58 protein-coding genes, 2 tRNA genes, 1 rRNA gene, 1 other RNA gene and 1 riboswitch are annotated in these 53,011 nt (G+C 70.9%); of the genes, 26 read left to right on the top strand and 36 right to left on the bottom strand.

Features of this window, described 5'->3' with window-relative positions; genetic code table 11:
- Positions 1-57: ribosomal RNA gene (locus IEY69_RS18110) — 16S ribosomal RNA — on the top strand; the annotation flags it as partial.
- Between the two features lie 161 nt (positions 58-218).
- Here IEY69_RS18110 and IEY69_RS18105 read toward each other — a convergent pair.
- From IEY69_RS18105 to IEY69_RS18075, 7 genes are all read right to left on the bottom strand, one after another.
- Complete coding sequence (locus IEY69_RS18105; RefSeq protein WP_189074545.1) at positions 219-734, bottom strand: CarD family transcriptional regulator; 516 nt, start codon at positions 732-734, stop codon at positions 219-221.
- A gap of 225 nt (positions 735-959) precedes the next feature.
- On the bottom strand, positions 960-1,709 hold the full coding sequence (locus IEY69_RS18100; RefSeq protein ID WP_189074544.1) for an ABC transporter permease: 750 nt from the start codon (positions 1,707-1,709) through the stop codon (positions 960-962).
- On the bottom strand, positions 1,706-2,638 hold the full coding sequence (locus IEY69_RS18095) for an ABC transporter ATP-binding protein (RefSeq protein WP_189074543.1): 933 nt from the start codon (positions 2,636-2,638) through the stop codon (positions 1,706-1,708). The genes IEY69_RS18100 and IEY69_RS18095 overlap by 4 nt, the downstream gene beginning before the upstream one ends.
- Positions 2,635-3,819: an ABC transporter permease gene (locus tag IEY69_RS18090; RefSeq protein WP_229784097.1), complete on the bottom strand. Its 1,185-nt coding sequence runs from the start codon at positions 3,817-3,819 to the stop codon at positions 2,635-2,637. The genes IEY69_RS18095 and IEY69_RS18090 overlap by 4 nt, the downstream gene beginning before the upstream one ends.
- Before the next feature lie 25 nt (positions 3,820-3,844).
- Positions 3,845-4,771 carry a glycine betaine ABC transporter substrate-binding protein gene (locus IEY69_RS18085; RefSeq protein WP_189074542.1) on the bottom strand — a complete coding sequence of 309 codons (927 nt, stop codon included), beginning with the start codon at positions 4,769-4,771 and terminating at the stop codon, positions 3,845-3,847.
- Between the two features lie 105 nt (positions 4,772-4,876).
- Complete coding sequence (locus IEY69_RS18080; protein ID WP_046843758.1) at positions 4,877-5,170, bottom strand: Lrp/AsnC family transcriptional regulator; 294 nt, start codon at positions 5,168-5,170, stop codon at positions 4,877-4,879.
- 105 nt (positions 5,171-5,275) lie between these two features.
- Positions 5,276-6,988 (bottom strand): E3 binding domain-containing protein, encoded by a 1,713-nt coding sequence (locus tag IEY69_RS18075; RefSeq protein WP_189074541.1) that lies wholly within the window; start codon positions 6,986-6,988, stop codon positions 5,276-5,278.
- 256 nt (positions 6,989-7,244) lie between these two features.
- On the opposite strand from IEY69_RS18075, the gene IEY69_RS18070 reads away from it, so the two are divergent.
- The 4 genes from IEY69_RS18070 (at position 7,245) to csaB (ending at position 11,870) form a co-directional block, all read left to right on the top strand.
- Complete coding sequence (locus IEY69_RS18070; protein ID WP_189074540.1) at positions 7,245-8,294, top strand: Glu/Leu/Phe/Val dehydrogenase family protein; 1,050 nt, start codon at positions 7,245-7,247, stop codon at positions 8,292-8,294.
- Positions 8,291-8,905 carry a uridine kinase gene (gene udk, locus IEY69_RS18065; protein ID WP_189074539.1) on the top strand — a complete coding sequence of 205 codons (615 nt, stop codon included), beginning with the start codon at positions 8,291-8,293 and terminating at the stop codon, positions 8,903-8,905. Before IEY69_RS18070 ends, udk begins: the two co-directional genes overlap by 4 nt.
- Positions 8,906-9,042: 137 nt before the next feature.
- Positions 9,043-10,902 (top strand): DUF5693 family protein, encoded by a 1,860-nt coding sequence (locus IEY69_RS18060; RefSeq protein WP_373291085.1) that lies wholly within the window; start codon positions 9,043-9,045, stop codon positions 10,900-10,902.
- Positions 10,899-11,870, top strand: a complete 972-nt coding sequence (csaB, locus tag IEY69_RS18055) for a polysaccharide pyruvyl transferase CsaB (protein WP_189074538.1) — start codon at positions 10,899-10,901, stop codon at positions 11,868-11,870. The genes IEY69_RS18060 and csaB overlap by 4 nt, the downstream gene beginning before the upstream one ends.
- Positions 11,871-12,062: 192 nt before the next feature.
- On the opposite strand, the gene IEY69_RS18050 is transcribed toward csaB, so the two are convergent.
- Together IEY69_RS18050 and IEY69_RS18045 are read right to left on the bottom strand one after the other, a co-directional pair.
- On the bottom strand, positions 12,063-12,527 hold the full coding sequence (locus tag IEY69_RS18050) for a PaaI family thioesterase (RefSeq protein WP_189074537.1): 465 nt from the start codon (positions 12,525-12,527) through the stop codon (positions 12,063-12,065).
- Between the two features lie 34 nt (positions 12,528-12,561).
- Complete coding sequence (locus IEY69_RS18045) at positions 12,562-12,975, bottom strand: hypothetical protein (RefSeq protein ID WP_189074536.1); 414 nt, start codon at positions 12,973-12,975, stop codon at positions 12,562-12,564.
- An 81-nt stretch (positions 12,976-13,056) separates the two neighbouring features.
- Here IEY69_RS18045 and surE point away from each other — a divergent pair, with 81 nt between their 5' ends.
- Positions 13,057-13,830 (top strand): 5'/3'-nucleotidase SurE, encoded by a 774-nt coding sequence (gene surE / locus IEY69_RS18040; protein ID WP_189074535.1) that lies wholly within the window; start codon positions 13,057-13,059, stop codon positions 13,828-13,830.
- Positions 13,831-13,893: 63 nt separating this feature from the next.
- Here the strand turns inward: surE and IEY69_RS18035 are convergent, their stop codons facing one another.
- The 5 genes from IEY69_RS18035 to IEY69_RS18015 form a co-directional block, all read right to left on the bottom strand.
- Complete coding sequence (locus IEY69_RS18035; RefSeq protein ID WP_189074534.1) at positions 13,894-15,084, bottom strand: permease prefix domain 1-containing protein; 1,191 nt, start codon at positions 15,082-15,084, stop codon at positions 13,894-13,896.
- Complete coding sequence (locus IEY69_RS18030) at positions 15,081-16,277, bottom strand: permease prefix domain 1-containing protein (RefSeq protein WP_189074533.1); 1,197 nt, start codon at positions 16,275-16,277, stop codon at positions 15,081-15,083. Before IEY69_RS18030 ends, IEY69_RS18035 begins: the two co-directional genes overlap by 4 nt.
- Complete coding sequence (locus tag IEY69_RS18025) at positions 16,274-16,603, bottom strand: PadR family transcriptional regulator (protein ID WP_189074532.1); 330 nt, start codon at positions 16,601-16,603, stop codon at positions 16,274-16,276. The genes IEY69_RS18030 and IEY69_RS18025 overlap by 4 nt, the downstream gene beginning before the upstream one ends.
- Positions 16,604-16,703: 100 nt before the next feature.
- Entirely contained in the window at positions 16,704-16,931 is a 228-nt protein-coding gene (locus IEY69_RS18020) for an antibiotic biosynthesis monooxygenase family protein (RefSeq protein WP_189074531.1), read from the bottom strand.
- 133 nt (positions 16,932-17,064) lie between these two features.
- Positions 17,065-18,099 carry a LysM peptidoglycan-binding domain-containing protein gene (locus tag IEY69_RS18015; RefSeq protein WP_189074530.1) on the bottom strand — a complete coding sequence of 345 codons (1,035 nt, stop codon included), beginning with the start codon at positions 18,097-18,099 and terminating at the stop codon, positions 17,065-17,067.
- A 66-nt stretch (positions 18,100-18,165) separates the two neighbouring features.
- Between IEY69_RS18015 and truA the strand changes: the two genes are divergently transcribed.
- Entirely contained in the window at positions 18,166-18,972 is an 807-nt protein-coding gene (gene truA / locus IEY69_RS18010) for a tRNA pseudouridine(38-40) synthase TruA (RefSeq protein ID WP_189074529.1), read from the top strand.
- Here truA and IEY69_RS18005 read toward each other — a convergent pair.
- A complete protein-coding gene (locus tag IEY69_RS18005; RefSeq protein WP_189074528.1) occupies positions 18,942-19,625 on the bottom strand; it encodes a class I SAM-dependent methyltransferase in 684 nt (227 codons plus the stop codon). The genes truA and IEY69_RS18005 overlap by 31 nt on opposite strands.
- 71 nt (positions 19,626-19,696) lie before the next feature.
- Here IEY69_RS18005 and IEY69_RS18000 point away from each other — a divergent pair, with 71 nt between their 5' ends.
- Positions 19,697-20,248, top strand: a complete 552-nt coding sequence (locus tag IEY69_RS18000; RefSeq protein ID WP_189074527.1) for a hypothetical protein — start codon at positions 19,697-19,699, stop codon at positions 20,246-20,248.
- Here the strand turns inward: IEY69_RS18000 and IEY69_RS17995 are convergent.
- A complete protein-coding gene (locus tag IEY69_RS17995; protein ID WP_189074526.1) occupies positions 20,232-21,509 on the bottom strand; it encodes a hypothetical protein in 1,278 nt (425 codons plus the stop codon). The two genes, IEY69_RS18000 and IEY69_RS17995, sit on opposite strands and share 17 nt — an antisense overlap.
- A gap of 107 nt (positions 21,510-21,616) precedes the next feature.
- Entirely contained in the window at positions 21,617-22,465 is an 849-nt protein-coding gene (locus IEY69_RS17990; protein ID WP_189074525.1) for a class I SAM-dependent methyltransferase, read from the bottom strand.
- Positions 22,466-22,545: 80 nt separating this feature from the next.
- On the opposite strand from IEY69_RS17990, the gene IEY69_RS17985 reads away from it, so the two are divergent.
- Positions 22,546-23,379: an alpha/beta fold hydrolase gene (locus IEY69_RS17985; RefSeq protein ID WP_189074524.1), complete on the top strand. Its 834-nt coding sequence runs from the start codon at positions 22,546-22,548 to the stop codon at positions 23,377-23,379.
- 9 nt (positions 23,380-23,388) lie between these two features.
- Here the strand turns inward: IEY69_RS17985 and IEY69_RS17980 are convergent, their stop codons facing one another.
- On the bottom strand, positions 23,389-24,639 hold the full coding sequence (locus tag IEY69_RS17980; RefSeq protein WP_189074523.1) for a cytochrome P450: 1,251 nt from the start codon (positions 24,637-24,639) through the stop codon (positions 23,389-23,391).
- A gap of 81 nt (positions 24,640-24,720) precedes the next feature.
- On the opposite strand from IEY69_RS17980, the gene IEY69_RS17975 reads away from it, so the two are divergent.
- Positions 24,721-25,374, top strand: a complete 654-nt coding sequence (locus tag IEY69_RS17975) for a winged helix-turn-helix domain-containing protein (protein ID WP_189074522.1) — start codon at positions 24,721-24,723, stop codon at positions 25,372-25,374.
- A gap of 13 nt (positions 25,375-25,387) precedes the next feature.
- On the opposite strand, the gene IEY69_RS17970 is transcribed toward IEY69_RS17975, so the two are convergent.
- Positions 25,388-26,428 (bottom strand): zinc-dependent alcohol dehydrogenase family protein, encoded by a 1,041-nt coding sequence (locus IEY69_RS17970; RefSeq protein WP_189074521.1) that lies wholly within the window; start codon positions 26,426-26,428, stop codon positions 25,388-25,390.
- Positions 26,429-26,541: 113 nt separating this feature from the next.
- On the bottom strand, positions 26,542-27,429 hold the full coding sequence (gene aguB / locus IEY69_RS17965) for an N-carbamoylputrescine amidase (protein ID WP_189074520.1): 888 nt from the start codon (positions 27,427-27,429) through the stop codon (positions 26,542-26,544).
- 129 nt (positions 27,430-27,558) lie between these two features.
- Between aguB and IEY69_RS17960 the strand changes: the two genes are divergently transcribed.
- Positions 27,559-28,473 carry an MBL fold metallo-hydrolase gene (locus tag IEY69_RS17960; RefSeq protein ID WP_189074519.1) on the top strand — a complete coding sequence of 305 codons (915 nt, stop codon included), beginning with the start codon at positions 27,559-27,561 and terminating at the stop codon, positions 28,471-28,473.
- Between the two features lie 132 nt (positions 28,474-28,605).
- Here IEY69_RS17960 and IEY69_RS17955 read toward each other — a convergent pair whose 3' ends face one another.
- Complete coding sequence (locus tag IEY69_RS17955; protein WP_189074518.1) at positions 28,606-28,992, bottom strand: Ig-like domain-containing protein; 387 nt, start codon at positions 28,990-28,992, stop codon at positions 28,606-28,608.
- A 64-nt stretch (positions 28,993-29,056) separates the two neighbouring features.
- A riboswitch (cyclic di-GMP riboswitch) is annotated at positions 29,057-29,141 on the bottom strand.
- A 420-nt stretch (positions 29,142-29,561) separates the two neighbouring features.
- Here IEY69_RS17955 and thrC point away from each other — a divergent pair.
- The gene (thrC, locus tag IEY69_RS17950) at positions 29,562-31,004 is read left to right on the top strand and encodes a threonine synthase (protein ID WP_189074517.1); all 1,443 of its coding nucleotides are present in this window, start codon (positions 29,562-29,564) and stop codon (positions 31,002-31,004) included.
- 3 nt (positions 31,005-31,007) lie between these two features.
- On the opposite strand, the gene IEY69_RS17945 is transcribed toward thrC, so the two are convergent.
- Positions 31,008-32,471 (bottom strand): sensor domain-containing diguanylate cyclase, encoded by a 1,464-nt coding sequence (locus tag IEY69_RS17945; RefSeq protein ID WP_189074516.1) that lies wholly within the window; start codon positions 32,469-32,471, stop codon positions 31,008-31,010.
- A gap of 28 nt (positions 32,472-32,499) precedes the next feature.
- Here IEY69_RS17945 and IEY69_RS17940 point away from each other — a divergent pair, with 28 nt between their 5' ends.
- The 5 genes from IEY69_RS17940 to IEY69_RS17920 are packed head-to-tail and all read left to right on the top strand — an operon-like array spanning position 32,500 to position 35,238.
- Entirely contained in the window at positions 32,500-32,664 is a 165-nt protein-coding gene (locus tag IEY69_RS17940) for a hypothetical protein (protein WP_189074515.1), read from the top strand.
- A 2-nt stretch (positions 32,665-32,666) separates the two neighbouring features.
- Positions 32,667-32,828 (top strand): hypothetical protein, encoded by a 162-nt coding sequence (locus IEY69_RS17935; RefSeq protein WP_189074514.1) that lies wholly within the window; start codon positions 32,667-32,669, stop codon positions 32,826-32,828.
- 21 nt (positions 32,829-32,849) lie between these two features.
- Entirely contained in the window at positions 32,850-33,833 is a 984-nt protein-coding gene (locus tag IEY69_RS17930) for a potassium channel family protein (RefSeq protein WP_189074513.1), read from the top strand.
- A gap of 37 nt (positions 33,834-33,870) precedes the next feature.
- Entirely contained in the window at positions 33,871-34,506 is a 636-nt protein-coding gene (locus tag IEY69_RS17925; protein WP_189074512.1) for a DsbA family oxidoreductase, read from the top strand.
- A 21-nt stretch (positions 34,507-34,527) separates the two neighbouring features.
- Positions 34,528-35,238, top strand: coding sequence for a class I SAM-dependent methyltransferase (locus tag IEY69_RS17920; RefSeq protein WP_189074511.1), 711 nt, complete (start codon positions 34,528-34,530; stop codon positions 35,236-35,238).
- Positions 35,239-35,251: 13 nt separating this feature from the next.
- Here IEY69_RS17920 and IEY69_RS17915 read toward each other — a convergent pair whose 3' ends face one another.
- The 5 genes from IEY69_RS17915 to IEY69_RS17895 form a co-directional block, all read right to left on the bottom strand.
- A complete protein-coding gene (locus IEY69_RS17915; RefSeq protein ID WP_189074510.1) occupies positions 35,252-36,364 on the bottom strand; it encodes a GNAT family N-acetyltransferase in 1,113 nt (370 codons plus the stop codon).
- Positions 36,365-36,523: 159 nt separating this feature from the next.
- Positions 36,524-36,907: a hypothetical protein gene (locus IEY69_RS17910; RefSeq protein ID WP_189074509.1), complete on the bottom strand. Its 384-nt coding sequence runs from the start codon at positions 36,905-36,907 to the stop codon at positions 36,524-36,526.
- 3 nt (positions 36,908-36,910) lie between these two features.
- Positions 36,911-37,966 (bottom strand): agmatine deiminase family protein, encoded by a 1,056-nt coding sequence (locus IEY69_RS17905; RefSeq protein WP_189074508.1) that lies wholly within the window; start codon positions 37,964-37,966, stop codon positions 36,911-36,913.
- Positions 37,967-38,149: 183 nt separating this feature from the next.
- Entirely contained in the window at positions 38,150-40,576 is a 2,427-nt protein-coding gene (locus IEY69_RS17900) for a glutamine--tRNA ligase/YqeY domain fusion protein (RefSeq protein ID WP_189074507.1), read from the bottom strand.
- 98 nt (positions 40,577-40,674) lie between these two features.
- Entirely contained in the window at positions 40,675-41,148 is a 474-nt protein-coding gene (locus tag IEY69_RS17895) for a DUF350 domain-containing protein (RefSeq protein WP_189074506.1), read from the bottom strand.
- 95 nt (positions 41,149-41,243) lie between these two features.
- Between IEY69_RS17895 and IEY69_RS17890 the strand changes: the two genes are divergently transcribed.
- Complete coding sequence (locus tag IEY69_RS17890) at positions 41,244-42,002, top strand: GNAT family protein (RefSeq protein ID WP_189074505.1); 759 nt, start codon at positions 41,244-41,246, stop codon at positions 42,000-42,002.
- Between the two features lie 502 nt (positions 42,003-42,504).
- Here the strand turns inward: IEY69_RS17890 and IEY69_RS17885 are convergent.
- The 3 genes from IEY69_RS17885 to IEY69_RS17875 all read right to left on the bottom strand — a co-directional run bounded on the left by IEY69_RS17885 (position 42,505) and on the right by IEY69_RS17875 (position 44,940).
- A complete protein-coding gene (locus IEY69_RS17885) occupies positions 42,505-43,176 on the bottom strand; it encodes a hypothetical protein (RefSeq protein WP_189074504.1) in 672 nt (223 codons plus the stop codon).
- Between the two features lie 55 nt (positions 43,177-43,231).
- Entirely contained in the window at positions 43,232-43,687 is a 456-nt protein-coding gene (locus tag IEY69_RS17880) for a multidrug DMT transporter (RefSeq protein ID WP_189074503.1), read from the bottom strand.
- Between the two features lie 95 nt (positions 43,688-43,782).
- Complete coding sequence (locus IEY69_RS17875; protein ID WP_189074502.1) at positions 43,783-44,940, bottom strand: S1C family serine protease; 1,158 nt, start codon at positions 44,938-44,940, stop codon at positions 43,783-43,785.
- A 306-nt stretch (positions 44,941-45,246) separates the two neighbouring features.
- Here IEY69_RS17875 and IEY69_RS17870 point away from each other — a divergent pair, with 306 nt between their 5' ends.
- On the top strand, positions 45,247-45,693 hold the full coding sequence (locus IEY69_RS17870) for a gamma-glutamylcyclotransferase family protein (RefSeq protein WP_189074501.1): 447 nt from the start codon (positions 45,247-45,249) through the stop codon (positions 45,691-45,693).
- Between the two features lie 64 nt (positions 45,694-45,757).
- On the opposite strand, the gene rpsO is transcribed toward IEY69_RS17870, so the two are convergent.
- Complete coding sequence (gene rpsO, locus IEY69_RS17865; RefSeq protein ID WP_058974249.1) at positions 45,758-46,033, bottom strand: 30S ribosomal protein S15; 276 nt, start codon at positions 46,031-46,033, stop codon at positions 45,758-45,760.
- Between the two features lie 180 nt (positions 46,034-46,213).
- On the opposite strand from rpsO, the gene IEY69_RS17860 reads away from it, so the two are divergent.
- Both IEY69_RS17860 and ffs read left to right on the top strand, forming a co-directional pair.
- Positions 46,214-46,297: transfer RNA gene (locus IEY69_RS17860), tRNA-Leu, on the top strand.
- 110 nt (positions 46,298-46,407) lie between these two features.
- Positions 46,408-46,506, top strand: an RNA gene (gene ffs, locus IEY69_RS17855) — signal recognition particle sRNA small type.
- Positions 46,507-46,594: 88 nt separating this feature from the next.
- On the opposite strand, the gene IEY69_RS17850 is transcribed toward ffs, so the two are convergent.
- Complete coding sequence (locus IEY69_RS17850; protein ID WP_189074500.1) at positions 46,595-46,804, bottom strand: hypothetical protein; 210 nt, start codon at positions 46,802-46,804, stop codon at positions 46,595-46,597.
- A 56-nt stretch (positions 46,805-46,860) separates the two neighbouring features.
- A complete protein-coding gene (locus IEY69_RS17845) occupies positions 46,861-47,214 on the bottom strand; it encodes a hypothetical protein (RefSeq protein WP_189074499.1) in 354 nt (117 codons plus the stop codon).
- 100 nt (positions 47,215-47,314) lie between these two features.
- On the opposite strand from IEY69_RS17845, the gene IEY69_RS17840 reads away from it, so the two are divergent.
- Positions 47,315-48,037, top strand: coding sequence for a carbonic anhydrase (locus IEY69_RS17840; RefSeq protein ID WP_189074498.1), 723 nt, complete (start codon positions 47,315-47,317; stop codon positions 48,035-48,037).
- A gap of 61 nt (positions 48,038-48,098) precedes the next feature.
- Here IEY69_RS17840 and IEY69_RS17835 read toward each other — a convergent pair whose 3' ends face one another.
- A complete protein-coding gene (locus tag IEY69_RS17835) occupies positions 48,099-49,334 on the bottom strand; it encodes an aminopeptidase (protein ID WP_189074497.1) in 1,236 nt (411 codons plus the stop codon).
- A 108-nt stretch (positions 49,335-49,442) separates the two neighbouring features.
- Here IEY69_RS17835 and IEY69_RS17830 point away from each other — a divergent pair.
- Positions 49,443-49,519: transfer RNA gene (locus tag IEY69_RS17830), tRNA-Pro, on the top strand.
- A 114-nt stretch (positions 49,520-49,633) separates the two neighbouring features.
- Here IEY69_RS17830 and thrB read toward each other — a convergent pair.
- Positions 49,634-50,569, bottom strand: a complete 936-nt coding sequence (thrB, locus tag IEY69_RS17825; protein WP_189074496.1) for a homoserine kinase — start codon at positions 50,567-50,569, stop codon at positions 49,634-49,636.
- Positions 50,570-50,893: 324 nt separating this feature from the next.
- Between thrB and IEY69_RS17820 the strand changes: the two genes are divergently transcribed.
- The gene (locus tag IEY69_RS17820) at positions 50,894-51,163 is read left to right on the top strand and encodes a GlsB/YeaQ/YmgE family stress response membrane protein (RefSeq protein ID WP_058974243.1); all 270 of its coding nucleotides are present in this window, start codon (positions 50,894-50,896) and stop codon (positions 51,161-51,163) included.
- 214 nt (positions 51,164-51,377) lie between these two features.
- Positions 51,378-51,593 carry a 50S ribosomal protein L28 gene (rpmB, locus tag IEY69_RS17815; protein ID WP_062156900.1) on the top strand — a complete coding sequence of 72 codons (216 nt, stop codon included), beginning with the start codon at positions 51,378-51,380 and terminating at the stop codon, positions 51,591-51,593.
- Positions 51,594-51,712: 119 nt separating this feature from the next.
- Here rpmB and lspA read toward each other — a convergent pair whose 3' ends face one another.
- Positions 51,713-52,249 carry a signal peptidase II gene (gene lspA, locus IEY69_RS17810; RefSeq protein WP_189074546.1) on the bottom strand — a complete coding sequence of 179 codons (537 nt, stop codon included), beginning with the start codon at positions 52,247-52,249 and terminating at the stop codon, positions 51,713-51,715.
- Positions 52,250-52,375: 126 nt separating this feature from the next.
- On the opposite strand from lspA, the gene IEY69_RS17805 reads away from it, so the two are divergent.
- The gene (locus IEY69_RS17805) at positions 52,376-52,843 is read left to right on the top strand and encodes an S-ribosylhomocysteine lyase (RefSeq protein ID WP_189074495.1); all 468 of its coding nucleotides are present in this window, start codon (positions 52,376-52,378) and stop codon (positions 52,841-52,843) included.
- Positions 52,844-53,011 lie beyond the last annotated feature (168 nt).

The raw sequence follows: 53,011 nt of genomic DNA, 5'->3' as shown, positions 1-53,011 counted from the left end.
GGGGTGAAGTCGTAACAAGGTAACTGTACCGGAAGGTGCGGTTGGATCACCTCCTTTCTACAGGTTCCTCATCTCTTCCCACATCAGCCCCCCTGGGGTTGACTGCAACTCTGCTCTCCTCGTCCCCGACGCCTCCAGCGTCGGGGACGCGCTTTTGTCGACACCTGCTGCGCCGCAGCGAAAAGAGCCGGACAAGGTCCGACTCCACCCTTGTCGCTTCAGTCGGCAGCGACGGCCTGCGGCGTCTCGTTCCAGGCATGCACCAGCAGCTGCTGCACGTCATGTGCACCGTCATCTTGCAGGCCGCTGACCTCCTGCTCCAGCAGCTTGATCGCGCGGCGGAACGCCTGACGGTCCAGGTCGGGAAGGCCCCGCTCGACGTTCCAACGGCGTAACTCGCAGGTCAGGATCGCCAGTTCGAAGGGGTTGCCGCTGACGAGGATCTCGGTCACGCGGCGGTGACGGGCCGCCCACTGGCGGGGCAGGTTCAGGCGGCTGGTCTTCAGGGAGTCCAGCAGGGCCGGCATGTCGTGCGCGGTCAGGGCGGCGCGCATCCCGGCGATGTCGGGCGACGCGACGGGCACGAACGCGCGGCTTGAGGTGTTCGGGAAGTCCACCTGATAGTAGGCGTGATCTTCCCCGGCGACGGGGCGCAGGCAGATGCTGCTCACCACCCCGATTCCATAGGGCGGAAGGACGACGCGGTCACCGGGTTCAAAGGCGGTCTGCTTCAAGGTGTCACCTCGTGAGGCGGGTTGGGCTGACGCTGAACTCGACCCACGGGCGGCGTGGGGCCGACGGCCTTCCGCTCCCAGAACACACCAACAAAACGGCCCAGCACAGGGGCTGGGCCGTCATTCAGTCTGGAGAAGGGCAGGCAGATGCCAAAGGGAGCGTGCAGTCCGGTTCAGGAAACGCTGCCGAGGCTGCATGCCGGGCATTCTAGCGGAATGCAGCCGTCATGACATCTGTCCCGCCCGTCCCTCGACCAGGTTCAACCAGGCATCCAATGTCAGCGCCAGGAGGGCAGAAAGCAGCGCTCCGCACAGGACGAGCGACGTGTTCTGCTGAGATAGACCGTTAATGATTGGTTCACCCAACCCACCTGCGCCTAATGCCGCGCCCACTGTGGCAGTGCCCACGTTGTACACGACGCTGGTCCGCAGGCCCGCCAGGATCACGGGCCGGGCCAGCGGCAGTTCCACCCGCCACAGGCGCTGCCAGGCGGTCATGCCCATGCCGCGCGCGGCGTCCAGCACGCCCCGGTCCACGCCGCTCAGACCCAGGATGGCATTGCTGACGACCGGCACCAGTCCGTACACGATCAGGCCCAGCAGCGTCGGCGCCCAGCCGAAGCCCAGCGCGGGCACCGCCAGCGCCAGGATCGCGAAGGTCGGGACCGTCTGCCCCAGGCCCACCAGCGTCTCCGCGAGCTGGCGGGGGGCGTCCCAGCCGGGGCGGGTCACAGCGACCGCCAGCGGCAATCCCAGCGCCAGGACCACCACACCGGACAGCGCGACCAGTCCCAGATGAGTCAGGGTCAGTCGCCACAGCGGCGGATCGAAGGCCCCCACCTCGCCCAGGTTCAACGGGTTGATCAGGGCCGGGAGGACGCCCGGCAGCAGGCACAGCAGCAGCAGGGCAGGCCACAGCAGCGCCCCCCACGTCAGACGCGCCTGGCGCCTGCGGGCGGGCAGGGTCGCGGTCACGCGTGGCCCTCGCCGCGCAGGTCCTGCCACGCGACGTACCCCAACAGCTCCTCGCCGCGCAGGACCTCCAGCGTGTCGTGACCCTCGCGCAGCATGACGCTCAGGGCGCTGCGGGCATTCAGGTCCCCCTGCACGCGCGGCGCACCCGGCGAGGGGAGACCCGCGCGGACGAACGCCGACACGGGCCGCCCGGCCAGCTGACGCAACGTGGCGTCCTCACCCAGGAAGTCCCGCACGAACTCGCTCGCGGGGCGGTGAATCAGGTCGTCGGGGGTGCCGAACTGCTCTAGGCGGCCCGCGCGCATCAGCGCCACCCGGTCGCCCAGGCGCAGGGCCTCGTCGATGTCGTGCGTGACCATCACCACCGTCTTGCCCAATCGCCGCTGGATGTCGCGGAACGCGTCCTGCAGGCGGTCGCGGGCCAGCGGGTCCAGCGCCCCGAAGGGCTCGTCCATCAGCAGCACGGGCGGGTCGGCGGCCAGCGCGCGCGCCACGCCCACCCGCTGCGCCTGCCCGCCCGACAGCTCGGCGGGGCGTTTCTCGCGGTACACGGCGGGGTCCAGACCCACGAGGTCCAGCAGTTCGTCCACGCGCTGCGCGGTCGCGCGGCGGTCGCGGCCCAGCAGGTCCGGGACGGTCGACACGTTCTGCGCGACGCTCAGGTGCGGAAACAGCCCGATCTGCTGGATGACGTACCCGATGCCGCGCCGCAGCGCCTCCGGCTTCAGCGTGCGGGTATCCTGGCCGCCCAGCAGAATGCGGCCCCCGCTCGGTTCGATCAGGCGGTTGATCATCCGCAGCGTGGTCGTCTTCCCGCAGCCCGACGGACCCAGCAGCGCCGTCAGCTGCCCCTCCGGGAACGTGAGATTAAGGTCCTGCACGGCGATACTGTCCCCGTAGCGTTTCTCCAGGTGTTCCACTTGAATCATGCGGCCCTCCCCAGGCGGCGGCCCAGCCAGCCCTCCAGCGCCCGCAGCGCGCCGTCCACGAGAATGGCCAGCAGCGCCGCCGGAACGGCCCCCAGCAGGATCAGGTCCGACGCGGCACTCTGCAGGCCCTTGAAAATGTAGGTGCCGAGCCCCCCCGCGCCGATCAGCGCGGCGACCGCCGCCACGCCCACCAGCAGCACCGCCGCCTGCCGCACCCCGCCCAGCCACACCGGCAGCGCCAGCGGCACCTGCACCCGCCAGAAGCGCTGCGAGGCCGTCATGCCCATCCCGCGCGCCGCGTCGACCACCCCGGCGGGCACGCCCCGCAGGGCCACCACGCCGTTGCGCAGCACCGGCAGCAGCGCGTACAGCGTCATGGCCGTCAGCGCCGGGGCCACGCCGATCCCGCTGACCCCGGCCTCGCGCAGGGCGGGCACGGCGTTCGCCAGCGCCGACAGCGGCGCGATCAGCAGGCCCAGCAGGGCGAGGCTGGGCAGCGTCTGCACGGCGTTCGCCACGCCCAGCACCGCGTCCGCCACCCGCGCGCGACCCGCCGCCCACACCGCCAGCGGCACCCCGATCAGTACCGACAGGCCCAGCGCACTGCCCACCAGCCGTAAGTGCTGCGCCAGCTCCTGCACCCAGCGCGGCCCCTCGTTCCGGCCCTCGACAAGCACCGACCAGCCCGCCAGATGCCCGCCCAGCAGCAGCGTCAGCGCGGGCGGCAGCCACAGCCACGCGACCCAGCGGCGTTCCGGGAGGGCCAGCCCGGCCGCGTAGGCCGCGCCGCCCGCCCCCAGCAGGTACAGCCACACGCCGCTGGCCGCACTCGCCCGTGCGAACTCCGCCTGACCGGCCAGCGCCGCCGCCGTGCGGGTCCCCAGCAGCCACACGCCCAGCAGCAGCGCCAGCGTGGCGGGCAGCCACACCAGCCCACGCCGCCAATGCCCGACGATAGCGGGGAGCAGCGCCAGCGCGGCCGTCAGCGCCACCCACTCGGGCGGCAGCCGCAGGTACTCGCCGGGCGCCAGCCGGTTCGGGCGCAGCAGCACCCACGGTAGCCACGCCCCCGCCAGCATCGGCAGGGCCGCGAGCCACAGCACCAGCCGCACGTCCCGGCGCGCAGCAGCAGGGGCAGGAGCCTGCGCCCCTGCCCCCACCCCGGTCCGCGCCGTGCTCACCGTCTGGTCCAGCGCGGCCCGCGCATTACTTGAGGAGCCCCTTGCCCTTCAGGTACTCGCGCGCCACGTCCTGCGCCGTGCGGCCCTCCAGTGCCACCTTCGCGTTCAGGCCCTGCAGGGTGCCCTGGGTCAGCGTGGCGAACACGCGGTTCAGCAGCCCCGTGACCTGCGGGTTGGCCTTCAGGGTGTCCGTGCGGATGATCGGGGCCGGCTGGTACACCGCCTGCGCGCCCTTCGGGTCCTTCAGCGCCACCATCTTCAGTGCCGCCAGCGTGCCGTCCGTGCCGTACGCCATCGCGGCGTTCACGCCGTTCGTGCCGTTCGCGGCCGCCTGCTGCGTCTGGGGCGGCGTCGCCCCGGCCAGCACCAGCTTCTGATCGGCCCTGAGCTTGAAGCCGTACGCGGCCTCGAAGGCGGGCATGGTGTCCGGGCGGTTGAAGAACTCCGGGCTGCCCGCCATCTTCAGCTTCCCGCCTCCGTTGACGTACTTCGCGAGGTCCGCGACACTGCTCAGCTTGGCGCTCTGCGCCAGCGCCTGCGGCACCGCGATCACCCAGGTGTTGTTCACGTTCGCGGGCTTGAGCCACGTCACGCCGTTCTTGCTGTCCAGCTGCCGCGCCAGCCCGTAGATCGTGCCGGGGTTCCCGGCCTGCTTCGCGCTGATGTTCGCCTTCGGGAACAGGTACACGGCGTTGCCGGTGTATTCGGGGTACACGTCGATCTCCCCGGCCAGGATCGCCTTGCGGTTCACGCCGGTATCCCCCAGGTTCGTCTTGTCGGTCACGTCCAGCCCGGCATTCCGGAGGGTCAGGACGATCATCTGCCCGAGGATCTGCGCCTCGGGGTCGAGTTTGCTGCCCACCACGATCGACTTCGCGGCGGCAGAGCCCAGCGCGGCGCTGGTCAGGAGGGTCGCGCCCAGCAGGGCCGCGCGCTTCAGTTGGTTTCGCATGCGTGCAACGTACCCGCCCGCCCCCCGGGCTCAGGTGGGACAGGTCACAAAACCCCACGCATCAACCAGCGCGTGAAGGTTTCTTAAACGACGCTCATCCGCCGTTCAACGCTGCTGCGACTCGTCCAGGCCCACCCCGAACCCCTGATCCAGCAGGGAATCGTTGTACGTCCGGAACGCCAGCATCGTCTGCGTGCGCGTGATGCCCTCGACCTTGCGTAGGTGCCCGGTCACCACGTCGTCTAGATCCTCGTAGCGCGTCAGTTTCAGGATCGCCACGATGTCCCATTCGCCCGTCACCGAGTACACCTCGCGGACACTCGGGACGCCCGCCAGCGCCTCGGCCGTCTCCTGCACGCGCTGCCGCTCGGCCTGCACCATCACGATCGCTGTCACCATGCCCGCCATTGTGCGCCGCGCGCCCACGGCGACACAACACGGTCAGCAGCACGACAGAAGGCCGCGCCTCCTCCCTGGGGGGGAGAGGCGCGGCCGACAGAGGGGTTACAGCACCAGCAGGATCGGCTGCTCCAGCGTCCCGGCCACCTGTGCCAGGAACTGCGCCGCGCGCGCCGCGTCCACGTCGCCGTTCAGCGTCAGCGCCGCGCGGCCATCCTGCACGCGACCCACGCTGAGCGTCGTCGTGTGCGGGAAGTGCAGGTCATCCAGGTCCATCGATCCGGCGTCCACGACCAGCAGGTCCGGCGTGCCGGTAAACGCACCGGCGTCCAGCGCGTCGCGCAGGCTGCCGCTGCCGACCGCCTGGGCGCCACCGTCGGCGTGCACCGCCACGCTGCCCAGCCCCAGGCTGTCCGCGTGACGCGCGGCGGCGCGGGCCACCAGCAGCGCCAGCGGCAGGTCCCGCGACAGCGCCGCCGTCACCTGACCACGCAGGTCGTGCAGGGCCGCCACGTTCGCGTCACGGCGCAGGTACGCGCCGAACCACACGGCGTTCCCGGCGGGTGCGGCTGGCATCGGCGCGGGCGCGTCGACTGGCTGCTCCGGCTCGGCCATGACCGGCTCCGGCTCGACTTCGGGCGCAGGACGCTCCGCGTCGACCGGCATGTCCGTGTGTTGTTCCGGTTCAGCCAGGACCGGCTCGGCCTCGGCGGCGACCGGTTCGGGCTCCAGCACTTCGGGTTGCGCCGATTCGGGCTCTGCGACCTCCGGCTGCGCGGTGTCGGTTTCCGGCTGCATGGTGTCGGGGGCCGTCGGCTCGGGCATCGGCTCGGCCTCGGGTTCCGCCGTGGCGGCGGCCGGTTCCGGCTCGGCCGGCTGGGACCACGCGGCGTCGCCGGCCTGACGGCCATCACTCCAGGCGGGCGCCTGCGGTTCGGCCTGGGCCGCGGCGGGTTCAGCCACCTCGGCCGGCGCGGCGGGCGTCACGTCCTGCACGGGCTCGGCGACCGGGGTGGGCGGGGTGGCTTCGGCCGCAACCGCCTGACTGGGCGCCGCCGGGCTGGGGGCCGGTTCGGCCGGCTTCTGGTACAGGCGCGACAGCAGGCTGCCCAGCCCGGAGGCCAGACCACCCGTAGCGGGCGTCGCAGGGGCGGGCGGGGTCGGGGTCGGCTCGGCTGGCGCAGCCACCGGTTCGGGCGCGGCGGCGACCGGCTCGGGGTCACGTTCACTGACGGGCGCGGCCGGGGTGTCCGTGGGGGAAGCGGCGGGCGTGCCCCAGTTCCAGCTGGCGGCCGGCGCGGGGGTCGGTGCGGGCTCGGGCGTGACCGGCAACTCGACCGGCGGAGCCACCGGCTCCGGCGCGGCTGCGGCCGGCATGGTGAAGCTCGGCGCGACCGGGGCTGGTTCGTGCATGGGCTCCGGTGCGGGGGCCGGTGTGGGCTCCTGCTCGGGCTCGTCTTCCAGCTCGAACTCCATGTCGTCGTCGAGGCTCTCGGCCGGCGGGGTGGGCACGGCGGCGCGAGTCTGTTCCACGAAGGCCGTCAGGTCGGTGTCCACGCCGGCGCGGCTGAGCATGTCGGCGCTCATGCCGGCGCGGCCCAGCATGTCGGCCGTGGGGACTTCCTCGCCGTTCCAGTCGGGCGGCGGCAGGTCCACCGGCGTGCTGGGCGGATCCTCCTCGCCACTCATGACGCGCGACAGGTAGTTCAGAATGTCCTGTTCGACAATCTGGCCCCCTGCACCCGACCCCTGCAGCTTCTGCCAGTCAATCCCGTTCGCTTCTGCCAGAATCTTGGCGAGCGGAGCAATCCGATCCATTCATGTCCCCCTTTGTGCGCCACATTGTAAGCGACATCCTGATGGTGTGACGCGGTGTTCCTCCCACGGCCGCCGCCGGCAGTGGGCATGCGAGTGCTGCGCGCATGTGGGCATGATGCAAGCCTGCCCCGCCGCGTCTGACAGCGTTCTTTCAGCCGGGGTCACCCGCCCCGCGCGCCGGGTGCTACCCTGCGGGGCGACCCCCGCGCTGAGGGCGACCCCGCCCGCCGGGCTTCAGCGCCACAACAGGAGTGATATGCAGATACTTGAGGAGATGCAGTCGCGCGGCCACGAGGCCCTGACGCTGCTTCATCACGCGCCCAGCGGCCTGCGCGCCGCACTGGCCGTGCATTCCACCGTGCTCGGACCCGCCATCGCGGGCGTACGCCTGCGCGAACAGGACGAGGAACTCGCCATCCGCGGCGCGCTCGCGCTGTCCGAGAGCCTGACCCTGAAAGCCGCGCTGGCCGGACTGAACTACGGCGGCGGCGCCTGCGTCCTGATGACGCCCGAGTGCGGCATGGACGACCCGCACGCGCGCGAAGCGCTGTTCCGCGCGCTGGGCCGTCAGGTGCGGCCCATGGAGGCCCGCGTGGTCCTCACCGAGGACATCGGGGTCAGCCCGGCCGACATCGCGTTCGTGGCGCAGGAGACGAACTCCACGCTGGGCATGCACACCGACACCAGCGCCGTCACCGGCTACGGCGTGTACCGCGGCATGAAGGCCGCCGCCCGCTTCGCGCTTGGATCGGAAAGCATGCGCGGCGTGCGCGTTGCCATTCTCGGCGTGGGCGCCGTGGGCCGCACCCTGGCCGCGCACCTGCACCGCGAGGGCGCCCGCCTGACCATCGCCGACGACCGCCCGGAACGCGCCGAGGCGCTCGCCGAGGACCTCGACGGCGTCACCGTGGTCGGCAACCACCAGCTGCTGGACGCGCCGTGCGACATCCTCGCGCCCTGCGGGTACGGCCACTCGATCCGCAGCGTGGACGTGCCCCGCCTGCAGTGCCGCCTGATCGCCGGCGGTGAACACCACCCCCTGACCCGCCGCGGCGAGGACGCCGTGAAGGAAGCCGGAATCGTGTACATGCCCGACTTCGCGATCAACTCCGCGGGCCTGATCGCCGCCGCCACCGGCCTCGACATGAACCAGGCCGCCGAACGCGTCTACCAGACGGTGGGGCGCATCACGGCCGCCGCCGAGCAGTACGGCAAGGCCCCCCACGTCGTCGCGCGCAAGATGGCCGAGCGGCGCATCGCCCTGATCGGCAGCCTCGGCGGTGCCGGCACCTGGAGGCAGGCGTGAGCATCCCCTTCGTGATCGGCGTGGCCGGCGGGTCCGGCAGCGGCAAGACCACCGTCACCCGCCGCGTCGTGGACACCGTCGGGCAGGGCAGCGTGGCCGTCCTGAACCAGGACAACTACTACCGCAACCAGGACGACATTCCCTTCGAGGCGCGCCTGAAGACCAACTACGATCACCCCGCCGCGTTCGACTGGACGCTGCTGCGCCAGCACATCGACGCGCTGCTCTCGGGCGTGCCGATCGACATGCCCGAGTACGACTTCACGCGCCACACCCGCGCCGCGCACACCACCACCGTCCTGCCCGCCCCGGTCGTGGTGCTGGAAGGCTTCTTCGCGCTGTACGACGAGGCGCTGCGCGAACGCATGCACCTGAAGGTCTTCGTGGACGCCGACGCGGACGTACGCTTCATCCGCCGCCTGCTGCGCGACACGCAGGAGCGCGGCCGCACCCCCGAGAGCGTCATCGAGCAGTACCTCGAGTACGTGCGCCCCATGCACCTGAGCTTCGTGGAACCCACCAAACGCTACGCGGACGTGATCATCCCGCACGGCGGCATGAACGAACCCGCGCTGGACATGCTCGCCGCGCGGATCCGCACCACCGTCTGACCTGACCGCGCCCCGCCCCGCTGCCCAGCGACGGGGCGCACTTTTGGCGGACGCCCCGCCTGGGCCGCCGCGGCATGCTCAGCTGTTCCGGCCGCGCCGACCTGCGGTCCGCCCCCCGCCCCCAGCCCGCCTTTAGGATGTGCCCTGTGACCCAGCCCGCTCACCCCACCCCGCCCAACTCGCCGGGCCTGACCGTCCCGGCCCCCTCCCGGCACCCGCTGACCCCGTGGCTGCTGGGCCTGATCCTCCTGAGCGCCCTTCCCGCCCTGATCCTCGCGTTCGGCCGGGTCAGCTACGAGCAGTCCCAGAAGACAGCCGCGCTGGTCATGGACTACCCGGCCCTGGTCACGCAGGCCCGCCGCTTCGGCCGCGACCCGCTGGAGTTGCTGGGCGAGTACCAGCGCAGGGGCGTGAACAGCGTCGCCATCTACGAGGACGTGATCGGGAACCTCGGGCAGCGCGGCGAGGTGTACCTGAAAAGCGGCGCGGATCTGCGCGCCGAGACTGGCGACGCCGCCGTCAGCCCGCGCAACTTCTACCTGCGGTCCCTGAAACCCGGCGTGGCCGAGGCGCTGCCCGCCCGGTACACCATTCCCACCCGGCAGGTGCAGGTCGGCGGGCAGACCTGGACCGAATGGCCCACCGACCCCACCTTCCTGCCGGTCGGGCCCGACCCGGTCCTGATGCAGCAGCTGAAAGCCCGCGGCTTCATGCTGGTCTACCGCCCGTACGCCGACGACGCCGTCCGCGAACCCGGCGCGGACTGGCCCGACGTGCCCTTCATTCTGTTCAACAGCGAGGAAGTCATCGGGGCGCGCACCCCTGAACTGCTCGCCAAGATCAACGACCGCCTGGGCAACCGCGTCCCCGCCCTGATCGAGGCCACCCCTCAGCGCGGCCTGGACACCCTGATCGCCACGCACGGCGCCGCCCGGACCTTCAGCGTGAACCCCGCCTGGCAGCAGCGCCTGGACCCCATCACGCTGGCCAGCAAGTACAACCTCGCCGCGCGGGAACGCAGCATGCGCCTGCTGTACGTCCGCCCCTACCCCACCGTGAACGAGACGAACGACCTGCTGACCCGCACCACGGACCTGCTGAAGAAGTCCGGCGTACAGGTCACGCAGCCCGTCATCGAACCCTTCCACGAGAACACCCTGCTGCGCAGCCTGAGCCTGATCGGCCCGGTCGCCGCACTGCTGCTGCTGGGCCTGAGCTTCCCGCTGATCCGGCTGGGACTGCTGGCCGCCGCCGGGAGCGGCGCGCTGGCCCTGGTCATGAACAAGTTCGACCCCTTTGCCGGCGCGGCGCTGATTGCCGCCGTGACCTTCCCCGCGCTGGGCCTCGTGCTGCGCCGAGCGCGCGTCAGCGACTGGTTCGTCGCGACCGGACTGAGCCTGACCGGCGTGCTGTTCGTCTCCGCGCTGGGCGCCACCAAGGACAGCGTGCTGGGCCTGGAACCCTTCCGCGGCGTGGGCCTGACCCTGCTGCTCCCGCTGCTGCTGGTCGCCGCGAGCTTCCTGCCCCGACAGGACCTGCGCAAGACCATCGCGGACGTGTACCACGCGCCCATCAAGCTGGGCGACATCCTGATCATGGCCGCCGCCGCCGCCGTGTTCGCGCTGGTGTTCCTGCGGCGCGGCAACGCCACCGGCGCCAGCGTCAGCGACACCGAGGCGAAGATCCGCCAGGACCTGCAGGACACCCTGGTCCGCCCCCGCTTCAAGGAGATGGCCGGGCACCCCCTGGGCCTCCTGGGCCTGAGCGGCACGCTCCCCGGGTACTTCGGCGCGCTGCTGATCCTGGGCGGCGTCGTCGGGCAGTCCAGCATCCTGAACACCTTCAGCCACTTCCACACGCCACTGCTGATCAGCGCCCAGCGCTGCTTCCTGGGCCTGGGCATCGGCCTGATCGCCGGTCTGATCGCCATTCAGCTCGTCCGTGCCGCGCTGCACCTGTGGCGCACGTATGGCGGGGCCAGCGAGGTGCGCGCATGAACGTCACCGTCAGCGGCTACTACGGTTTCGGCAACACCGGCGACGAGGCCATCGCACTGGCCATCACCCGCGAACTGCGCAAGTACGGCGCGCGGCCCCTGCTGCTCTCCAACACTCCCGAGGACACCGCCCGCACCTATGACTGCGAGAGTGAAGCCCGCATGCAACCCGCCGCGCTCATCGGCGCGCTCCTGCGCTCGCAGGTGGTCCTGTCCGGCGGCGGCGGCCTGCTGCAGGACAAGACCAGCGCCCGCAACCTCACGTACTACCTGGGCGTCATCCGCCTCGCGAAACTGCTGGGGCGCCGCGTGGTCGTGTTCAACCAGAGCATCGGCCCCCTGACGCCCGATGGGGGTCGCCGCGTCGCCCGCGCGCTGCGCGGCGTGCCCGTCATCGTCCGCGACCGCGGCAGCCTCGACACCCTGGACCACCTGGGCATCCGCGCCGAACTGGGCGGCGACCCCGCCCTGCTGCTGAGCCCCACGCCCGGCCTGACCCGCGACCTGAAACGCGTGATCATCGCCCCGCGCGGCGACGTGACCGACGCCACCGACGCCCTGAAAGACGTCGTGCGACTCCTGCGCGCCGAGGGGCGCCACGTGACCGCCCTGAGCTTCATGCCCGACCACGACGACCAGGCGGCCCACAGCCTCGGCGCGGACGACGTGCTCAGCACCCGCGACCCGCAGGTCGCCCTGGACGCCATCGCCGGGAGCGGCTACGTGATCGGCGTCCGCCTGCACGCGGTCATCCTGGCCGCCGCCAGCGACACGCCCTTCACCGGCGTCGCCTACGACCCCAAGGTGCAGGGCTTCTGCGACGACGCGGGCGCCCCCGCCCACTCCACCCGCCTGAACCCCCAGCAGGTCGCGGACGAGACCCTCAGCCGCCGCCTGCCCGACTGGACCGCCATCGAGGACATGCGCCTGCGCGCCGCGCAGAGCTTCAGCCGCGCCCTGAACGGCTGAGCCCACCACAGACGAGGAGGCCCCCGACGTGATGTCCGGGGGCCTCCCTCATACGGATTCCGTCTGTTTCGTTCACAGATCGGAACACCACCGATCTGCCAACTCCACGCCCGGAACCCGTTTTACTCCTACTCGCGTCCGCTCGGATTGAATAGCTTACAAAGCCGTTCAATCGGAGTTCGTATCAGGCGTTCACGCCCCAAGGGAGATCACGTTACAGGTGCAGCGCGCCATGCTCGTCACGCGGCCCCGCTCGTCGCGGATCTCGATACTCCAGACGAGCACCGTCCGCCCCCGGTACGCCAGGGTGCCCTCGCCCGTCACCCAGCCGTCCGTCACGCCGCGCACGTGCGTGCCGCTCAGGTCCACGCCCACCGCCACCTGCCGCGCCGGGTCCAGGTTCATCCACGACCCCACGCTGGCCAGTTCCTCCGCCAGCGCCAGGTTCGCCCCACCATGCAGCCGCCCGGCCGGCTGGCGGTTGCCGTCCACCGGCATGCGCGCTACGACCCGGTCACGGGACACGGCCGTGAACTCGATGCCCAGCCGCGCGCCCAGAGTGCCGGACAGGGCGTTCATGCGCCCGGCCAGTTCCTCGGGGCTCAGCGTGTCCAGTTCATGCGCGGTCGGGAAGTTCAGGTCCGGGTGCAGCGTCATGCCCACATGCTAGCGCCCGCGCCCACCGCGGCAGTCAGGACAGCGCGCAGCGGTACGTGACGTTCTCCCAGCTGAACTTCAGGCCGAACAGCTTCCAGGTGCCCAGCAGCGCCGAGAACGTCAGGCGCCCCAGCGGCTGCCCCTGCGTCACGTACCGCTGGTAGTGCGGCGCGATCTGCGGCAGGCTGCGGCCCACGCTGAGCACCTCGGCCCCCGCGTCGTTCGTGGCCAGCTGCACCACCTGCCAGCGCATCGGTCCGGCGTCCTCCAGCGTCAACGCCGCCGCCAGCGGCGGCCGGTCCGGCGCGGCACACGCCACGCGCTGCACCACCACCGGCCGACCATCCGGCGCGCGCACCTGCTCCACACGCCCCAGCGCCGGGAAATCACCCGCCGCCAGACCCACCCCCACCCCGCACGCCACGCACGCCAGGACCCGCTGCACCATGCCCCAGCGTACGCCCAGGCATTCCGGATCGCCACACCACCCGCGTGCCCCCCTGACCGGGGGCGCGCTACCCTGACCCGCATGACCTCCCCGCGCCCCCGCGTGCTCGTCGCGAACGACGACGGCATCTTCAGCCCCGGCATCAAGGCCCTCGCCCAGGCCATGAACGCCTTCGCGGACGTCATCGTCAGCGCCCCCGACGTCGAACAGAGCGCCGTCGGGCACGGCATCACCATCCGCCGCCCCCTGCGCTTCAAGCACACCGCCAGCGCCGGATTCGGCGACATCCCCGCGTACCGCGTGGACGGCACGCCCGCCGACTGCATCGTCATGGGCGTCCACCTGACCGGGAAACCCGACCTGGTCGTCAGCGGCATCAACCTCGGCCCGAACCTCGGGGACGACCTCACACACTCGGGCACCGTCGCCGCCGCCATCGAAGGCATGAGCTTCGGCATTCCCGCCATCGCGTTCAGTCAGCGCGCCACGCCCGCCGGAGAGTACGACTTCGCCGCAGGAGCCGCGTACGCCGCCCGACTCGCCCAGACCGTCCTCACCCGCGGCCTGCCCCCGCGAACCCTGCTGAACGTGAACTTCCCCGCCCAGCCCCCCACTGGCGTGCGCGTCACGCGCGTCGGGCAGCACCGCTGGGAGGACACCCTCCTGACCCGCCACGACCCCGAAGGGCGCGAATACCACTGGGTGTCCGGCACCAGCACCGCCCCCGACGCGCACGACCCCGACACCGACTACGGCGCCGTCGAGGCCGGACTGATCAGCGTCACGCCCGTCCGCATCGACCTGACCGCCCGCGACCTGATGAGCGACCTCGCCGCACACATCCCGCAGCTGTAACCTGCTGGAAAGGGGAGCGTGAGCTGCCGCCCACGTCCCCCAGTCAATGAATCAACAGATCCATCAGGGCTGCGCCACGCGCACCTGCGCGGCCGGAACGACGGTCAGCACCGGACGCTGGAGGTTCGCGGTATCCACGCGGTACACCACCGCCGCCTTCACGCCCCGCGCAGTGGCCTGATCGAGTTCCGCCTGCGAGTTCACCAGCCGGATACTGGGGGTCAGTTCGTCCGTGAATGCGATCCGGCCGTTCTGCCGCGCCCTGACCCACAGCGTCTCCGACTGGTCCCCACCGTTGAAGGCCTTCTGATTCAGCCGCCGGATGTTCTGCACCACCGCGAAGACCTCGCCGTCCTGGCCCGGCACCGCCAGTTGAGGGGCAGCGGGGTCGAACGCGAACGTCGAGTCGATAGGCATCACATTCACGGGCAGGGGCAGCGAGGTGTCCGTCCGGCGCGCGTCCGCCAGCCCTGCACCCAGGATGTCCACCGTACGCACCGGGGCCTGCGCGGTGCCGACCGGAATGCGGGCCGCGCCAATGGTCAGCACCGGATTGGTCAATCCGGTGAGGGTGAACGGCTGGGCCGTCACGGAGCGGACGAAGCCTATCAGCACGCGGCTGGGCACGTACCGCTGACCATTGACCAGCTCTGTCATATAGGAGATTTGTGGATTGCCGTCTGGACTTCCCTTGAGCACCAGCGCACTGGTACTGATCGGCGAGGGAGCAGCGTACACCGGCACCTTCGCGGCTGTCATGGCGGCCAGCAGATCCGTGACGTTCAGAAGTGGGAAGAGAAAGGCTCCCTTCTTGCACTGAGCGTTCAGGCCTTCTGGCCCTCCGTACTGGGCGTACACGCGCTGGAGGCGCGCCAGCGCCCCGGGGGGCAGACTGGCGACCTCCTCCGGGCTGAGGACACGGCACTCCTGAAGATCCTGCGTCCGGAACGCCGATCCGACCGCCGGGATCTGCGCGACGGCCTGTACGCCCAGCAGGCCTACCACGCCCAGCAGGAGGGTCGCCCGCAGGGCAGTCGGCGCAGTATGCACGCGGTTCAGGTCACGGGCGATGGCGTGGGGGCTGCCCAGATCGCGCAGCGCGGCCCGTTCGGCGTCGGCAGCACTCAGGCCGCACAGCTGGTGGCGGTAGATCTTGTCCTCGATGGCGCCGCGCAACTCCAGGGCGGCGTCGCGTTTCCTGGTGCCCCACAGGCCGCGCGTGGCGTGGCGGATGAAGAGGTCGGACTGGTTCATGGGCGTGTCACCACCTTGACCTGCGCCGCTGGAACGACGGTCATCACCGGGCGTTGGAGGTTCGCGGTGGTCACGCGGTACACCACCGCCGCCTTCACACCCCGCGCGGTGGCCTGATCGAGTTCCGCCTGCGAGTTCACCAGCCGGATAGTGGGGGTCAGTTCGTCCGTGAACGCGATCCGGCCGTTCTGCCGGACGCGCACCCACAGTGTCTCCGGTGCGTCCGCGCCCCGGCGATCCTCGTTGATCCGCAGGATGTTCTGCACGACCGCGAAGACCTCCCCGTCCTTGCCGGGTACGGCCAGTTGTGGCGCGGCGGGATCGATGGGCTGAGTGGTCGTCATGGGGATCGTCGTCACGGGCAAGGGCAGTGAGGTATCTGTGTGGCGGGCGGCACTCAGGCCGTGGGCCAGGACGTCCACGGTCTGCACCGGGGCGCGGGCCGAGCCGATGGGAACGCGGGCCGAGCCGATGGTCAGCACCGGGTTGGTCTGGCCGGTCAGGGTGAACGGCTGGGTGGTGACGGTCTGCAGGAAGGCGATGAGGAACATGCCGGGCAGGTACCGCTGGCCGCCGATGGTCTCGGTCTGGAAAGAGATCTGGGGAACGCTGCCGTTCGGGCCGCCTTTGAGCAGCAGGGCGCTGCTGGCCGAGGCGTCGGCGTTCACGGGAACCTGCGCGGCTTTCAGGGCGGTCAGCAGGTCGGCGACGTTCAGCAGGGGGCCCAGAGTGGCGAACGCGCCTGCCCGGCACTGCTCGCGCAGGCCCGCCATCCCGCCCACCTGTGCCAGCAGCCGGTCCATGCGGGCGCGCGTGGCGGGTGACTGGTCGGCCATGGCCTGCCCGGTCACGAAATCGCACTGCCGGATGTCCACGTCGTTGGGCATGAACGCCGATCCGACCGCCGGGATCTGCGCGGCGGCCTGGAAGCTCAGCAGCCCGGCGACCCCCAGCAGGAGGGTGGCCCGGATGGCGGCTGGGGCGGTGTGGACGCGGTTCAGGTCGCGGGCGATGGCGTGGGGGCTGCCCAGGTCGCGCAGGGCAGCCCGTTCGGCGTCGGCCGCATCCAGGCCGCACAGCTGATGGCGGTAGATCTTGTCCTCAATGGCGCCGCGCAGTTCCAGGGCCGCGTCGCGCTTGCGGGTGCCCCAGAGGCCGCGGGTGGCGTGGCGGATGAACTGGTCGCGGGTCATGCCGGGCCGCCGATGACGCCGCGCACGGCGCGGGTGAAACGGTCGTATTTGTCGCGCTGGGCGGTCAGTTCGGTCTTGCCGGTGGGGGTAAGGGTGTAGACCTTGACGGGGCTGCCGCCGCGCGGGAGGGTCTGGAATTCGCCCTGGATGAAGCCCTGTTTTTCGAGGCGGTGCAGGGCGGGGTAGAGGGTGCCTTCGCGCATGCTGAAGTAGCCGCCCGTACTTGCCTGGACGTCGGCGATGATCTGGCCGCCGTAGCGGGGGCCGCGTTCCAGGGTGGCGAGGAGGAGGAGGTCGAGGTGACCTTTGAGTTGCTGGGCGTCCATGGGGCTCCTTCCGGGGTCACGCACGGGTGACCTCGCTTGGCGATGCTGGTGGTAGGGGCATCGTAAAGCGAGGGGCATCGGAATGCAAGGGCAACCGTGGTCAGCGGTTCGCCTGCACCTGGAACACCCAGGCGCGCACGCCGTCCGGCAGCGGCACGGGCGGCACCTCGTCCGCCCAGCGGCTCGCCACCAGCGTCAACTCCGGCTGCGCGGGGGAGAGGAGCAATTCCGCGCCCAGGAACCCCGGCCGGCCCGGCAGGGCGTCCAGGAAGGCATGCAGGGCCGCGCGGGCCTCCTCGCCCTTCCCCTCGGCGTAGTGGACCTGCATCAGGTGTCCCCCTGACCGGATTCATCCGACTCCCGGACCTCTGGAAGAGCACCAGAGTCCCGTCCATCTCCTGAATGCCGGTCTTGCCTGTGACTCCCGCCGGTCGGGTTCGCCTTCGGCTCACCGCAGGGCATCAGTACAGACTCAGCGGGTCGCGCGGATCCCAGCGGAGGTACGTGCCGAAGTGCAGGTGCGTGCCCGTGCTGCGGCCCGTGTTCCCCACCCGCCCGACCGGCTGCCCCTGCATGACCAGCTCCCCGGGTTTCACGAGCGTGGCGCTCAGGTGCGCGTAGCGGGTGATCCAGCCGTCCGGATGTTCCAGCACGACCGTCCAGCCCCAGCCCCGCTCGAAGTCCGCGCGGGATTCCAGTACGCGGCCTGACCGGGCGGCCAGGACCGGCGTGCCGTGCGGCGCGACGATGTCCACGCCGTAGTGCATCTCGGGTCCCTCGTCCAGCACGCGCTCGCCGTAATCGCTGCTGATCGCGTGGTACCCCGGCAGCGGCCATGCCCAGCGGCCCACGCGGGTGCCGGTGGCCCGGACGGTCACCGCGCGTGAGGCCGTCGCGGTGCGCGGCGGGATGACCAGCGGCGCGCCCGCCCACACCGCCTTTCCACCCCGGTACTGCGGGTTGGCGTTCACGAGTTGCGTGACGCTCAGGCCGAAGCGGCGCGCGATCACCGTGAGGTTCTCGCCGTCCTTCACGGTGTACGTCCCCGCCTTCACGGGCGCAGCGGCCCGCGGGGCGGAGGAGGTGGGGACCGTCAGCACCCACCCGGCCTGCACGGCATCCGAGGACTTCAGGCGTGGATTCGCGGCCCGCAGGCTCGCCACGCTGACGCCCGTCCGCACGGCGATGCCACTCAGGGTGTCCCCGGCCCGGACGGTGTACGTCCCTGCCTTCACGGGCGCAGTGGCGCGCGGGGCGGAGGTGGGAACCGTCAGCTCCCACCCGGCCTGCACGGCATCCGAGGACTTCAGGCGTGGATTCGCGGTCCGCAGGGCCGCCACGCTGACGCCCGTCCGCACGGCGATCCCGCTCAGGGTATCCCCGGCCTTCACGCGGTACGACCCGGCGCCCGCCACGCCCGTCAGTCCTGCCGTCAGCACCGCGCCCAGCAGCGCCGCCCGGCCCCAGCTCGCCCCGCCCCACATCCGCACGCCCATTGGCGCGCAGCATACCCGCCCGCCCCCGCCCGGGCCGTGAGAAAGCCTGCGCTACCCTGTGGGGGCATGACCGAGCCTGCCGACCCGCGACCGGACTACCAGCCGCCCGCCGGGCACCGCCGCCTGCACCTGACCGTCGCGTGGGACGGCGCGCCCTTCGCCGGGTGGCAGTCCCAGCCGGGCCTGCCGAGCGTGCAGGACACCCTCCACGCCGCGTTCACGGCATTGAACACGGCGGCGTTCCGCCCGGTCGCGGCAGGCCGCACCGACGCCGGCGTGCACGCCGAAGCCATGCCCGCCCACGTGGACGTCCCCGACACCTTCCGGGTGCCCACCGCGAAACTCGCCCGCGCGCTGAACGCCCACCTGCCGCCCACCGTGGCGGTCCTGCACGCCGCCGAAGCGCCCGCCGGGTTCCACGCGCGCTTCTCCTGCACCGAACGGCAGTACGTGTACCGCCTGCTGGCCGCCCCGCAGCGGCACCCGCTGTGGCACGGGCGCGCCCTGCACGTCCCCCATCCGCTGGACGCGGACGCCATGAACGCCGCCGCCGCCGCCCTGACCGGTACGCACGACTTCGCGGCGTTCGCCACGCAGGAGGACCGCCAGACGGTGCGCGAACTGCGGGTGCTGCGCGTGCAGCCCGGCCCACTGATCTGGGAGATCCACGTGCACGGCGAGAGCTTCCTGCGGCACATGGTCCGCGGACTGGTCGGCACGCTGCTGCTGGCCGGGCAGGGCCGCCTGACCCCCGCGCAGGCCGGTGACATCCTCCACTCGCGGCAGCGGTCCCAGGCGGGCGCGAACGTCCCCGCGCACGGCCTCTCATTCACCGGGGCGCGCTACGAGAGATTCGAGGCCAGCACCACGTAGCGTTCCTCGCGGTAGGGGAGGCCGTCCGGCCCCGCGTGCACGTCCCATTCGGGGAGGCGCTCCGGCGCGTTCATCCACTCGCAACGGGTCACCCAGTCCGCCCGCGTGGGCACGCGCGCCCTCACGCTGATCCGCCACTCGCCCCGCACCTCCCAGCCCACCGCCGCCAGCCGACCGGGCACCTGCGGGACGTCCAGGCGCGGCCCGACGTATAAAAACTCTGCGCCCGGCGCCGCGAGTTCCGGCAGGCGCAGGATTACCGACGTCGGCCCCCGGCGCGACACGATCAGGTCGAACGGGCCCCGCAGTCCGGGGGGCACCTCGCCCTTCGCGTTCCACTCGTGAATGTCCGCGTGCGGGGCGTTCACACGCGCCTGCGCCACCAGTTCCGGCACCATGTCGAACGCGGCCCAGCGCCCCACCCCGGATGCGAAGCGCGCCGCGTCCGGTCCGTGCCCGCACCCGGCCTCCAGTACCCTGACCGCTGGCACCCGCACACCCGGCCCCAGCCGCTCCGTGAGCAGCGCATCGAAGGTCAACTCCGGATCCGGGCCGTCCAGCACCCGCGCCCACGGGTGACGGTACCCGCCCAGCTCACGCGCCAGCCGCGCGTACCACTCCCTGGAATGCGGCTTCAGCGGCTCGGTGTTCATCCGTCCAGCGTGACACGAGCATCAAGACTTCACCTGCGCCAACTGGCCTGCCCGCCCGCTACCCTGACCCCATGGCTCCCGACTGGCGCGCGTTCCCCGGTCCCCTGCCGCAGCGGGACGGGAATCAGGCCGTGTGGCGCGGCGGACTGGTCGGCTGCGGCGCCCTGAGTGCCGCGTGCCTGCTGCGCCACCACGCCGCGCCACTGGGCGTGCCCCTGCCCGACCGGGACGCCCTGGCCGAGGAACTGGCCGTCGCGCAGGGCGCGTTCCGGCTGCCGCTCCCGCAGGGACCGCGCGCCACGTGGCCATGGGCGTGGCTGAGCGGCCTGAACGCCTACCTGGCTGGGCAGCACCTGCCCCTGCGCGCCCGTGGACGCTGGGGCCTGCACCTGCACGCCCCCCTGACCGCACACCTGGACCGCCTGTTCAGCGCGGGCCTGCCTGTCATCGGCTTCGAATTCAGCGCCCGCGAACAGCACTACGGGCTGCTCAGCGCCTACGCCCCCGGCCCGGAGCTCCCCGCGCGACTGCATGTGGACGGCAGCACCATGCACCTCGCCCCCCGCACCGGGCTGGGCGGCGTGTTCTGGATCGAGGTGGCCCCGGTCAATTCAGCGTCTTGACCCGGAAGGTCAACGTTGCCTGCCCCTGTGCGGGCACCTGCGCCGTCCGCGTCACAGTGACCTGCCCGGCCTGCACCGCCCCACCGTCTACCACCACGCTGCGCCCGTACACCTGCTCCCGCACGGTCACGCGCAGCCCCGCGCTCTTGCGGCTCGTGAACGTGTACGTCACCTGCCACGTCACGCTGAGCACCTGCCCAGACGAGCCCTTCTCCAGAGAGAGGCGCTGTACGCGCTTCACGTACCGCAGGTCCGGGTCCCCCCCCAGATCCAGATCGACCGGCGCGCCCGCCTGAGCGGCAGGCAGGGTGACACTGCCGATCAGCAGGTCACCCTCCCTCACATCCACCACCCCGGCGGGCAGCGACAGGGACGGCGTGAACTTGTACCTCCGGTTCACCTGCCCCGACGATCCCGCCCCGTTCAGGTATGACTGCACGCTGCCGTAGGGCGTGAACGCACTCACCTGCGGGTTCAGGAACGGCACGGTTCGCCGTTCTCCCCGCCCGACCGTCAGGCCGCCCGGCAGCGCGTAGCGTTGCAGCCCACGCACCTCGCCCACGTTGACGATGCTGTTCGCCAGGGGCACTGAGCCTGCGATGCCGGGGATGACGGCCACCGCCATGGGAGAGGCGGACTGTTGCTCGCTCATGACCGTGCCGATTGCCCCTGCACTCTGCCGCACGGTGCCGCCGAACAGGTCGGCCCGCCCGGCCGTGAACACCTGATCGCTGCGGTTCGTGATCTGCGCCAGCGCCGCCAGCGTCACGGCCTGCCCCACCCGCAACTCGTAGCGGGGCGCCCACGACAGCGCCGCCGTGCGGTAACTCAGCTGCGCGCCCGCCGGGAGGGGCCCCTCTGAGCGGAACGTCACGCCGCCCCGCTCCGGCGGACGCGACCCGAACGACAGGTCAGCCAGGGCCGCGTGAACGAACCCGCCGCCCTCCAGGCGAAGCAGCAGGTCACCGGCGCGTTCCAGCGTCGCGGCCTGCGGCGGCTGACCGGCGGGCCGCCACGTCACGGGCTGTCCCTCCTGCGCGCGCAGCCACTCCAGTTCCGTGGGCTGCACCGAGAACGGCACGGGCGCCGCCCCCAGCACGCTCAGACTGTCCGGCTGAATCCAGCGCCACTGCGCCCACTCGAACGCCACGGGCGCGGCCGTGAGAGGCTGACGCACCTCCGCGAACGTGGGGTACACGCGCAGGTCGGCAGCCAGCGCCGCGCCGGTCAGCAGCAGCAGGGTCGTGACGATTCGGTTCATGCGGCACACCTCGCGGAGCAGATCATGCCGCCATCCTGTCAGGTGCGTCCGCGCGGCGCCGCCACAGATGCCCACCCGGCCCCCAAGACAGGCTTTCACCTCGCCCCTCACTCCCCCCGCACTCCGGCGGCCAGCAGGTGCGGGCTGATGCCCAGCAGCGCCGGGTCGCGTTCGGTCAGGCGCAGGGCGCGCAGGATGCCCTCGCGCCGCTCCGGGTCGCGCATGGCGGCGTCCGGGTCGCGCAGCAGCGCGGCGGGGCCCTCGACGGCGTACACGCTCACGTCCCGGAAGCCCGCGCCCGTCAGTTCCCCGGCCAGTTCGTGGGGGTGGTGGAAGTACGCGTCCGTGAAGTGCCCGCGCCGCTGTTCGGGGTTGCGGTGCACGCCGGTGCGGTACGTGTGCTCGCGGATGGGCCGGGCGTACGCCTCGTCCAGCGCGCTGTCCTCTTTCGTGAAGTCCCCGGCGATGTCGGCGGCGCGGGTGATCGCGGCGGCCAGCACCACCCCGCCGGGCCGCAGGACGCGCGCCGCCTCCGCCAGCGCGCGGGCCCGGTCGCGCGGGTCGGTCAGGTGGTACAGCGGCCCCAGCAGCAGCGCCGCGTCCACACTGCCGTCCGGGTAGGGCAGCGTGCGGGCGTCGCCCAGCGCCACGGACCCCAGGCGGTCCAGGGTCGGGTCCACCCGCAACCGCGCCACGTGCCCCGGCATGGCGTCCAGGGCGTGCACCTCGTACCCGGCGGTCAGCAGTTCCCGCGCGTACACGCCGGTCCCCGCGCCGATGTCCGCGATCACGGCCGGGCAGGGCGGCAGCAGCAGGCCCAGCAGTTCCAGCGTCCGGGTGAACTCGATCAGGCCCAGCCCGCGGCTCAGGCGGTCATGCTCACGGTCCTGCGCGTAGTACGTGCCGATCCCCGCGTGCGCGCCGCCCTGACCGCTGCCGTTCCCTGCGTCCGTCATGCCCCAGCGTACGGACGGGCCGTCAGGGGAGCATCCGCCGGATGGCTCAGTCCCGAGCGGTGGGGGGTACGCTGCGCCGCATGACCCGAACCCACGTGATCTCCACGCCGACCGGAGCGGTGCAGACGCACGCCCTCGCGGCACCCGCCGCCGGGCGGCCCACGCTGGTGCTCCTGAGCGGCATGGGCGTCCCCGCCTCCTCGTGGTTCACGGCGCAGGACGATCCCCACCTGGCCGGGATGATGCGCGAGCCCGTCTTCCTGGGGACGGGCGTGAACGACCTGACCGGCGTGCTCGCCTACGACCGGGCGGGGCAGGGAAGCAGCGCGCCCCCGGCTGGCCCCAGGGGTCTGGACGACGCCGTAGTGGAACTGGAGGCGGTGCTCGCGGCCTGCGTGTCCGGCCCGGTCGTGCTGCTGGGGCACTCGCTGGGCGGGCTCGTCGCGTTCGAGTTCGCGCGGCGCGACCCGGCGCGGGTGGCGGGACTGGTCCTGCTCGACAGTTCCCACCCAGGTCAGGCGCGGCGGCTGGACGCGGTCCGCACGCCGGGCCAGCGGGCGGCGCAGCGTGAACTGGAGCAGGAGATCCGCGAGGGGCACCCGGAACGCTGGGACTTCCCCCGGGTGTTCACCGGGAGCCGCGAGGTCACGGGGGCCCTGGCGGATCTGCCGCTGCTGGTCGTCTCGCGCGGGCAGCCGTTCCTCCCGGAGCACCTCACCCTCGACGAGCGTGACCCGTTCACGCCCGCGCAGGCCGAGGTATTCACGCGCGAGTGGGCGGCCCTGCAGGCGGAACTGGCCGCCGCCTCCACCCGCAGCCGTCACGTGGTGGCGGCCGGGAGCGGGCACTACCCGCACTTCGACGAGCCCCGGCTGGTCCTGCGGGAACTGCGGGCGTTCCTCGCGCAGAGGTAAGGGGCTGCGTCAGCCCAGCTGGACGCGCAGTTCTTTCGGGCCGCGCAGGACGAGGTTCGCCTTGAACGGGGGGTGCGGGTCGGTGACGCGCAGGGCGGGGAAGCGGGTGGCGAGGGCGGCGAAGACCTCCGCGATTTCCAGGCGGGCGAGGGGCGCGCCCAGGCAGTAGTGCGCGCCCGCCGCGAAGGCGAGGTGCCGGGCGCTGTTCGGTCGGTCCCAGTCGAGGCGGTCCGGGTGGGGGAAGACGTCGGGGTCGCGGTTCGCGGCGGCCAGCATGGTCTGCACGTGCGTACCCGCGTTCAGTGTGACCGTCTGGCCTCCGCTGGTGGGCAGCGTGACGGTGTCGGCCAGGGTGCGCCCGTCGAGCTGCACGGGCGACACGACGCGCAGCAGTTCGTCGGGGACGTTCGGGTGGTCCGGGCGGGCGACCAGGGCCGCCCAGGCGTCCGGCTGGCGGTGCAGTTCGAGCAGTGCGCCGGGGATGAGGTTGCTGGTCGTCTCGTGCCCCGCCGCGAGCAGCAGGACGGCGTTCGCGAGGAGTTCGTCGCTGCTGAGGCGTTCCCCACCGTCCTCAGCGGCGGCCAGGGCGCTCAGGAGGCCCGGTTGCGGGTGGGCGCGCAGGTCGTCCGCCAGCGTGCGGAAGTACCCGCGCATCTCCTGCGCGTCCGCTTCCAGGCGGGCCATCAGTTCGGGGCTGCCGGTTTCCCCGGCGAGCAGGTCGGCGACGCTCTGCGTCCAGCGGATGAATTTCGCCTCGTCCTCGCCGCGCAGGCCCAGCATGTGCATGATCACGCGCGCGGGCAGCGGCGCGGCCAGTCCGGCCACCAGGTCCACCTCCCGGTCCGTGGGCAGGGCGTCCAGCAGGGTGTTCACCTGCGCGCGGATCAGGTCGCGCTGCTCGGCGACGACGCGCGGCGTGAACGCGGCCTGCACCAGTCCCCGCAGCCGCGCGTGCGACACGCCGTTGTGGAACAGCATCATGGGTTGCAGCAGCCGCAGGCTGGCCGTGTCGGCGGGCACCTGCGAGATGATCGCCCCGCTGCGCGCCGCCGGGGAGCGCAGCACCGCGCTGTTCAGTGCGTGCGACGTGGCGAACGCCGCGCCCCACCCGACCGGACTGACCACGCCCGACGGGTCAAGCCCGCGGATCGCCTCGTACGTGGGGTGCGGGTCGCGGGCGGTGTCCGGGTGCATCAGGGCCTGCACGGTCGCCTGCACACGCTGCTGCTCTGCACTCAGGGTCGGCATGGGAGTGGTCATGCCTCAGGGTGCCCACGCCTCTACTCGACCTGCAAGACAGAACGTCGAGTAGACCCAGCGCGGGCGCGGTACGCTGCGCGCATGCCGCGAACCTGGACGCGCCTGGACGAGCCGGGTGGCGTGCGGCTCGTCCTGCACCCCGACTACTCGCACCTCCTGGCCCTGCTGATGACCCGCGAGTGGACCGCCACCGAACTCGCCCGGCACCTGCACCGCCCCCTGAACGCCACGCACCACCGCCTCACCCGACTGAAACGCGCCGGGCTGGCCGTCACGCGCGCCGAACCCCGCCGGGGCCGCCCCGTGCAGCACTACCGCGCCGTCTCCGACGCGTTCCTGATCCCCTACCACCGCACGGGCCTGGGCAGTCTGGAGGACCTGATCGGCCTGCACGAGGACACCTTCAACGCGGTCTTTCACCGCGCGGTCGTGCAGGCGGGCCTGCCGCTCGTGCAGCGCGAGGAGGACATCGCCGTGCGCCTGTACACCACGCCCGGCGGCACCCTGATGGACATCACGCCCCGCGCCGGAAGCTTCGACCTGCTCGACCTGCTGCACGACGACGCCCCGGTCCTGACCGCCAACTGGGGCGTCCTGCACCTCACCCGCGACGAAGCCAAGGCCCTGCAACGCGACCTGCAGGCCCTCCTGACCCGCTACGGCGCGCGCGGCGGCCCCGACGCGTACCTGTACCGCCTGAACCTCGCCCCGGCCAGCGGCGCAGAGGACCTCTGACAACAGTGGGCTGTCAGAAGCGGTCGATGACGCTCACGCCCGTCCCGGCGAAGCGGTCCATGGTCACCAGCGCCTCGATCCCCTCGGCCAGCGTGAGGCGCGCGCCGATCAGCTCGGCGGGGCGCAACTGCCCGGACTCGATCAGGCCCAGCATCTCGGGGTAGGTGTGGGCGGCCATGCCGTGACTGCCGTAGAGCTCCAGTTCACGGGCGATCACGGCGTCCATCGGCAGGGCCGGGCGGCTCTGGTCGCCCAGCAGCAGGCCCACCTGCACGTGCCGTCCGCGGCGGCGCAGGTTCGCCACCGAGTTGAACGCCGTCTGCGGGTGCCCCAGCGCGTCCAGCGACACGTGCGCGCCGCCCCCCGTGTGATCCAGCACGGCCTGCACGGGGTCGGGCACGAGGCGGCTGTTCACGGTGACCTCCGCGCCCAGCTCGCGCGCGCGGGTCAGTTTCGCGTCGTCGATGTCCACCGCGATCACGCGCGCCCCCAGCGCCCGGCCGATCATCACGGCGGACAGGCCCACGCCGCCGCAGCCGTGCACGGCCAGCCACTCGCCGCCCCGCACGCGGCCCTGCTGCGCCACCGCCCGGAACGACGTGGCGAAGCGGCAGCCCAGGCTGGCGGCCGTCACGAAATCCAGGCTGTCCGGCAGGCGCACCAGGTTCTGCTCGGCGTAGTGGATGCCCACGAACGGCGCGAACGATCCCCAGTGCGTGAATCCCGGCTGGAACTGCCGTTCGCACACCTGCTGGTGCCCGGCGCGGCACTCCGCGCAGCGGCCGCAGCCGGCCACGAACGGCAGCGTCACGCGGTCCCCGGGCCGCCACGAGCGGACGTCCGCGCCGACCGCGACGACCGTCCCCGCGATCTCGTGACCGGGCACGTGCGGCAGGCGGATGTCGGGGTCGTGGCCCATCCAGCCGTGCCAGTCGCTGCGGCACACGCCGGTCGCGCCGACCTCCAGCACCACGCCGTCCGGGATGGGCACCGGGTCCGGGACCGTGCGGAGCTCGGGGCGGATCTGGAACTGCTCGTACACGGCGGCGCGCATACTCGCACGCTACCAGCGGTCCGGGCCGGGCGGCCCGGGGGTGAATGGACAGCGGAGTGAATGGACAGCGGGACGTGGCCAGTCCGGCGCGTCCCACTGACCGGTACGGGGGCTCAGCCGCGCCGGGTGACGCCGTCGGTCGTCAGGAGGGGGCCGTACAGTTCGGGGCGGCGGTCGCGGAAGAAACCCATGCCCGCGCGGAACTTGCGGGCTTCACGCAGGTTCAGGGTGTGCAGGAGGGGGCCTTCCTCGGTGTCGCCGAACTCCGCGACCAGCTCGCCGGTGTAGTCGCTGATGAAGGTGTGCCCGTAGTACGTCTGCTCGAGGTCCCCGACGCGTTCGGTGCCGATGCGGTTCGCGGCGGCGACGTACGTGCTGTTGCTGACGGCGTGCCCGATCATGGCCCGCTGCCACATGTGGTGACTGTTGGGGGATTCCACCTCGGCGGGTTCAGACCCGATCGCGGTGGGGTACAGCAGGAAGTCCGCGCCCTGCAGCATCATCACGCGGGCGGTTTCGGGGTACCACTGGTCCCAGCAGATGCCGACGCCCACGCGCCCGAAGCGGGTGTCCCACACTTTGAAGCCGGTGTCGCCGGGGTTGAAGTAGTACTTCTCCTCGTAGCCGGGCCCGTCGGGGATGTGCGTCTTGCGGTAGTTGCCGAGCAGCGTGCCGTCGGCGTCGATGCACACGAGGCTGTTGTAGTGTGCCTGCCCGGCCTTCTCGAAGTACGACAGGGGCAGCACCACGCCCAGTTCGCGGGCCAGTTCCTGGAAGCGGCCCACGAACGGGTGGCCTTCCAGTGGGTGGGCGAGGTCGAAGTACTCCTCGCGTTCCACCTGGCAGAAGTACAGGTTCTCGAACAGTTCGGGCAGCAGGATCACCTGCGCGCCCTGCGCGGCCGCGTCACGCACGTGCGAGGCGGCGCGGCTGACGTTGTCTTCCAGCTGATCGGTGACGTGCATCTGCACGACGGCCAACTTCACGGTCTCGGGGCTCATGACCCCCACGCTACCGGATGCCCCGGCGGGGAATGGTGCGCGCCAACGGTTCGTGAACCCGGCCCGACGTGCACCACGCCGCCCAGGCAGGTCCGGGCCGGGGCGGCCACGGTCGGCGCAGAATGCCGTGTGCCCCAGTCCTTCATTCAGCCCACCCCGGTCGCCCCGTTGACCCCCGATCAGTTCACGGTGGTCCTGCTGGGTACCGGAACGCCCCGCGCCTACCCCGGCGCCGCCAAACCGGCCGTCGCGGTCGTGGCCGGGGGGCAGATCCTGCTGTTCGACTGCGGCGGCGACACCACCCGGCAGCTGATCGAGTCGGGGCTCATGCCGCAGCGCGTGCGGGACGTCTTCTTCACGCATCACCACTACGACCACAATGCAGGCTTCCCGGACCTGTTCATCAGCAGCTGGCGCACCCACGTGGGCGTCATCCAGGGTCGGTCTCAGCCCATGCGGGTGTACGGGCCCAGCCGCACCCGCGACATCATCGGGACGTTCCATGACGCGCTCGCGTACGACCGGGAACTCCGCGTGGCGTACAACAGGTCCGAAGCGGCAGGTGCCGAGGTGGAGTACACCGAACGCAATGCTGGCCTGATGTTCGACGAGGGCGGCGTGCAGGTCACGGCCTTCGAGGTCGATCACCGTCCCGTGACGCCCGCCCTCGGGTACCGCATCGAGTTCGGTGGGCGGCGCGTCGTGATCAGCGGCGACACGCGCCCCGTGGCCGCCACCGCGCAGCACGCCTGGCAGGCCGACCTGCTGATTCATGACGCCTATCAGCCGCAGTGGCTGGCGGACCTCGCCCGGGAGAATCCCGAGCAGGCCGTGCAGGTCACCAACCCGGCCAAGTACCACACCACCACCCTGGAAGCGGCGCAGCTGGCCCGGGACGCTCAGGTCCGGCACCTGGTGCTGACCCACCACATTCCGGTGCCGCAGGCGACGCCCGCAGCTGAAGCGGCGTATACCGCCGGAATGGCGGAGCTGTACCCAGGGCGCATCACGGTCGGGCGGGACCTGATGCGCTTCGACCTGTAGGTACCGGCAGGAGGTGCGGGCAGGCGGGGCCGTTCCGAGCTGCGGGCGGAGGGTCGGCCAGAATCGTCTCGTCCGGGGGGTGCGGGTCAGAGCCGCGCGGCTGCCGGATGGGGGATGTCGAGGCCGCCGGGCCTACTGACCGATGTTCACGTGGAACGTCTGGGTCTGTTCGGTGACGTTCTGCGCCTGGTCGTACACGCGGACGGTGACCTTGTGCTCGCCGTTGCTGCTCGCCTCGAAGTACTTCGCGTAGGAGTTGTACGCGGTCGGGTCGTCCACGAAGGTTTCCCCGTCGATCAGCAGGACCACGCGGGACACGGTGGTGTTGTCCTGGGTGGCCAGGCGGAAGAACACGTTGCCCTTCTCCTTCAGCGTCTGGGGGCTCATCACCATGGAGACCTTGGGGGCCTGCGTGTCCACGCGGGTGCCGGTGGACTGCGCGGTGGTGCTGGGGGTGGAGGGACCGCCGCAGCTGGTGGCCAGCACGGCAACAAGGGCAGAGAGCAGGAATGCACGCATGGAGAACTCCTCCTGCGACGTCGTCGCAGTTGGTGGGTCCAACCTCCAGCTCAGGCTGAAGGCATGGTCGAAAAGCCGGTCGCACCACTGGCTCCACGTGTCCCAGGTGCCCGCATACAGGACCACGCTTCAACGCCTCTTCTCGCCCGTTGTTTCCCGTAGCGAGTGAAGTCATGATGCCTGCGTGCGCCCTTCGGGCCTGTCACACCTGCATGCATGAACCGCGCCTAAGCGGTCTCCTCAAGGGCCGCTGAAGGCCGCGCGCGACCCTCCCCCCACCCCCCCGGGGGGCGTGGCGGTACTCGAATGCGGCTGGCACGCTGCGCAGCGTGCGGCCCGGTGCAGATCCGGAGGGTGTGAAGCATGAGAACCCCGGGGGGAAGGCCGGGCCGCGGAATGACTGGGCGCCGGGTCAGTTCTCCGGACGTCTGTGACAGAGTTGTAAGACGCGGGGTGTCACGCGGATGAAGGTCCGGTGGAGTGCCCTAGCTGCCGGTGGACTCTGCCCGGACCCGGCTCGCTAGAGTGACGGCACGCAAGTCGCCCACCGCGTGGGCGCGGGAGGACCCATGAAGTACGTTTCCACGCGCGGCGCGCGCGACCTCGGCCACTTCTCGGACGTGCTGCTGTCCGGCCTCGCCCCGGACGGTGGGCTGGCCATGCCCGAATCCATTCCCACGGTCACGCCCGCGCAGCTGGAGGCGTGGCGCGCCCTGAGTTACGCCGACCTCGCCTACGAGGTCATGCGCCCCTTCATCACGGACATCCCCGGGGAGGACCTGCGCCGCCTGCTGCGCGACACGTACACGGAAGAGGCCTTCCACAGCGCCGAGATCACGCCCGTCACCCCGCTGGGTGAGGCTGGCCCGGACGGAGGTGGCCTGTACCTGCTGGAACTGTCGAACGGGCCGTCCCTGGCGTTCAAGGACATGGCCATGCAGTTCCTGGGGCAGGTGTTCGAGTACGTGCTGGAGGCCCGGGACGAGCGGGTCAACATCCTGGGCGCCACCAGCGGCGACACCGGCAGCGCGGCCGAGTACGCCATGCTCGGCAAGGCCCGCGTGAACGTCGTGATGCTCTCCCCGCACGGCCGCATGAGTGCCTTCCAGCAGGCGCAGATGTTCAGCCTGCAGGAGGCGAACATCTTCAACCTGGCCGTGGAGGGCGTCTTCGACGACTGCCAGGACCTCGTGAAGGCTGTGAACGCCGACGCGGACTTCAAGGCCCGCTATGACATCGGGGCCGTGAACTCCATCAACTGGGCGCGGGTGCTGGCGCAGGCCGTGTACTACTTCCGGGCGTACCTCGCCCTGAACCTCCCCGCCGGGGCGGAGGCGGACTTCAGCGTGCCGTCCGGGAACTTCGGGAACGTGTTTGCCGGGTACCTCGCCAAACGCATGGGCCTGCCGGTCGGGCAGCTGATCGTTGCCAGCAACGAGAACGACGTGCTGCACGACTTCTTCAGCGGCGGAACGTACCACGTCCGCCCCGCCGACCGGGTCGCGGTGACGAGCAGCCCCAGCATGGACATCGGCAAGGCCAGCAACTTCGAGCGCTACCTGTACCTGATCGCCGGTGCGGACGCCGTGCAGACGCGCGGCTGGTGGGACGAGGTCGGCCAGAGCCGCCCCGTCGCCCTGAGCGGCACGCCCCACTGGGACGCGGTGCAGGCCAGCGGCTTCCGCAGCGGGCGCAGCACCCACGAAGACCGCCTGCGCACCATCCGTACCGTGTTCGAGTCGTACGGCCGCCTGATCGACCCGCACACCGCCGACGGCGTCCTCGTCGGGCAGGCCTACCAGCGGCCCGGGGTGCCCATGATCTGCCTGGAAACCGCGCTGCCCGCCAAGTTCGAGGCGACCGTGCAGGAGGCCGTGGGGCACACCCCGGGGCGCCCCGCGCGCTTCGACGGGATCGAACAGGCTCCGAAACGCTTCCAGGTCATGCCCAACGACGTCGGTGTCCTCAAGGCGTTCATCGCCGCGAACCTCACCCCGAGAGAACTCGCCTGATCCTTACCCGGCGTCCGGCGTGGACGGCGCCGGATCCGGGGCGACCTCCACCCGGTTGCGGCCCCGCTGCTTGGCAAGGTACAGCGCCTGATCCGCCCGCGTCAGGACGCTGCCCGCCGTGTCCCCGGTCCGCGCGCCACTCACGCCCACGCTGACCGTCACGTGTACCCCCGGCACGCCGGTCGGCAGGTCCTCGACCGCCGCCCGCACCGCCTGCGCCACCGGCACGCCCGACGCCACGTCCCCCGGCAGCAGCAGGATGAACTCCTCGCCCCCCCAGCGGGCCAGCAGGGCGCCGCCCGGCAGCGCCGCCTGCGCCGCCCGCGCCACGCGCCGCAGCACCTCATCCCCGGCCGGGTGCCCGTACCGGTCGTTGATCACCTTGAAGTGATCCAGATCGAACAGGGCCAGCGTGACCGGCACGCCCGACGCCAGCGGCCGCGCCAGCGCCGCGTCGAACGCCGCGCGGTTCGGCAGGCCCGTCAGCGGATCGGTCAGCGCCGCGCGGCGCAACTGCGCCCGGTCGCGCGCCACGGTCGGCAGCACCACCGCCAGCACCAGCCCCGTGGCGAGCAGACCGATCAGCAGGTTCAGCAGCAGCACGTTCCGCAGGGGCGTCAGGGCGCGCGTCTCGTTCTGCTCGATCAGCAGGTACCAGCGCAACTCCGGAATGAACCGCGCGTTCACCTGATACCGCGCGGCCGCAGCGTCGTACGTCAGCCGCTGCGGCCGCGCGGACCCCGTGAAGATCAGCGGCGCGATCTCCCGCAGACCAGGCCGCTGCCGGATGTTCTGCCCCACGCCGCCCCGACTGTCGAGCATCACGTCCCCCCGCTCGTTCACGAAGTACGCCCGCCGCTGGAACTCCACATCGTACGACCTCAGCAGCTGCCGGATGTTGTCCAGCGTCAGCCCCACCCCGGTCACTGCCAGGAACGACCCGTCCGGCGCGAGCAGCCGGTAGTTCACGAACACCAGCGGCTGACGGCCATACGCGGGATTCACGTCCACGTTCAACTCGTACGGGGCCCGCAGGTCCCGCACGCGAGCAAACCACGCGTCCTGCGGGTCGTCCGCCCGGACCGTCTTCACCAGCCCGCGCGGCCCGTAGTAGCGACCCGTGCGGCCCGACACCACGAACGCCGCGCGTGGCGAGTGCTTGCGCTGAATGGCCTGCAGGTACGCCTGAACCCGCCCCGCATCCCGCTCGCCGCCCTGCAACCAGTCGCGCAGGAACGTGTTGTTCGCCATCTCCGACGAGATGAACACCGGCCGCTGAATACCGTTCTGAATCTGCGACGCCACGTTATCTCCGGTCAGCGGCAGCATCTCGTCCGCAATCGTGTGCCGCAACCGCCGCTCCGCCACGCCGTACGACAGCAGGCTGGTGGCCAGGAAGCCGGTGATCAGCACCGCGCTGATCGCCGACAGCAGCCAGCCTCGTCCGTTCGGGTGCGCCCTGGTCATATCTCTGGCGGCCAGTCTACCCGCATGCGTGCTCCGACCCCAGCGCCGCCCGCGCCGTACCCTGACTCTCCCCGGTGGCCGCGTGACCGAGGTGCAGCCCCGGGCCCTGAACGCCGTGACGGCGCCCCGCCCGCAGCCCCGCCCCCCTCTGCGTGATCTGGATGATCAGGGCGACCGGTCGGAACGCCGCTGACCGTGCGCGTGGATCCGGGCGGGACATTGAACCGGCGTGGGCTGCTGGAATCCCGGCTGGACGTGTCAGCGTACCGCCGCTGGATGCGCTGGGCTGCGGTGGCCTTCGGCGCGGCGCTGAGCGGGGGCACGGCCTTCCTGATGGTCAGTGCGATCCTCCGCTGAGCGTCCCTCTACACTTGAGGTATGACCCGTCGCCCTGCCGTGCTGCTGGCCCTGATCGCGGGGCTGGTGGTGTTCGGCACGGTCGGGTACCGCGTGCTGGAGGGCTGGTCGTGGCTGGACTGCCTGTTCATGACGGCCATGACCCTGACGACCGTGGGGTACGGCGCGCCGGGCGAGCTGAACACGGACGGGAAGGTGTTCAGCGTGGTGCTGATGCTGGTCGGGATCGGGCTGATGCTGTACCTGCTGACGCTGCTGGCCGAGACGATGCTGCGCACCGTGACGGACCCGGACGCGGCGCGGCGGCGCAAGGAGAGGAAGATCATGAGCCTGAAGGATCACACGATCGTGTGCGGGTACGGGCAGGTGGGCGAGGCGGTCAGCGTGGCGCTGCGGGGCGCGCGGCGCGAGGTGGTCGTGGTCGATCACCGCCCCGAGCACCTGGAGTGGGCGCAGACGCAGGGCCTGCACACTCTGGTGGGGGACGCCACCGACGAGGACGTGCTGCGCCGCGCCGGGATCGAGCGGGCGGCGTCGCTGGTCACGGTGATCAACAGTGACCCCAGCAACCTGTACGTGGTGCTGTCCGCCAAGGGGTTGAACCCGGCCGTGCGGGTGATCGCGCGGGCCAGTGACGAGGCGGCGGCCCGCAAGATGCGCCGCGCCGGGGCGGACGAGGTCGTGAACCCGTACCAGCTGAGCGGGAACCGCATCGCGGCGATGATGCTCGCGCCGCGCCTGAGCCGCCTGCTGAGCGGCGACGTGACCAGCGAGCACTTCACGATCCGCGAACTGAGCGTCCCGCCGGGCATGGTGGGCCGCACGGTGGCGGACCTGGGCCGCGAGACGGGCGCGCTGGTCGTGGCGATCTGGCGCGACGGGCAGCCGCTGCGCAGCCGCGCCGAGGACGTCCTGCGGGCCGGGGACGCCGTGCTGGTGGCGGGCGCGGCGGCCGAGGTGGAGGCCGTGCAGTCCGGCCCGGCGGGCGGAGTGCAGCCCGCGTGACGTTCCGCCGCGCACCTCAGGGTGTACGGTGCCCCGCATGACCCGAGTGACCGAGCTGTACTTCGATTTCCTGTGCCCCTACGCGTGGCGTGGCGTGGAACTCGCCGCCGTCCTGAAAGACGAGGGTGAGGCGTTCACCCTGCGGCACTACTCGCTGGTCGAGGGCAACCACGAAGGCAACGCGAAAGAATTGACGTGGCGCGTGACCGAGCAGCCGCTGAATGAGGGGAGCGCGTACCAGCAGGGGAGCCTGCGCGCATTCCTGGCGTCCCACGCGGCGGCCCGGCAGGGCGAGGCGGCGCACTGGGAGTTCACGCTGGCGCTATTCCGCGCCCACCACGAGCGCAAGGAGCCCCTGACGGACGGGACCATCCACGCGGCGGCGCAGGAGGCCGGACTGAACCTGGACGCTTTCGCGCAGGCCCTGGCGGACGAGGCCACCCGCCGCGCCGACCTGCGCGCCGACCTGGACGCCGCGCGTGAAGTCGGGGTGTTCGGCACGCCCACCTTCGTCCTCCCGACCGGCGAGGCCGCGTACTACCGCTTCGAGACCCTGACCCGCGAGCCTGCCCAGGCACGCGAGTGGTGGACCCTCTACCGCACCGTGCTGACCAGCGAGGCCGGCATCGGCACGATCAAACGCGCGAAGAATCGCCCGCCCCACCGCGCCTGACCGCGCCGGTACACTCGTGAGATGAGGCTCGCCACGCTGGACGACCTGCTCGACACCCTGGACGGCCTGTTCGGCGAGGGGGACCTGACCCGCCGGGGCGACCGGGACGCCTGGGCGGACATCCTCTCCCGGCCCGGCCACCCGCTCGCCTCGGCGCTGCCGGACGCGAACCTGCGCGACTGGGCCGCGCGGGGCCTGCTGCCCGGCGGACCTGGGCGGGCGGCGCTGGACGTGGGGTGCGGGCTGGGCCGCAACACGACCTTCCTGGCCGGACTGGGGTACCACGCGACGGGCGTGGACCTCTCACCGTACGCCGTGCAGGTCGCCCGCGGTCGCGACCCCCGGCCCACCTTCCACGAGGTGGACGTGCTGCGCCAGCCCATCCCCGGCGGCCCGTTCGACGTGGTGTACGACTCCGGGTGTTTTCACCATCTGCCCCCCCACCGCCGCCTGTCCTACCTGACGACCCTGAGCGGCGTCCTCAAACCCGGCGGGCTGTTCGGCATCTGCACCTTCGCGGCCGGACGCATGGGCAGCGCCGAGACGGACCTGGAACTGTTCCGTCAGGGCACGCTGTCCGGTGGAATCGGGTTCAGCGTCGCCGATTTGCGCCACGTCTTCAGTGACCTGGAGTTCCTGACCGGCGGCCCACTCCCCGCTCCGGCAGACGCGTCCGCGGACGTCTTCACGCAGGACTTCCTGCTGGCCGCGCTGTTCCGCCGCCCGGCCTGAACGCCGCTGACGTTCAGCGGGTCAGGCCGCTGCGGCGGTCCATGTACGCCGCGTACGCCGGGTCGAAGCTGCGCAGCAGGATCGCTATGACGCCGTGCTCGTCGACCTGCAGGCCCTGGAAGCGGAAGCCCGCGCGGAGCTTCGGGACGATGACGGCGTTGTTCGTCAGGTGGTGATGGCTGCGCACCAGCGCGTAGCCCTCGCCGTGCAGGGCGTCCAGCACCACAGGCAGCAGCCGCGTGTACACGCCCCGCCCCCGGTGCGCGGGGAGCAGCGCGGTGTTCACCATGTACGCCGTGCGGGTGTCCCACGCGCGGCTGGCCTGCCACCCGGCCACCCGTCCCGCGTGGCTGATCAGCCAACTCCACAGCGGGCCGCGCGGCGCGGGGGCGGGGTCACGGTCGCCCCAGTCGAACGAGTCCGTCTCGTAAGCGCTGGCTTCCAGCTGTGCGTACACCTCGCGGTACGTGGCGGTCGGCACGCGGTGCAGGGCGTACCCGCCGCCCAGATCCACGCCCGCCTCGGCGTCGGCCGGGAGGGGGAGGCTGGGCGCGTCGGCCAGACCGGGCAGTCCTTCGTCCGGGACGCCCAGTCGCCGCGCCGCCTCTCCCGATGGTGCGCGGAAGCCGCTGCGGACGTGCATCGCCTGCCCGTACGCCCCGTCCAGGCTGAGGGTCAGCGCGGCATTCACCCCGCCCTCGTACGCGTTCAGGCCCTGCAGGTGAAACCCGGCCCGGAGCTTCGGGAGGATCACGGCGTTGTTCGTCGCGCGGTGGTGACTCTGCACCAGCGTGAACCCCGCCGCGCGGAACGCGTCCAGCAGGTGCGGCAGCAACCGCGAGTACACCCCGCGCCCCTGATGCTCCGGCAGCAGCCCGGTATCCGCCATGTACACCGTCCGCTCGTCCCGCGCGTGCGCGTGATGCCAGCCGATCAGTTCCGCGCCGTGGAACACGCCCCAGTTCCACGACTCGCCCAGCGGCGGGGCCGCCCGCACCGGCGGGTCGAACGCGAACAGCGAATTTCCACCGAAGATCCGGTCCTCCAGCCGCGCGCACGCCGCCCGGTACGCCTCCAGCGAGATCGGGCGGGCCGAGTACCCGCCGCCCAGGTCAAGGTCAGTCATATGGACTCCGATTGAATGGGCTGCAAAGCCCGTTCAATCCGAGCGGGTGCGAGGAGGAGAAAAACGGGTTTCGGGCGTGGAGCTGGCAGATCGGTGGGGTTCCGATCTGTCAGCGAAACAGACGGAATCCGTATCACGCCGTCACTCTGGCACGCCTCCTCAGCGGGCGCGATTCATGTGCAGGTTGTACACCTGACCCTGCCACCCGGCGTTCCCCTGCAGGGCGTAGTGGATGTCCTCCAGCGGCACCTCGCGACCCTGGGCGTCCGCGAAGCATTCCGCGTCCAGTGGGCATAGCCCCAGCGCCTCCTCGATCAGGCTCAGCAGGCGCGGCTCGTCCAGCAGGTCGCGGAACCTCCCGAACGACACCTGCCGCCCACTGCCCGGCGCGACACTGCCCATGTACCGGGGTCGGGCCGCGCCGCAGACCGGGCAGGGCCCCAGCAGGCCCAGCTGCTGCTCATAGACCAGCCCGCGGTGCCCGCACGCGGGGCACTCCACGGTGCAGCTCGGCTGATCGTCGGGCAGCGGCTGGAACGGCACGCCTCAGGCGTCCTGCTGCCAGGGCGTTCCGGCGGGCTGCTGCTGCGTCACGCAGTGGAAGCTGCCGCCACCCTCGATGATCGCGCGGCTGCTCAGGCCGATCACCTCGCGGCCGGGGAACAGCGGCGTCAGGACTTCCAGGGCGCGGGCGTCGTTCGGGTCGCCGTACTGCGGGACGACCACGAACCCGTTCCCGATGTAGAAGTTCGCGTACGTGGGCGGCAGGCGACCCTCCGCGCCCTCCAGGTAGGTCGCGGGGAGGGGCAGCTCCACGATGCGGAAGGGCTGCCCCTCCTGATCGGTCATGGCGCGAAGGTCCGCGAGGTTCTTCGCCATGACCGCGTGATTGGGGTCCTCGGGGTTGGGCTCGACGCTGGTGACGATGGTCCGCTCGTCGGTGAAGCGGGTGATCGTGTCGATGTGCCCGTCGGTGTGGTCATTCTCCAGCCCGCCGTCCAGCCACAGGAGTTTCTGCACGCCCAGCGTGTCGGCCAGCAGGAACGCGTAACCCTCCTCGGTCAGGCCGGGGTTGCGGGTCTCGGTCAGGAAGCACGACCGGGTGGTCAGGCCCACGCCCCGGCCGTTCACTTCAAGCCCGCCGCCCTCCAGCACGAACGGCTGCGCCCAGCGGTGCGTGCCCAGCTGCCCGGCGACGTACTCGGGCACGCGGTCGTCGTTGCTCCAGTTGAACTTCCCGCCCCAGGAGTTGAACTTCCAGTCCACCAGCGCCAGGTCATCTTCTCGCTTGACGAAGATGGGGCCGTTGTCGCGCATCCACACGTCGTCCAGCGGCACGTCGTGGAACGTCACGTCCGCGCCGCCCAGCCGCGCGCGGGCGTCCGCGCTGCTCTCCTCGTCCCGCACGAGCAGATGCACCGGCTCAAAGCGGGCGATGGTCCGCACCAGTTCGGCGAACTCGGCGCGCACGCCCTCCAGGTGCCCGAACCACAGGTCGTCGTCGGCGGGCCAGCTCATCCAGGTGGCAGCGTGCTCGGCCCACTCGGCAGGCATGGCGAAGCCCAGGTCACGGGGCAGGTCGGCAGGGGTCACATCAGACATGGGGGTCATTAAAACAGACCCGGCCTCCGGTTGAATGGTTCGGCAGAACCGTTCGGCCCGAGCGGAGCGACTCGCAGAGCTGCCCCGCAGAGTGGGCGCAAGGCGGGTGCCGGGCGTGGAGTCGCCCCCCGGTGGTGTTCCGGGGGGTGACGAAGCAGACGGCATCCGCCTGAGTGGTGCGCGTCAGCCGTTCAGTGCGCTCTGGAGGGCGGCGTTCAGCGTGGCGGGGTCGGCCTTGCCGCCGGTGGCGCGCATGACCTGCCCGGTGAAGAAGCCCAGCAGCGCGGTCTTCCCGGCGTGGTACGCGTCCACCTTGTCGGCGTGGTCGGCCATGACCTGCGCGATGGCGGCGTTCAGGGCGTTCTCGCTGAGGCCCCCGGCGAGGTTCTCGCGGTCGATGATCGCGGCGGGCGCCTCGCCGGTCTGCGCGGCGCGGGTCAGGACGTCGCGGGCGACGCGGGTGGTGACCTTCTTCGTGCTCAGCAGCGCGGCCAGCGGGGCGAGGTCGGCGGCCGCCACGCGGACTTCCCCGGCGCGCAGGCCCGGCGCGAGGTCGTTCGCGGTCCAGCTGGCGACCTGCGCGAAGGTGCCGTCCTGCGCGGCCCCACCGAGGAAGGTCAGCAGTGCGGCGTCACGCGCGAGGGTGCGGGCCTCGGCGTCCGGGACGCCCAGGCGGGTCAGGCGGGTCACCTCGGCCTCCTGCTCGGGGGTCAGGGTGGCGGGCGCGGCCTTCTCGGGCGTTTCGGGTTTGGGGGACTGCTTGGCGGGTTTGGGGGCTTTAGCGGGCGTTTCGGCCTTCTGCGTGGCTTTCGCCCAGGCGTCCTTCAGGGTGATGATCCGCCCGAACACCAGCGCGTCCTCGCGGCTGTCCACCGGGTCGCGCCAGAAGTAGCCCTGCCGTTCGAACTGGTAGCGGGTGCCTGCGGGGTCGCGCGTGACGCTGGGTTCCACCAGTCCGCGCGTCACGCGCAGGCTGTCGGGGTTCAGGAACGCCATGAACGCATTGTCGAGGGGTTTGGTCTCGTCCTCATGCCCGATCTCCTCGGGCTGGAAGTCCGGGGCGATGGGTTCGGCGTAGGCATCCTCGGGGTTGGCGGCCTCGGGGTTAGGCACGCGGAACAGACGGTCGTACAGGCGGAACTCGGCGGGCACGCCCTGCTCGGCGCTGACCCAGTGGATCACGCCCCCGGCCTTGGCGTCCTCGCCCAGCAGCGTGGCGTACACGCGCGTCACCTGCCCGCTGTCGTCCACGTCGAAGCGGTCGGCGCGGATGATGCCCGCCCCGCGCAGGCGCACCGTGCCGCCCGGCGTGAGGCGCTTGAATCCCCTGGGTGGCTCGGGGTTGAAGTCGTCGCGTTCGATGACCAGTTCGCGGGTCAGCGGCACGTCGCGCACGGCCATCTCGGGCGCCACGCGCTCCCCGGTGGGCAGGGCGACCAGGCCGTCCGGGGAGTCGCGCACCACGTCGAACGGCCAGTAGGGGAGACTCAGCGTCTGCGGCCCCTCTAGGTTCTCCAGCGTGACAGGCAGCGGGTCCAGCACCGCCATCACGCGCGGCGCGCGGTGGTTCAGGTCATGGCGCACCGCGTTCTCGTACACGCTGAGGTCCACGGTGCGGTTCGTGCGGCTCACGCCGATCTGCGCCGCGAAGGCCAGCACGGCCTCCGGCGTGACGCCCAGGCGACGCTGCGCGCGCAGGGTGGGCATGCGCGGGTCATCCCAGCCGTGCACCGCCCCTTCTTCCACCAGGAGGCGCAGCTTGCGCTTACTCGTGATGGTGTACTCCAGGCCGCGCCGCCCGAACTCGTACTGGTGCGGGCGCGGGCTGAAGCCCAGACGCTCCATCAGCCAGTCGTAGATGGCGCGGTTGTCCACGAACTCCAGGCTGCACATCGAGTGCGTCACGCCCTCCAGCGCGTCCTGCAGCGGGTGCTGGAAGTCGTACATGGGGTAGATGCACCACGCGTCCCCCGCGCGGTAGTGATGCCCGCGCAGGATGCGGTACAGCACCGGGTCACGCAGCTTCATGTTCGGGCTGCCCAGATCGATCTTCGCGCGCAGCACGTGCGCGCCGTCCGGGAACTCCCCGGCGCGCATGCGGCGCAGCAGGTCCAGGTTCTCCTCGCGCGTGCGGTCCCGGTAGGGGCTGGGCGTGCCGGGCGTGCGGGCGTCGCCGCGCAGGCGCTTCATCTCGTCGCCTGTCACGGAATCCACGTACGCGTCACCCTGCCGCACCAGCTGCTCGGCGTACGCGTAGTACTGCTCGAAGTGGTCGCTGGCGTAGTACAGGTGCTCGCCCCAGTCCCAGCCCAGCCAGCGCAGGTCGTCCGCGATGGCGTCCGCGTACTCCTGCGTGGCGAGTTCCGGGTTCGTGTCGTCCATGCGCAGGTGGTAGCGCCCGCCGTACTGCGCGGCCGTCTGGAAATCCAGGAACGACGCGAAGATGTGCCCCAGGTGCGCGTACCCGCTCGGTTCCGGCGGGAAGCGCGTCACGACCTGCGGGTACTTCCCGCTGTGCAGGTCGCGTTCGATGATCTCGGTGATGAAGTTCGGGGCCACGCGCGGCGCGCGGTCACCGGCGGCGGGAGGAGTGGAGTCGGGGGCCGTCATGCCGCCCAGCATAGCGGGGGCAGACGCCGGGCCGCCCGAGCCCGAGAACAGTTCACGCCCCCGGAATCGTGTTTCCGGGGGCGCGGGCGGGTCTGGGGTTACAGCGTGACGTGGTACGTGACGACGGCGGGCACCAGGAACAGCGCGCCCATGATGAACGACAGCGCCAGGTTGTGCTCCTCGCGCATCTCGCGGCGGATGTAGCGCAGCACCCCCTCACCCTTGCGGCGGGCCAGCGTGCCGAACACCGCCAGGACGCCCAGCGTGAACAGCAGCAGCGTCACCACGACTGCGACTGCCAGCCACGTGAACGCCTCCGTCCACGTGCCATCCGTCGGGACGGGGCTGGCGATGGTGCGGCTCAGCAGCAGGCTGAAGCCCAGCGACACCCAGAAGAACACCGCGCCGATCGCGGCCGTCTGGTGCTCCTCGATCTCGGTGATCAGTTCCCGCACCCGCACGCCCAGCACCGCGCGGATGAACAGCAGGCTGATCAGCAGGGTGGGCAGCCACACGGCGAGGTTCCAGCCCAGCTCGGTCACCAGGGTCGTCAGCAGGTCAGTGGGGGTCATGACCTCCAGTTATACAGGGCGCGCCCACCCGGACCGGGTCGGAATGCCGCGCTGGCTCGCAGTGCCGCGCGCGCCGCCCCGGTACCCTGCGCGGCATGACCCCACCCGCCTTCACGCTGCGGCACGTGACCGACCCCGGTGACCCGGCCATTCCCGCGTTCGGCCGCGTGCAGGAGGCCAGCTACTACGCGCCGGACATGCTGATCCCCCCGGAAGTCTTCGCGCACCTCATCACCCGCCGCAGCCCGCAGCGGGAGGACCGCCTGCTGGTCGCGCAGACCCCGGGCGGCGAGGTGCTGGGCGGCACCCTGTACGCCCTGCTGCCCCTGCCCGGCGAGCTGCGCGGGGCGGGTTTCAACTCGTTCATGGCCGTCACCCGCGCCGCGCGCGGCCTGGGCGTGGGCCGCGCCCTGCACGACGAGACCCTGCGCGTCATCCGCGAGGCCGGACTGGCGGGCATGTTCGCCGACAGCGTCCACCCCACCCGCCAGAACGAAGAGGACCGTGCCGCCGAGGCCGCGACCGGCGTGGACCCCGCCGGGCGCCGGGCCGCGCTGCACGCCCTGGGCCTGCGCACCGTGGACGTCCCCTACTGGCAGCCGGTGGGCGGCCCGGACGGCGGTCCCCTCACCGACCTGGACCTGCTGTACCAGCCCGCCCGTCCAGCCCAGACCGTCCCGCTGGCCCTCGTGACCGGCACCCTGCGCGCCTACTGGACCGGCTGGCTCGGCGCGGACCGCGCCCAGGCCGAAGCGCAGGCCCTCACCGACCGCGCCGGTCACGCGCAGGACGTGCCTCTGCTGCCCGGCACGAGCACGGCGACATTGTGGTCAGGTCAAGAGATGAAGCTGTGAACGATATGGGCGCGAAATTTGTTGAATTTAACGATATGCGTCATACATTCCAGCCATAGATCAGCCGAACCTCGGCGAATGTTCCGATGCTTTCGAGGTGTTCCCTCAACTGATGCCATTCTTGCAGAGACAGTTCTTGACGTGAAAAGAATTCCCATTGAAAGAGCAGGATCTCTTTCAGGGAGAGCCAACTCGTGCCCACGCTGCCATCACACCAGTAGTCCAGTAGTCCAGGCGATTCACGGTTTCCCGCGAAGCGTCCGAGGGCATTCCACGCGTATGCCCGTATGAGATGTGAATAGATTCCAGCCATTTGTTTCTGCCTATGCTCAGGCTGTCTCGAACCAGATGCCCTGACTCAAGTGGAGGATGCAGTGGATCTTCAGCCAAGGCCAGTTCATAGTCGCTGGCTTCGACGTGATGCTCAGCCCTTTCCCATTCGCCGGTGGGCATCCTGCGTTCCACCACGCAGATAATGTTGACTCCCATAAAGTTTCCCTCCTCACGGCTTCAGGGCTTCCAGCACGCGTTTCGCCTGGGTCTGGAGGTCACGCTCCAGTGGCGTGTCGGCGTTCAGTGTGACGGCGCGGGTCAGGGTGGGGCGGGCCTGCGGGTCGCGGATGAGGCTCAGGGCGATGCCCGCGTGGGCCTGGACGAACAGGGTGTCGGGGGCGCGGCGGGCGGCGGCGGCGGCCAGCGTCCGGGCGCGGTCCTGGTTGCCGCCGCTGAAAATTCCGGCTTTCGCCCAGGCTCCGGCGTGCCATTCGGCCAGCACGGCCTGGATGTCGGCTCGGTCCGGCGCGATGTTCAGAGCGCGGTCCAGCGCGGCGCGGGCCTGCTGCGCGGTGTTCAGGGCGCCCAGCGTGTACCCTCCGGCGCGGGCCTGGAGGCCCAGGGCGCTGCCGAGGGCCAGGTGCGCGTCCGGGTTGCCGGGGCGGGTGGCGGTGGCCTGCCGGGCGGCCTGGACGGCGCGGGTGGTCCAGTCGCGGCCTCCGGCGCGGTATTCGGTCATGGCGGCGGCGGCGCGACTGGCGGTCACGGCGTCCCCGGCCGCCTGGGCGCGGGCGTACACCTGCGCGTAGTCGCCGCCGTCCAGTGGGTCCGGGGTGGGCTGGGCGGCGCCCGTGCCGAGCAGGAGCAGGAGGGTGGGGGGGAACAGTGGGCCGCGCTTCACGGGTCCCAGGCTAGCGGCTGGGCGTGAAGCGCGGCTGATGAGGCACTCCGTTCTTTCAGGCGGCGGGTTGTTCGGTGGTGGCTTCGGTGTCGGGGGTGCGGCGGGTGCGGGTGGGGCGCTCGCCTGCGTCGGTGGGGGTGCTGATGCGGGTGAGGGTGGCGTCGAAGGCGCGCAGGGCGTCGCTGCTTTCGAGTTCGGTGACGGCGCGGGCGTTCAGCGCGGCGAGTTCCTCGCGGGTGACGGCGTACTCGGGGGCCTCGTGGCCCTTGAGGCCGTGGAGGACGCGGTAGGCGGTGGGGGCGTGGATGGTGGCGCCCTTGCTGGTGGTGATGGTGGGGTCGGTGTGCATGTCGGCGCCGATCAGGGTGATGCTCTCGGGGCTGATGAGGGTGACGCGGTCGCCGCGTTCCTCCATGTGCGCGGCGAGTTGCAGGAGGCCGCGCAGGTCGAGCATCTGGTGGAAGAGGTCGAGGTGGGCGAGCATCGCTCCGGCTTTTTTCAAGGTGTCCATAGCTCGCATTATTCTGTTTTAAGCAGAATTGTCAAGACATATTATGACAATGTGAAGGCCGGGATCTGATGCCCCGGTCTCGATGAGTTCGTGCTTCAGTTGCTCAGCTTGCTGCGCCCCACCAGCGTCACTTTGACCTCCAGCGGCTTGCCGTCACGCAGGACGCTCAGGGTGACCGTATCGCCGGGCTGGAAGGCGCGCACGGCGTACTGGAATTCCGCGAAGTTCACGATCCGCTTGCCGTTCACGGCGGTCACGATGTCCCCGGAGACCCGCTTCGAGTCGCCGTTCAGGATCAGGGGTTTCAGTCCGGCCTGCGCGGCGGGACTGCCGCGCGACACGCTGGTGAAGAACGCGCCGGGCGTGTCCCCCAGGTTCAGCAGTTTCGTCAGTTCCTGGAAGCCTGCGCTGGGCAGGAAGAACAGATCCGAGAAGGGGCCGCTCAGCCCGATGCCGATCACCGGCGCGTCCCGCTTCTCGCCGCGTTTCATGGCGGCCACGCGGGCGTCCGTGGTCGTCACGGGGACCGCGTACGAGCGCGGCTGACCGCTCTGGGTCAGGCGGATGTAACTGACGATGCCCGTCACCTCGCCCTTCGTGTTCACGACCGGGCCGCCACTGTCGCCGGGAATCAGCGGGGCGTTCATCTCCAGCGTGCCGGGCGGGAAGTCCGCGCGACCCGCGTCACTGTCGAGGCCCAGCAGGCGCCCGGTCTTGGGGGTCAGGAACGCGCCGTTTCCGTTCCCGACGGCCAGCGCGACGTCACCCACGGCGGGGCGCGCGGCGGCCAGCGGCAGGAACGGCGTTCCCCTGGGCACGTTCACGCGCAGCAGCGCCAGGTCGTCCTGGTCGTTGTACCCGATCACCTCGGCGGGGTAGCGGGTCTTGTTCAGCAGCTGCACGCTCAGGTCCGGTGCGCCCTGAATGACGTGGTAAGCGGTCAGGATCAGGCCGTCCTCGCTGATCAGCACGCCGGAGCCCAGGCCGTTCGGGTCGTCGCACTGCGTGGCGCGGCACTGCTCGACGCGCACGGTGGCGGGCCGCACACGGCTGACGAGGGTCTGGAGGGTCGCCTGCTCGGTGGCGCTCAGGGGCGCGCCGCTGCGGACGCGGCGTTCCTGCGGGGTGGCCGATGGCGTCGTGCCTGGGCTGGTCTGGGCGTTCGTGGCGGGAAGGATGCCCAGCAGCAGCGTGAGCAGCGGAGCCCAGAGGGCAGGACGGGCGGAGCCGACCAGCGCGCGCTTGAGGTTCATGCGCCATTCTGCGCGCCCGGCCTGCAGGCAGCTGTGGCGGAACTCTCCTTTTCAACCTCCGGTCAATCCGGGCTCCAATGCGCCGGTCGGGTGTCCGGTGTGGCGGGGTCGTGCAGGTCCAGTCGACGCTCAATCACACCCCTGAAGTCGTTCATACGTTCAGTCGGTCACGCTGGCCAGCGCAGCACCTGCAGGGCAACCCCATGACCGCCGACTCCGGTGGCCGTCTGTATGACGACCAGCCGCAGGGCCAGCGACTCTAGAACAGAGTGCCGGGCACCCGTCTGGCGGCGCTACAGTCCGGGCATGACCGACCCCGGCAGCGCCCCCGTGACCCGCGTGTTCGTGTACGGCACCCTGCTCCCCGGCGAACGCAACGCCCACGTCGCCGCGCGGGGCTTCACGGCGCGGCCCGCCACGCTGCGCGGCTTCACCCTGCACCACCTCCACCCCGAGGGGTACCCGGCCCTGAGCCCCGGCCCGGCGGACGCGGCGGTACGCGGCGCCGTCCTGAGCTACGACCCCCCGGAGTGGGAGGCGGCCCTGCCCGGCCTGGAGGGCCTGCACGACTCGCCGCCCCTGTACACCCGGCAGCTGGCTCCCGTCACGCTGGACGGGGGAGGGGAGCTCGCCGTCTGGGTCTATGTGTACGCCCGCAAAGACCGACTCCGCGCGCCGGGCGCGAGCGTGGTGCCCAGCGGCGACTGGCGCGACGTGCCGGACCGGGATCAGCGCGGCGCGGACGGCCGGTAGACACAGGTCAACGAAAACCGCCGCCCCTCCTCGCGGGGGGGCGGCGGCGTGCAGGGTGCGGGCCTTAGCGGACGATGCGCTGACCGCGGCGGATCTTCAGCTGGTCCGTCAGGGCGATGTACTCGTCGTAGCTGGTGCGCTCGAGGTACTTCAGCAGGCGGCGGCGCTGGCCGTTCAGGAGCTGCAGGCCGCGCTGGCCGTGCTTGTCCTTCTTGTTGGCGGTCAGGTGAACCGACAGGTTGTTGATGCGCTCGGTCAGCAGGGCGATCTGGACGGCGGTGCTGCCGGTGTCGGTGCCGTGCTTGGCGTGGGTCTCGATGGTCTGCTTCTTGTCGATCATGGTGATACCTCTCTTGTTGTGGTGTCCCGTGCGTGTCAGCCAGGAAAAAACCGGTGTTTACCGGGGCCTGACCGCGTCACGACGGCAAACGTGAGCATATCACGTCCGCGCGTGGGTGCAAGCGCGCGTCTTGACACGCGGGAACTTCACCCCTAGTATTGCTTTCGCCTCTCACCCAATGCTCGGGTGGCGGAATTGGTAGACGCGCACGTTTGAGGGGCGTGTAGCTTAGCTGTGTGGGTTCAAGTCCCATCCCGAGCACCAAAGCAGCGCCGGATCTTCGGATTCCGGCGCTTCGCCTTTCTGGCCGCACGCGTGGCCCCTTCACAAGGGACTGCACAGCCCCGCCGGGCGTGTGCTATGGTCTGGACGCATTGCTGGCGCAGCGCAGCGTGAACGCTCGAACCTGGTCAGGGCCGGAAGGCAGCAGCCATAAGGGATGATTCGCGGGTGCCGTTGCTCACCGGCAATGCTTTTTTCATGCCGACCATCAGGGGCGGCCCCGACGCGATGTCCGGGGCCGCCCCTGCGTTCAACCGGCTGTGCAACCGGTTCGGGGGGTCAACGGGTCAGGCGGTCCAGTTCACTCTGCGCGCCGCTCAGGCGGGCCTGCCGGACTTCCCGCTCGGTCCAGACGTGCGCGGCGGTCGTGCAGACCTCTCCGCGCCCCAGCCACACGCCCGCGCCCGTCCAGATGAAGGCGTCGCTGGGCAGCTGACGGTGGGCGGGCAGGGCCGGGTCCAGCAGCGGGTGCGGGGTGATCAGCGTCATGCGCCCAGCGTGGCGGGCCCCTGTCAGCGTGGCGTCCCCGTGCGGTCAGCGGCCCGTCAGCGGGTCTTGGGCTGCAGCACCAGCGCCTGCGTCTCCTTCACGACCGCCAAGTCCCGCAGTCGCTCACCGTCCAGATCCCCGGCCTTCACGAGCGCGTCGGCCCGCCGGCGGTCAATCGTGGCGACCTCCAGCGCGGCGGCGTCCCCGAACACCTCCCGGAAGCGGTCCAGCGGGTACTCGATGCGCCGCGAGGCCTTCAGGGTCGCGCGGTACAGGTCCGTCTCGGCGTGCTCGCCGTCCAGCAGCGCCGCCTTGATCTGCGCGCCCAGCTCGTCCCGTTCGGCCTCCAGGCCCAGGATCGTGTCGCGCAGGGTCGCGTAGCGTTCGAGCAGCTCGGTCAGCGTTTCCATCCCGACAGCATAGCCACCCGGACCGCGTGGCCAGCCCGCCCCGGGACCGGACTGGACGGGGTTCAGCGGACCGCGCCGGGCGGGCGGTAGCATGCCGCGCATGGACGATTCCGCCACGCAGATCGCCGCCGACCTCGAGCGCCGCATCCTGGACGCCATCCGCCGCGGCGCGAGCATGGAGGACATCGCGGACATCAAGGAGTCCGACGTCGCCACGCCCGACGCCGCCATCCAGTCCCTCAAGGACGGCAACGCCCGCTTCTTCAGCGGTCAGGCCACCCGCCCGGAGATGAGCGCCAACGAACGCCGCGCGCAGATCATGGGCCAGACGCCGTACGCCGCGATCCTCGCGTGCAGCGACAGCCGCGTGCCGGTCGAACTGGTGTTCGATCAGGGCCTGGGGCAGCTGTTCGTGGTGCGCGTCGCCGGGAACGTCGTCGGCGAGGCCGGGCTGGGCACCCTGGAGTACGCCATCCGCCACCTGGACGTGCACCTCGTCGTCGTGATGGGGCACGAGGCCTGCGGCGCGGTCGCCGCCGCGATGCTCCCCGAGGACCGCGTCGCGGAGGAACCCCACCACCTCCAGAACCTGATCCGCCGCATCCAGCCCAGCCTGCAGGCCATGCCGGTCATCCGCGACAAGAAGGCCCGCATGCGCGAGGCGGTCCTGAACAACGTCCGCTACCAGGTGAGCCTCCTGCGCGACGAGCCCGTCATCCGCGAGGCGGAGGCCGCCGGGCAGATCCGCGTGATCGGCGCGTACTACGAGATCGGCAGCGGCGCCGTGGACTTCCTGGTGGACGAGGAAGACCTGCGGCCCTGACGGGATAGGAAAGAGCGGGGCGGAGGCCGGTTGCAGCCTCCGCCCCACCTGCTTCCTGCGCTCAGATCACGAATTCACCCGCGCGCATGACCGCCTCGCGCTGACCGTCCTTCGTGATGCCGTCCACGTCGATCTGGTCACTGCCGATCATCCAGTCCACGTGCGTGAGGCTGTCGTTGCCGCCCCTGGCGTTGAAGTCTTCCAGGCTCATGTCCACGCCGCCCTTCACGTTGAAGCGGTAAGCGCTGCCGATCGCGATGTGCGAGGCGGCGTTCTCGTCGTACAGGGTGTTGAAGAAGAACAGGCCCGAGCGGCTGATGGGGCTGGAGTGCGGCACCAGCGCCACCTCGCCCAGGCGGTGGCTGCCCTCGTCCGTCTCGATCATCTTCAACAGCGCGCCTTCACCCTGCTCGGCGCTGGCCCCCGTGATGCGCCCATCCTTGAATTCGATGCGGATGCCGTCGATCAGCGTGCCGTTGTACGACAGCGGCTTGGTGCTGACGACCGTGCCGTCCACGCGCTCGCGGTGCGGGGCGGTCCAGACCTCCTCGGTGGGGATGTTCGCCGTGAACGTGACCCCGCCGGGCGTGTCGGCCGCACCGCCCCCCCACACGTGATCGTCCGCGAGGCCCACCGTCAGGTCCGTCCCGCCGCCCCGGAAGTGCAGCGCGGCGTACTGCCTGTCCGTCAGCAGCTCGCGGCGGCGGCGCAGGTCTCCCAGGTGCGCTTCCCACAGCGCCACCGCATCGGCCTGATCGGCGCGGGTCGCGGCGAAGATCGCATCCCACTGCTGCGCGACGGCCTGCTCGGCGCTCGCGTCGGGGAACATCAGCTCCGCCCAGCCGCTCACAGGCGCGCTGATCAGGTTCCAGTTCAGGCGGTTCGTCATCACCTGCGCGGTGTACGGACGGCGGTACGCCGCGACCGTCCGCTGGTGCGTCGCCACCCGCTCCGGGTTCACGCCGCCCAGCAGGTTCGGGTTCGTCGCGCGGATCGCCAGGACCGCGCCGCCCGCCTCCGCCGTCTCGATCTCGGCGTCCACACGCCAGCGGCTGATCTGCTCGAAGGTGCCGTCCGGCGCCAGCTCGAAGCGCGCCAGCTGCACGTCGTCGTCATCCCAGCGGACATCCACGAAGCTCGCGCCCGCCGCGTACGCCTCGCGCACCACCAGCCGCGCCAGCTGAGCCGTCTCCACCGGGGCCTGGACCAGCACGCGCTGGCCGGCCTTCACGCCCAGGCCCACCCGCACCGCCAGCCGCGCGTAGTTGCGCAGTTTCTCGTCAAAAGTCAGGGTCATGCCCGGCAGGATAGCCACGCCACCCCCGCAGATACAAAGTGCGTCCCGCCAGCCCGGCATGCCCTTGACGGATTCACGAAGCGCCTTTATAGTTCTGTGGCTGGATGTCGAGGCGTAGCGCAGCCTGGTAGCGCACTACCTTGGGGTGGTAGGGGTCGTGAGTTCAAATCTCGCCGCCTCGACCAGCACGGAAGCTCCTCCTAGAGGGGCTTCCTTCTTTTTGTTCCGCACAGCTTGTTCCGTGCAGTCGAAAGCGCCGTCCCTGTTCATGGGGCGGCGCTTTCGACTTGGCCGGGCGGTTACGCCCGTTCGATCAGTGTTCCGGCGGTGTCGATGGGGAAGTCCAGGACGCGGCCTTCCAGGCCGTTGCGCTTCATGACGCCGTGCAGGTACGCGTGCAGGGGCGTGGTGGGTTCGCGGGTGTCGTGGAAGCACAGCACGGTGGGTCCGGCGCCGCTGAGGGCCGCGCCGAGCGCGCCGTGCTTCCAGGCTTCTTCCAGGATGTCGCTCAGGCCCGGCACGAGGGGCGCGCGCCAGATCTGGTGGATGTAGTCCTGCATGGCGTGCCGCAGCAGGTCCAGGCGGCCCTGCGCGAGCGCGGCGGCCAGCAGCGCGGCGTGCGACAGGGCGTGCACGGCGTCCGCGCGGCTGTACTCCTTGGGCAGCACGGCGCGGGCCTTGCTGGTGCTCAGCTCGAAATCGGGGATCAGGACGGTCACGCCCAGGTTGGCGGGCGGGTCCAGTCGCACGTAGTGAGTGCCGAGCTTGTCCAGCGTGGCGACGACGATCCCGCCGAACAGGGCCGGGGCGACGTTATCGGGGTGGCCTTCCTCGCGCGCGGCGACGTCGAGTACCGCCAGGTCGTTCAGGGGGCGGCCCAGCAGTTCGTTCCCGGCGACGATCCCGGCGACCAGCGCGGCGGCGCTGCTGCCCAGCCCGCGCGCCAGGGGCACTTCGGTCTCGATCTCGATCCGCGCGGGGGGCAGAGGGCGCCCGGCGCGTTTCGCGGCGAGTTCCATGGCGCGGTAGACGTAGTTGCTCTCGTCGGCGGGCGTGCCTTCCAGTTCCGGTCCCAGCGGGATGACCTGGGTGGTGGCCTGCGGCGTGACGCGCAGGGTGGTGTACAGCGGGACGCTCAGGCCCAGGCTGTCGAAACCGGGGCCGAGGTTGGCGCTGCTGGCCGGGGCGCGCACCGTGAACGGTGTGATCTGGGGTGGGGGTGGGGTTCCGGACATGGGATGGGGCCTCCGTGTGCCCGCCATGCTACCCAGCCGCCCGCCGCGCAGGGGGAGTCTGGATAGGGCAGTGGGGGCCGCGCCGGGCCAGCTGCCTTGCGGGTCAGGTCAGAAATGAGCGTCAGACAGGGCATGAAGGCCCACTTTCCTTAGGGCAGGTTTGCGGGACATCCATCCCACCTTCAACCCCCCTTGAGAAAGTACGGGTCTCCACAATTAGCACTCTGGGCGGGTCGCATGCTGCGTTCACAACGAAACGGTTCACAGCGAACGCAGGAATCGTTGAATTCCATCACAAGTAACTAGTAAACGGAGGTAGGAATCATGGGTTGGATCATTACTATTCTGGTTGGTGCACTGTGCGGCTGGCTCGCGAGCCTCATCATGAAGACGGACGCCCAGCAGGGCGCGATCGCCAACATCCTGATCGGTATCGTGGGCAGCCTGCTCGCCCAGGCTATCTTCGGCAGCTGGCTGAACATCGGTGGCGCTGGCGTGGCCGGTGCGGGCTTCAGCTTCTGGAGCATCGTGTGGGGCGTGGTCGGCAGTGTCGTCCTGATCGCCATCCTGAAGGCCCTGCGCGTCCTGCGCTAACAGCCGATTCCTCTCCCGGACGAGCCCTGTGCTCGTCCGGTTTTTCATGTCCTCTGGTAAGGGGAAGAGCGTAGGCGCCGCCCCCTTTGCCTGCTGGCCCCCCGGTGTGCTACATTCGGACGGCTTGTCTGATTTGGACCGGCGCGGCATGGCACCCAGAACGGGTACCCCCCCGGCCCAGAAGGAAAAATCAGGCTCAAGAAGGAGAGTCATCATGGCGAAAGTGTGCGAAGTGTGCGGTAAGGGGCCGATCGTGGTGAACTCGGTCGTCCGCCGCGGTAAGGCCCGCGCTGCGGGCGGCGTGGGTCGCAAGGTCACCGGCGTTACCAAGCGTGTTCAGAAGCCCAACCTGCAGCCCCTGACCGTGACCCGCGGCGGCGTCAGCCTCCGCCTGCGCGTGTGCAGCAAGTGCCGTAAGGCCGTTGCCTGATCGCCGACCGGGATTCGCTGTCGCCCCCTGCCCACGTGGTACGGGGGCGACACGCTTTACCTGACCTGCAAAGAGAAGACCGCCGCTTCAGCCCGGAGTGGCGGTCTCCTTGTGTTAGTTCAGATGCGGGGCTTGCGGCGATCCCCGATGAAACTGGCGACCACCAGCAGGATCGTGCCCAGCACCACGCAGCAGTCCGCGATGTTGAAGATCGGGAAACTCCCGGCGTTCAGCGCCTGCGTGATGCTGCTCAGCAGCGGCGAGTGGATCATGTCCGTCACCTTGCCCTGCCGCAGGCCGTCGATGGCGTTCCCGATGGCCCCGGCCGCGATCATGCTCAGGGTGACGGTCAGCAGGCGCGGCTGCGGGCGCACGGACAGGTACACCAGGATGCCCAGCCCGATCACCAGGCGGCCCAGGGCCAGCGGGGCGGCGCTGCCGCTGAACATGCTCCAGGCGGCGCCGGTGTTGAAGGTCAGCACCCAGTCGATCAGCCCCGGAATGAATGGCTGCGCGGGCGCGTTCTCCTGCAGGTTCGCCAGTGCCCAGGCTTTCAAGGCCTGATCCGCGACGATCAGCAGCGCGGCAAGAACGATGGGCAGCCACGCGGGGACGCGGCGCGGGTGATCGAGCAGGGTGGGCACGACGCGCAGTATATGAAGGCGCCCTGCGGCGCGCGAGGGTCCCGTGTCTTCACGCTCGGGCGCGGCTGGTCACGTCTATCTATAGGAGTGCGCGGCACGTCCCGTTTGTCCGGCGCGCGAAGCGGCACAATCGGGCGTATGGCGAACGTCGAATCCTTCGATCTGGATCACACGAAAGTGCAGGCTCCCTACATCCGTCTGGCCGGCGTGAAGACCACCCCGCGCGGCGACTCGATCAGTAAGTATGACCTGCGTCTGTTGCAGCCCAATCAGGCGGAGATCGAACCGGCGGCGCTGCACACCCTGGAGCACCTGCTGGCCGGATACCTGCGCGACCACCTGAGTGACGTCGTGGATGTCTCCCCGATGGGCTGCCGCACCGGGATGTACATGGCCGTGATCGGCGAGCCCGACGAGCCGGGCGTCCTGCGGGCGTTCGAGGCGGCGCTGCGCGACACGGCCGCCCATGACCGCCCGATTCCCGGCGTGAGTGAACTGGAGTGCGGGAACTACCGTAACCATGATCTTCAGGGTGCGAGGCAGCATGCCGCCGACGCGCTGGCCCAGGGGTTGAAGGTTCAGGAGACCATCCTCCTGCAGCGCTGAGCCGCCGCAGGTGAAGAGGGGAGAGGAGGCGCCTCTCCCTTTTCTGCTGTCTGAGACGCGTCTATGCTCCGCGGGGGTGGTGCCTCAAGCAAAGCTCTGGGGAGGGGTGTTGACAGATTCACGCATGACCTGTATCTTTTCTGAGCCTCAAGCGAGGCGGGAAGCATG

Origin of the sequence: Deinococcus sedimenti, assembly GCF_014648135.1 — a bacterium.
Taxonomy (GTDB): domain Bacteria; phylum Deinococcota; class Deinococci; order Deinococcales; family Deinococcaceae; genus Deinococcus; species Deinococcus sedimenti.
This window is presented reverse-complemented; position numbering and strand designations above follow the sequence as displayed.

Excerpts from the sequence above, each read along its gene's own strand:
- IEY69_RS18095 (WP_189074543.1), bottom strand. The coding sequence starts at position 2,638 with ATGATTCAAGTGGAACACCTGGAGAAACGCTACGGGGACAGTATCGCC.
- IEY69_RS18085 (WP_189074542.1), bottom strand. The coding sequence starts at position 4,771 with ATGCGAAACCAACTGAAGCGCGCGGCCCTGCTGGGCGCGACCCTCCTG.
- IEY69_RS18080 (WP_046843758.1), bottom strand. The coding sequence starts at position 5,170 with ATGGTGACAGCGATCGTGATGGTGCAGGCCGAGCGGCAGCGCGTGCAG.
- IEY69_RS18075 (WP_189074541.1), bottom strand. The coding sequence starts at position 6,988 with ATGGATCGGATTGCTCCGCTCGCCAAGATTCTGGCAGAAGCGAACGGG.
- IEY69_RS18070 (WP_189074540.1), top strand. The coding sequence starts at position 7,245 with ATGCAGATACTTGAGGAGATGCAGTCGCGCGGCCACGAGGCCCTGACG.
- IEY69_RS18060 (WP_373291085.1), top strand. The coding sequence starts at position 9,043 with ATGTGCCCTGTGACCCAGCCCGCTCACCCCACCCCGCCCAACTCGCCG.
- csaB (WP_189074538.1), top strand. The coding sequence starts at position 10,899 with ATGAACGTCACCGTCAGCGGCTACTACGGTTTCGGCAACACCGGCGAC.
- IEY69_RS18050 (WP_189074537.1), bottom strand. The coding sequence starts at position 12,527 with ATGACGCTGCACCCGGACCTGAACTTCCCGACCGCGCATGAACTGGAC.
- IEY69_RS18045 (WP_189074536.1), bottom strand. The coding sequence starts at position 12,975 with ATGGTGCAGCGGGTCCTGGCGTGCGTGGCGTGCGGGGTGGGGGTGGGT.
- surE (WP_189074535.1), top strand. The coding sequence starts at position 13,057 with ATGACCTCCCCGCGCCCCCGCGTGCTCGTCGCGAACGACGACGGCATC.
- IEY69_RS18035 (WP_189074534.1), bottom strand. The coding sequence starts at position 15,084 with ATGAACCAGTCCGACCTCTTCATCCGCCACGCCACGCGCGGCCTGTGG.
- IEY69_RS18030 (WP_189074533.1), bottom strand. The coding sequence starts at position 16,277 with ATGACCCGCGACCAGTTCATCCGCCACGCCACCCGCGGCCTCTGGGGC.
- IEY69_RS18025 (WP_189074532.1), bottom strand. The coding sequence starts at position 16,603 with ATGGACGCCCAGCAACTCAAAGGTCACCTCGACCTCCTCCTCCTCGCC.
- IEY69_RS18020 (WP_189074531.1), bottom strand. The coding sequence starts at position 16,931 with ATGCAGGTCCACTACGCCGAGGGGAAGGGCGAGGAGGCCCGCGCGGCC.
- IEY69_RS18015 (WP_189074530.1), bottom strand. The coding sequence starts at position 18,099 with ATGGGCGTGCGGATGTGGGGCGGGGCGAGCTGGGGCCGGGCGGCGCTG.
- truA (WP_189074529.1), top strand. The coding sequence starts at position 18,166 with ATGACCGAGCCTGCCGACCCGCGACCGGACTACCAGCCGCCCGCCGGG.
- IEY69_RS18005 (WP_189074528.1), bottom strand. The coding sequence starts at position 19,625 with ATGAACACCGAGCCGCTGAAGCCGCATTCCAGGGAGTGGTACGCGCGG.
- IEY69_RS18000 (WP_189074527.1), top strand. The coding sequence starts at position 19,697 with ATGGCTCCCGACTGGCGCGCGTTCCCCGGTCCCCTGCCGCAGCGGGAC.
- IEY69_RS17995 (WP_189074526.1), bottom strand. The coding sequence starts at position 21,509 with ATGAACCGAATCGTCACGACCCTGCTGCTGCTGACCGGCGCGGCGCTG.
- IEY69_RS17990 (WP_189074525.1), bottom strand. The coding sequence starts at position 22,465 with ATGACGGACGCAGGGAACGGCAGCGGTCAGGGCGGCGCGCACGCGGGG.
- IEY69_RS17985 (WP_189074524.1), top strand. The coding sequence starts at position 22,546 with ATGACCCGAACCCACGTGATCTCCACGCCGACCGGAGCGGTGCAGACG.
- IEY69_RS17980 (WP_189074523.1), bottom strand. The coding sequence starts at position 24,639 with ATGACCACTCCCATGCCGACCCTGAGTGCAGAGCAGCAGCGTGTGCAG.
- IEY69_RS17975 (WP_189074522.1), top strand. The coding sequence starts at position 24,721 with ATGCCGCGAACCTGGACGCGCCTGGACGAGCCGGGTGGCGTGCGGCTC.
- IEY69_RS17970 (WP_189074521.1), bottom strand. The coding sequence starts at position 26,428 with ATGCGCGCCGCCGTGTACGAGCAGTTCCAGATCCGCCCCGAGCTCCGC.
- aguB (WP_189074520.1), bottom strand. The coding sequence starts at position 27,429 with ATGAGCCCCGAGACCGTGAAGTTGGCCGTCGTGCAGATGCACGTCACC.
- IEY69_RS17955 (WP_189074518.1), bottom strand. The coding sequence starts at position 28,992 with ATGCGTGCATTCCTGCTCTCTGCCCTTGTTGCCGTGCTGGCCACCAGC.
- thrC (WP_189074517.1), top strand. The coding sequence starts at position 29,562 with ATGAAGTACGTTTCCACGCGCGGCGCGCGCGACCTCGGCCACTTCTCG.
- IEY69_RS17945 (WP_189074516.1), bottom strand. The coding sequence starts at position 32,471 with ATGACCAGGGCGCACCCGAACGGACGAGGCTGGCTGCTGTCGGCGATC.
- IEY69_RS17930 (WP_189074513.1), top strand. The coding sequence starts at position 32,850 with ATGACCCGTCGCCCTGCCGTGCTGCTGGCCCTGATCGCGGGGCTGGTG.
- IEY69_RS17925 (WP_189074512.1), top strand. The coding sequence starts at position 33,871 with ATGACCCGAGTGACCGAGCTGTACTTCGATTTCCTGTGCCCCTACGCG.
- IEY69_RS17920 (WP_189074511.1), top strand. The coding sequence starts at position 34,528 with ATGAGGCTCGCCACGCTGGACGACCTGCTCGACACCCTGGACGGCCTG.
- IEY69_RS17915 (WP_189074510.1), bottom strand. The coding sequence starts at position 36,364 with ATGACTGACCTTGACCTGGGCGGCGGGTACTCGGCCCGCCCGATCTCG.
- IEY69_RS17905 (WP_189074508.1), bottom strand. The coding sequence starts at position 37,966 with ATGTCTGATGTGACCCCTGCCGACCTGCCCCGTGACCTGGGCTTCGCC.
- IEY69_RS17900 (WP_189074507.1), bottom strand. The coding sequence starts at position 40,576 with ATGACGGCCCCCGACTCCACTCCTCCCGCCGCCGGTGACCGCGCGCCG.
- IEY69_RS17895 (WP_189074506.1), bottom strand. The coding sequence starts at position 41,148 with ATGACCCCCACTGACCTGCTGACGACCCTGGTGACCGAGCTGGGCTGG.
- IEY69_RS17890 (WP_189074505.1), top strand. The coding sequence starts at position 41,244 with ATGACCCCACCCGCCTTCACGCTGCGGCACGTGACCGACCCCGGTGAC.
- IEY69_RS17880 (WP_189074503.1), bottom strand. The coding sequence starts at position 43,687 with ATGGACACCTTGAAAAAAGCCGGAGCGATGCTCGCCCACCTCGACCTC.
- IEY69_RS17875 (WP_189074502.1), bottom strand. The coding sequence starts at position 44,940 with ATGAACCTCAAGCGCGCGCTGGTCGGCTCCGCCCGTCCTGCCCTCTGG.
- IEY69_RS17870 (WP_189074501.1), top strand. The coding sequence starts at position 45,247 with ATGACCGACCCCGGCAGCGCCCCCGTGACCCGCGTGTTCGTGTACGGC.
- rpsO (WP_058974249.1), bottom strand. The coding sequence starts at position 46,033 with ATGATCGACAAGAAGCAGACCATCGAGACCCACGCCAAGCACGGCACC.
- IEY69_RS17850 (WP_189074500.1), bottom strand. The coding sequence starts at position 46,804 with ATGACGCTGATCACCCCGCACCCGCTGCTGGACCCGGCCCTGCCCGCC.
- IEY69_RS17845 (WP_189074499.1), bottom strand. The coding sequence starts at position 47,214 with ATGGAAACGCTGACCGAGCTGCTCGAACGCTACGCGACCCTGCGCGAC.
- IEY69_RS17840 (WP_189074498.1), top strand. The coding sequence starts at position 47,315 with ATGGACGATTCCGCCACGCAGATCGCCGCCGACCTCGAGCGCCGCATC.
- IEY69_RS17835 (WP_189074497.1), bottom strand. The coding sequence starts at position 49,334 with ATGACCCTGACTTTTGACGAGAAACTGCGCAACTACGCGCGGCTGGCG.
- thrB (WP_189074496.1), bottom strand. The coding sequence starts at position 50,569 with ATGTCCGGAACCCCACCCCCACCCCAGATCACACCGTTCACGGTGCGC.
- IEY69_RS17820 (WP_058974243.1), top strand. The coding sequence starts at position 50,894 with ATGGGTTGGATCATTACTATTCTGGTTGGTGCACTGTGCGGCTGGCTC.
- rpmB (WP_062156900.1), top strand. The coding sequence starts at position 51,378 with ATGGCGAAAGTGTGCGAAGTGTGCGGTAAGGGGCCGATCGTGGTGAAC.
- IEY69_RS17805 (WP_189074495.1), top strand. The coding sequence starts at position 52,376 with ATGGCGAACGTCGAATCCTTCGATCTGGATCACACGAAAGTGCAGGCT.